This is a genomic window from Streptomyces sp. NPDC029044 (assembly GCF_040637495.1).
Taxonomy (GTDB): domain Bacteria; phylum Actinomycetota; class Actinomycetes; order Streptomycetales; family Streptomycetaceae; genus Streptomyces.
The window spans coordinates 1-45,953 of sequence record NZ_JBEZWN010000060.1; the positions used below are offsets into that span (position 1 = coordinate 1).

The window sequence follows — 45,953 nt, forward strand, 5'->3', positions numbered from 1 at the left end:
AAGTAAAGAAGTGCAGCCTGGACTTCCGCTTGCTCCGGGGCAGGAGTACAAAGGACTCAACGGCCCGCGAGACCAAGGACATCCGAGAGGATCACCTTTTAACGCATTTGGCCCCACGGACCGAGCATGAACACCGGGCACCCACGCGACGTCGACCCGTCGAATACGGGCCAGCCGCACCAGGTCACGGGCGAAGTTCCCGGCCTGATGGGCACATATCGAGGACGCTTGGTAACCCGATGCTCATGCCAGCGGCGGTACGAGAAATCGTACCGCCGCATCATTTTGCCGGCCGGGTGATGTCAGGCCGCTCCGCGCTGGAGCGCCTCGCACACGGCCATCGACTCGCGGGCCCCCAGTTCGACCGCCCTGCCGCAGTGGGCGATCCAGGCGGCGACGCCCTCCGGGGTACCCGAGGCGTACCCGCGTAGGGCTTCCAGGTAGGCGTCGCGTCCCAGCTCGGCGTGGCCGACCTCGGCCGCGCAGACCGACTTCGGGTCCAGGCCGCTGCCGACCAGGACGATGCGTTCGGCGGTGCGGGCGACCAGGCCGTTGTGGGAGGTGAAGGGGCGCAGCGCCAGAAGTTCGCCGTGCACGACGGCGGCCGTGACCAGCGCCGGTGCGGAGCCGCCCGCGATGATCAGGCCGGCCAGTCCGTCCAGCCTGCCGTGCGTCTCGGTGGCGCTCGGCAGCGGCAGTCCGACGAGCGGCTCGTCGACCTGCTCGCCCTCCTTGCGGGGCCGTCCCACCTGGTCGCCCTGGTCCGCGGCCGCCACCAGGTGCAGCCGGGCCAGCACCCGCAGGGGCGACTGCCGCCAGATCGACAGCAGCTGGCCCGCCTCCGCGGTGAGCCGCAGGGCGGCGCCCACGGTGCGGGCCTCGTCGTCGCCGCTGAAGTCGGTACGACGGCGCACCTCCTCCAAGGCCCAGTCCGCGCCGGACAGCGCGGCCGAGCCGCGGGCGCCGCGCAGCGCCGCCTCGGAGGTGATCGCGTTGCTGCGCCGCCGCATGACCCGGTGCCCGTAGACCCGGTCCACGGCCTTGCGTACGGACTCCACGGACTCGGCCACTCCGGGCAGCGCCCCCAGGGCCGCGAGGGGATCGGCGCTCGCGCCTGCTGTACTCATGAGTACGACCCTACGCATCCCTGGGCCCGGCCCCACGGCGGAGTGGCCTTCTTCACGCGCGCGTGCGCCTGACGACGTCACCCCGGAGAGCTACCCCTTGGCCGCGGGAGGCCCGGGGACGCCCTTGGGAGCCGGGGCGGGCCGGTCGGACAGGAAGGACGCCCAGCCCTCCTTGGGCGCCTGGCCGACCTGGAGGGTGCGCAGCTTCTCCAGCGTCTTCGGGTCTTGCGCGTCCAGCCAGTCCACGAGCTGCCGGAACGAGACGCAGCGCACCTCCTCCTTGGTGCACACCGTCTCGATGACCTCCTCGATGGCCCGCATGTAGGTGCCGCCGTTCCAGGACTCGAAGTGGTTGCCGATGATCAGGGGCGCGCGGTTGCCGTTGTAGGCCCGTGAGAAACCCTTGAGCAGGCCGTCGCGCATCTGGTCGCCCCAGAAGTCGTGCATGGCGGGGTTGCCCTGGGTCTTGGTGCCCGACTGGTTGACCATGAAGTTGTAGTCCATGGTGAGCTGCTCGAAGGAGTGGCCGGGGAACGGCACGAGCTGCATGGACACGTCCCACAGCCCCTGCTTCTTCTTCGGCCAGACCTGGTCGTTCACACCGCTGGTGTCATAGCGGAACCCCAGGTCGCGCGCCGCCCTCATGAAGTTGCGCTGGCCTTCGAGGCAGGGCGTGCGGGCGCCGATGAGCTCCTTGTCGTAGTCGAAAGGCAGCGGGGACGCGCCCTTCAGGCCGGTGTTGGTCTTCCAGGTCTTCACGAACTGCTTGGCCTGGGAGATCTCGTCCTTCCAGTCGTCGACCGACCACTCGCCCACCCCCCCGCCGCTGCCGCAGAAGTGGCCGTTGAAGTGGGTGCCGATCTCGTTGCCCTCCAGCCACGCCAGGCGCAGCTGCTTCGCGGTGGCGGCGATACCGCGGCGGTCGTTGAAACCGATGTCGGAGCGCCCCGGGGAGTGCTGCGGCGGCCGGTACCGGTCGCGCTTGTCCTCGGGCAGCATGTACACGCCACTCAGGAAGTACGTCATGGTCGCGTTGTTGTCCTTGGCGACCTTGCGGAAGTGGGAGAACAGCTTCTGGCTGTCCTCGCCCGCGCCGTCCCAGGAGAAGACGACGAACTGCGGGGGCTTCTGGCCGGGCCGCAGGCGTTCGGGGCGGGGCAGGTTCGGCTGGGCGCCGGTGTAGGCGGTGGAGCCGTCGCCGATCAGCCGGACCGCGCTCTTCGGCGCCTGAGCCGGCGTCGGTTTCTGCGAGGCGGGGGCTTCCTGCCGAGGGGTGCCGGTCGCGCAACCGGCGAGCGATGCGGCGCAGACCGCGGCGATCACGGAACTCGCGGCGATCCTGTGGGTGGCGGCCATGTTCCGCCCACCTTCTTCCTTCTCTCGGGTGCGGACAGCGCCGCCAAATTCGCACGAGATCGAGAAGGAATTAGTACGACAAGCCGATCAAATAGCCACTTCACTCTTCGGAGTGATCTATTCGCCCATTTGCCCGTAAAGTCTATGCTCGTCCTTTACTCTGCATTACGATCCGTTTACCGAGCGTTGATTCATCCCGCCGATATACGCCGTGACCGCCGCGACCGAACCCCGCCCCGAGCGGGGCCCCACAGTTACGCGACCGCGCAGCCCCGGAGGAGACGGGAAGCCATGTCAGCCTGCGTCCCCACACGCGCCACCGACCCGAACCGCACCGAACGCACCCACCCGCCCCACAGCCCGCCACCGGCCGGGCCCCGCCGATTCCGGATCGCGGGTGCCGACGTGTCGGCCTCGATCGCGGTCTTCCTGATCGCCCTGCCCCTGTCCCTGGGCATCGCCCTCGCCACCGGTGCCCCCCTCCAGGCCGGCCTCGTCGCCGCGGCCGTGGGCGGACTGGTCGCCGGGCGGCTCGGCGGCTCTGCGCTCCAGGTGAGCGGACCGGCCGCCGGACTCACCGTCGTCACCGCCGACCTCATCCAGCGCTACGGCTGGCGGACGACCTGTGCCATCACCGTCCTCGCCGGCCTCGCCCAACTGGGCCTGGGCTGCCTGCGCGTGGCCCGTGGCGCTCTCGCCGTCAGCCCCGCCATCGTGCACGGCATGCTCGCCGGGATCGGCGTCACCATCGCCGTCGCCCAGCTGCACATCGTCCTCGGCGGCACACCGCAGAGTTCCGTGCCGGACAACCTCCGCGCGCTGCCCGCACAGCTGGCGGACATGCGGCCGGCGTCGGTGTCCGTGAGCGTGCTGACCCTGGCGCTGCTGCTGCTCTGGCCGAGACTGCCCGGCCGGGCCGGACTCCTGCTGCGCAAGGTGCCTGCCGCGCTCGTCGCCGTCGCCGGAGCCACCGCGGCCGCCGCCCTCGCCGGGCTCCGCCTGCCCAAGGTCGACCTGCCGTCCTGGAGCAACCACGCCCTGGCCGGACTGCCCGAGGGGCCCGTGCTCGGCCTGGTCGCCGCCGTGCTCACCACCACGCTGGTGTGCAGCGTGCAGTCACTGCTCGGCGCCGTCGCCGTGGACAAGCTGGTGGCCGCCCGCCCGGGGCTGACCGCCCGGGTCGGGCGCTCCCGCCTCGACCGGGAACTGCTCGGGCAGGGCGCCGCCAACATCGTCTCCGGCTCGCTCGGCGGACTGCCCATCGCCGGCGTGGCCGTGCGGAGTTCGGCGAATGTGCACGCGGGTGCCGTCAGCCGGAACTCCACGATGCTGCACGGCGTTCTCGTAGTGATCGCCGCGCTGCTGATGGTCCCGATCCTGGAGCTCATCCCGCTCGCCTCGCTCGCCGCCCTGGTGATGGCCGTCGGCATCCAGATGGTCTCCCTGAACCACATCCGCACGGTGACCCGCCACCGGGAAGTCTGGGTCTACGCCGTCACCACCCTCGGCGTGGTCTCCCTCGGCGTCCTGGAGGGCGTGGCGCTCGGCATCGCGATGGCCGTCGGCGTCGCCCTGCACCGCCTCACCCGCACCCGTATCACGCACGAGGAGAGGGAAGGAGTCCACCACGTACACGTCAGAGGGCAGTTGACATTCCTCGCGGTGCCAAGGCTCAGCCGGACCCTGCACCTCGTGCCCCACGGTGCCGACACCGTCGTCGAGCTGGACGGGTCGTTCATGGACCACGCGGCGTACGAGACGTTGCAGGACTGGCAGAAGACGCACACCGCGCAGGGCGGCACCGTCGAGATCACAGGGCGGCATCCCGGCACCCGCATCTCCGAGCCCCAGTCCGGCACCGACTGCCGTTGCCGGCCCTGGACGCCCTGGCGCAACCACCAGTGCGACGGCCCTCAATCCGTACCCCAGCCTGAGAAGAACCCGGACGGGTCGGACCGCTCCGAGCCGGACCCCACTGGCACCGGGGGGGCCAGCGGACACGAACTGGCGCGTGGCATCAGCGCGTTCCAGCGCAACACCGCGCCCTTGGTGCGCAGCGAGCTGGCCCGGCTGGCACGTGAGGGGCAGCGGCCCTCGCAGCTCTTCCTGACCTGCGCCGACTCCCGGCTGGTCACGTCGATGATCACCTCAAGTGGCCCGGGCGACCTGTTCGTCGTGCGCAACGTCGGCAACCTCGTGCCACGCCCGGGCGAGGAGAGCGGCGACGACTCGGTGGCCGCAGCCATCGAGTACGCCGTGGACGTGCTCCGGGTGCGGTCCATCACGGTGTGCGGGCACTCGGGCTGCGGTGCCATGCAGGCGCTGTTCGACTCCGAGCCCGGTGGCGCCCGGACCCCGCTGAAGCGGTGGCTGCGGCACGGGCTGCCGAGCCTGGAGCGCATGGCCGACGCGAGCCTGCCCTGGGGCAAGCTGGCCGGGCGCCACCCCGAGGACGCGGTCGAGCAGCTCTGCCTGACGAACGTCGTCCAGCAGTTGGAGCACCTGCGCGCCCACGACTCGGTCGCCCGGGCCCTCGACGAGGGCACCCTGGAGCTGCACGGGATGTACTTCGACGTGGGCGAGGCCGAGGCGTATCTGCTCACCGAGACGGATGCCGGTGGGGTCTTCGACCGGGTAAGGGAGTCGGACTTGACGGCGTGAGCCGGGCGCCGGGTCCGCGTGTGCGATGGCTCGGCACGGGTGGGGTGTGTGCTCCCGGTCGAGCCGGGGGCACACACCCGGCGGCCCGTCGCAGCGGACCGACGCAGCGGACCGTCCCGGCAGGCTTCCGGGCCCCGGCTTCACCCCCGGGGCGCCCGGGCAGGTGTCAGGCCCCCGCCTCGTACGACGGCCCCCAGCGGGCCGCGACCGTCCGCCCAACCCCAGCGCCGTCACAGAGCTGTCGACCGCCGCGCGCGGAGCGCCCTCACCGAACCTTCGACCGCCGCCCGCGGAGCGGCCCCCCGGGCCGGCTGTCGCCCGATCACCCCGCCGTACCGACCACCGGCCACCTGCCCCGAAGACGCCACGGCTCCCGCGACCCACCCGAGCTTCGGGTGGCGGGCAGCACACGCCGTGAACTTTCCCTGGTCGGCGTCCGTGGGTACGGATGACCCCGGTCCCCGACAGCACCGCCCGACAGGTCTAAACCAATCGGCGGTCGGCCCTTGTCATCGCACCCTCGGGTCTGATGAGCTGTGGCCTGGGACACAACGGACACCCTGGGAAAGGCAGATGCCGTGAGCAACGAGAGCCTGGCCAACCTGCTCAAGGAAGAGCGCAGGTTCGCACCCCCCGCCGACCTGGCCGCGAACGCCAACGTCACGGCGGAGGCGTATGAGCAGGCCAAGGCTGACAGGCTCGGCTTCTGGGCCGAGCAGGCCCGTCGGCTGACCTGGGCCAAGGAGCCCACCGAGACGCTCGACTGGTCGAATCCGCCGTTCGCCAAGTGGTTCAAGGACGGCGAGCTCAACGTCGCCTACAACTGCGTCGACCGCCATGTGGAGGCCGGACACGGCGACCGGGTCGCCATCCACTTCGAGGGCGAGCCCGGCGACAGTCGCGCCATCACCTACGCCGAGCTCAAGGACGAGGTCTCCAAGGCCGCCAACGCCCTGCTGGAGCTGGGCGTGCAGGCGGGCGACCGGGTCGCCGTCTACATGCCGATGATCCCCGAGACCGCGATCGCGATGCTGGCCTGCGCCCGGATCGGCGCCGCCCACTCGGTCGTCTTCGGCGGCTTCTCCTCGGACGCGCTCGCCACCCGCATCCAGGACGCCGACGCGCGCGTGATCATCACCTCCGACGGCGGCTACCGGCGCGGCAAGCCGTCCGCTCTCAAGCCGGCCGTGGACGAGGCCGTCGAGAAGGCGGGCATCGTCGAGCACGTCCTGGTCGTGCGCCGCACGGGCCAGGAGGTCGCCTTCGCCGAGGGCCGCGACGTGTGGTGGCACGACCTGGTCGGACGGCAGAGCACCGAGCACACCCCGCAGGCCTTCGACGCCGAGCACCCGCTGTTCATCCTCTACACCTCGGGCACCACGGGTAAGCCGAAGGGCATCCTGCACACCTCCGGCGGCTACCTCACGCAGACCGCCTACACGCACCACGCCGTCTTCGACCTCAAGCCGGAGACGGACGTCTACTGGTGCACCGCCGACGTCGGCTGGGTGACCGGCCACTCGTACATCGTCTACGGCCCGCTGGCGAACGGCGCCACGCAGGTCATGTACGAGGGCACGCCCGACACCCCGCACCAGGGCCGCTTCTGGGAGATCGTGCAGAAGTACGGCGTGACGATCCTCTACACCGCGCCGACCGCGATCCGCACGTTCATGAAGTGGGGCGACGACATCCCCGCCAAGTTCGACCTGTCCAGCCTGCGGGTGCTGGGCTCGGTGGGCGAGCCGATCAACCCCGAGGCGTGGGTCTGGTACCGCAAGAACATCGGCGGCGACCGCACCCCGGTCGTCGACACCTGGTGGCAGACCGAGACCGGCTCGATGATGATCACCCCGCTGCCCGGCGTGACCGCCACCAAGCCCGGCTCCGCGCAGACGCCGCTGCCCGGCATCTCCGCCACCGTCGTCGACGATGAGGCCAACGAGGTGCCGAACGGCGGTGGCGGCTACCTGGTGCTGACCGAGCCGTGGCCGTCGATGCTGCGCACCATCTGGGGCGACGACCAGCGCTTCATCGACACCTACTGGTCGCGCTTCGAGGGCAAGTACTTCGCCGGTGACGGCGCCAAGAAGGACGACGACGGCGACATCTGGCTGCTCGGCCGGGTCGACGACGTCATGCTCGTCTCCGGGCACAACATCTCCACCACCGAGGTGGAGTCCGCGCTCGTCTCCCACCCCTCGGTCGCCGAGGCGGCCGTGGTCGGCGCCGCGGACGAGACGACCGGGCAGGCGATCGTCGCCTTCGTGATCCTGCGCGGTACGGCCGCCGAGACCGAGGACCTGGTCGCCGAGCTGCGCACGCACGTCGGCAACACCCTCGGCCCGATCGCCAAGCCCAAGCGGGTCCTGCCGGTGGCGGAGCTGCCCAAGACCCGCTCCGGCAAGATCATGCGCCGGCTGCTGCGGGACGTCGCCGAGAACCGCCAGCTGGGGGACGTCACCACGCTGACCGACTCCACGGTCATGGACCTCATCCAGGCCAAGCTGCCCGCGGCGCCCAGCGAGGACTGATCGCGGCACCGGCATGACGCAAGCGACCGAGGGCACCCGATCATCGGGTGCCCTCGGATGCGCCCTGCCGTACGTTTACCTAAACTAAGCAAAACAAGTAATCCATGGTGCGCCGGGAAGTCTGGTCGGCAGGTGTTCCGCCCTGCCCATCGACCGGAGGTTTCCCCCGTGACCGCGCCCCGCCCCACCACCCCCCGCAAGGTCCTCGGCCGGCTGTCGCTGCCGGAGCGGACCTATGTGGCCGACGCACTGCGCACCGAGACCGTCGGCGGAGTGCTGCTGCTCGCCGCCGCGGTCACGGCGCTGCTCTGGGCGAACATCCCCGCGCTGCACGACAGCTACGAGAGCGTCTCCCACTTCCACATCGGACCCGCCGCCCTCGGCCTCGACCTGTCCGTCGCGCACTGGGCCGCCGACGGACTGCTGGCGATCTTCTTCTTCGTCGCCGGGATCGAACTCAAGCGGGAACTCGTGGCGGGTGATCTGCGTGACCCGAAGGCCGCCGCGCTGCCCGTCGTCGCCGCCCTGTGCGGCATGGCCGTACCGGCGCTCGTCTACACCGTCACCGCCGTCGCCGGCGGCGGCTCCCTGGACGGCTGGGCCGTGCCGACCGCGACCGACATCGCCTTCGCGCTCGCCGTGCTCGCCGTCATCGGCACCTCCCTGCCGAGTGCGCTGCGGGCCTTCCTGCTCACACTCGCCGTCGTCGACGACCTCTTCGCGATCCTGATCATCGCCGTCTTCTTCACCGCCGACCTGAACTTCGCCGCGCTCGGCGGCTCCGTCGCCGGGCTGCTGCTCTTCTGGCTGCTGCTGCGCGCGGGCGTACGCGGCTGGTACGTGTACGTGCCGCTCGCCCTGGTCGTCTGGGCGCTGATGTACAACAGCGGCGTCCACGCCACCGTCGCCGGTGTCGCCATGGGCCTGATGCTGCGCTGCCACCGCCGCGAGGGGGAGGACCGCTCCCCCGGCGAGCGCATCGAGCACCTCGTGCGGCCGCTGTCGGCGGGGCTGGCGGTGCCGCTGTTCGCGTTGTTCAGCGCGGGTGTCGTGGTGTCCGGCGGGGCGCTCGCCGACGTTTTCACCAAGCCGGAGACCCTCGGCGTCGTCCTCGGGCTCGTCGTCGGCAAGGCGGTCGGCATCTTCGGCGGGACGTGGCTGACGGCCCGCTTCACCCGCGCCTCGCTCAGCGACGACCTCGCCTGGGCGGACGTGTTCGCGGTGGCGAGTCTCGCCGGCATCGGCTTCACCGTGTCGCTGCTCATCGGCGAACTCGCCTTCGCCGACGACCAGGCGATGACCGACCAGGTCAAGGCGGCCGTCCTGCTGGGCTCGCTGATCGCCGCGACACTCGCGACCGTTCTGCTGAAGATCCGCAACGCCAAGTACCGTCGCCTGTGGGCGGACGAGGAGCGCGACGAGGACGCCGACGGCGTCCCGGACGTCTACGAGGAGGACGATCCCGCCTACCACTTGCGACTCGCCGCCCTCTACGAGCGCAAGGCCGCCGAGCACCGCCGGATCGCCCGGGAGAAGGCAGCCGCGCGCCACGGGCTTGCCGAAGTACCGGGCGGGGCAGGCGAGGACCACCACCGTCCGGCATGATCTGACGAGACGGTACAAAAGACGGGACCGTACGCAGTCGGACCGTGCCCGGCCGGACGACTGCGGCGGGTCAGGAACAAGACGCGGACAACGGACCGTACGCAGAAGAGGGAGACCGCGATGAGCGCACCCGACGGCAGCCCGGTCGGCGCCGAACGCAGCATCGGCCAGCTGTTCGCCTCGGCGACAGCGGAAATGTCGGCGCTGGTGCACGACGAGATCGCGCTGGCCAAGGCGCAGCTCAGGCAGGACGTGAAGCGGGGCGCGACCAGCGGCGGCGCCTTCTCGGCGGCCGGCGCGGTGCTGATCTTCTCCCTGCCGATGCTGAACTTCGCGCTGGCGTACGGCATCCGCACGTGGAGCGACTGGAACCTCGCGGTCTGCTTCCTGCTGTCGTTCGCGGCGAACGTGCTGGTCGCCGGGGTGCTCGCGCTGATCGGCGTGACCTTCGCGAAGAAGGCCAAGAAGAGCAAGGGCCCGCAGAAGGTCGCCGCGTCGATGAAGGAGAGCGCGGTCGTGCTCCAGAAGGCCAAGCCGCATCCGCGCCCGGAGCTCGCGCAGGACCGGGTCCCCGAGGCCATCGAGGCTGTGGCACGCTCGTCCTCATGACGGACCCCGACACATCCCCGGCAGCACCGGCACCGGCCGTCCTGCTCGACGGCCCCTGGAGCCACCGCGATGTCGCCGCCAACGGCGCCCGCTTCCACATCGCCGAGCTGGGCGACGGGCCTCTGGTGCTGCTGCTGCACGGCTTCCCGCAGTTCTGGTGGACGTGGCGGCACCAGCTGGTGGCGCTCGCCGACGCGGGTTTCCGGGCCGTCGCCATGGACCTGCGGGGTGTCGGCGGCAGCGACCGCACCCCGCGCGGCTACGACCCCGCCAATCTCGCGCTCGACGTCACCGGCGTCATCCGCTCCCTCGGCGAGCCGGATGCCGCGCTGGTCGGCCACGACCTGGGCGGATACCTCGCGTGGACGGCGGCGGCGATGCGCCCCAAGCTGGTGCGGCGGCTGGCGGTCTCGTCCATGCCGCACCCGCGGCGCTGGCGCTCGGCCATGCTGAGAGACGTCAAGCAGAGCCGCGCCGGTTCACACATCTGGGGGTTCCAGCGGCCGTGGATCCCGGAGCGTCAGCTCACCGCCGACGACGGGGCGCTCGTGGCGGAGCTGATCCAGGGGTGGTCCGGGCCGCGCCCGCCCGAGGACGAGGCGCTTCAGACGTACCGCCGCGCCATGTGCATCCCCTCCGCGGCGCACTGCGCGGTCGAGCCGTACCGCTGGATGGTGCGCTCGCTGGCCCGCCCGGACGGCATCCAGTTCAACCGGCGGATGAAGCGGCCCGTCCGCGTACCGACCCTCCATCTGCACGGCTCGCTCGACCCCGTGATGCGCACGCGCAGCGCGGCCGGGTCCGGCGAGTACGTCGAAGCCCCCTACCGCTGGCGCCTGTTCGACGGTCTCGGGCACTTCCCGCACGAGGAGGACCCGGTCGCGTTCTCCTCGGAACTCATCAACTGGCTACGGGATCCCGAACCCGACCGGTGACCGTCCGGCCCCGCCCGGTACCGGCACGTGAACGCTTGTGCTACGAACGGCCAATTGCCCGGCGCATAGGCCAATTGGACGCTCCGGGCGCGGTTATCGACCATGGGGCGGGGGCACACGTCGGGGTATGGGCTGGACGCACGACTACAGTGACGCAACCCGCAATCGCCGCTCGGCGAGCGGTACGAACCCCCACCGGCGAAGCGGCGCACCGCAGATGGTGACCGCGGATCCCCGGGTGGGGATCCCGCGCATCCTCCGCCGCCGGGCCCGCTGGGTCTCCGTACGTCTGCGCCACACACGCGACTGAGGCGTCACTCGCGCGAGTGACGCCCCGACACCTGCCACGCCGACACCTGCCGCTCAGCACCGCGCCTAGAGCGCGCAGCTGTCGCTGCCCACCTGCTGGTTGGCGGTGCGGCCCTTGGTGATGTCGTCCTGGATCTCGTCCACGGTCAGCGCGTACCCGGTCCTGGCGTCGTCGAGGGACTTGGCGAACACCACGCCGTAGACCTTGCCGTCGGGGGTGAGCAGCGGGCCGCCGGAGTTGCCCTGGCGGACGGTCGCGAACAGGGAGTAGACGTCGCGGCGGACCGTGCCGCGGTGGTAGATGTCCGGGCCGTTGGCCGAGATGCGGCCCCGCACGCGTGCGGCCCGCACGTCGTACGCCCCGTTCTCCGGGAAGCCGGCGACGATCGCGCCGTCGCCGCTGCTCGCGTCCTTCTCCGTGAACCGCAGTGCCGGCGCCTTGAGATTCGGCACGTCGAGCACGGCGATGTCGCGCCGCCAGTCGTAGAGCACGACCTTGGCGTCGTACTTCCTGCCCTCGCCGCCTATCTGCACGGTCGGCTCGTCGACTCCGCCCACCACGTGCGCGTTGGTCATGACGCGGCGGTCGGAGAAGACGAAGCCGGTGCCCTCCAGAACCTTGCCGCAGCTCGGGGCCGTGCCCATGACCTTGACGATGGAGCGCTGGGCGCGGGTCGCCACCGGGCTGTTCGCCAGGGCCGGGTCGGGCGGCTGGACGTCGGTGATCGGCTCGTTCGCGAACGGGCTGAAGACCTGCGGGAAGCCGTTCTGCGCGAGGACGGAGGAGAAGTCCGCGAACCAGGTGGCCGCTTGGTCCGGCAGGGCCTGCGAGACGCCCAGCAGCACCTTGGAGTTGCGGACCTCCTTGCCGAGGGTGGGCAGCGTCGTGCCCGCGAGGGCCGAGCCGATCAGCCAGGCGACCAGGAGCATCGCCATGACGTTGACGAGGGCGCCGCCGGTGGCGTCCAGGGCCCGGGCCGGGGACCAGGTGATGTGCCGGCGCAGCTTGTTGCCGAGGTGGGTGGTGAGGGCCTGGCCGACGGAGGCGCAGACGATGACGACGACGACCGCGACGACGGCGGCGGTCGTGTTCACCTCCGCGTTGTCCGTCAGCGCGTCCCAGATGACGGGCAGCACGTAGACCGCGACGAGGCCGCCGCCCAGGAAGCCGATCACCGACAGGATGCCGACGACGAACCCCTGGCGGTACCCCACGACCGCGAACCACACGGCGGCGACCAGCAACAAGATGTCCAGCACGTTCACGGAGGCCACCCTGTCATGCGCGCCAGTCGAGCGGGACCTGCTTCTCGCGGTCCCAGGGCCGCTCCCAGCCCGCGAAGTGCAGCAGCCGGTCGATGATTCCGGCCGTGAAACCCCAGACAAGGGCTGATTCGACCAGAAATGCCGGACCTCGGTGGCCGCTGGGGTGGACGGTGGTCGCCCGGTTGGCGGGATCCGTGAGATCCACCACGGGGACGGTGAAGACCCTGGCGGTCTCGTTGGGATCGACGACCCCGACCGGGCTCGGCTCCCGCCACCAGCCCAGCACGGGTGTGACGACGAAACCGCTGACCGGGATGTAGAGCCGGGGCAGGGCGCCGAACAGCTGGACGCCGGAGGGATCGAGGCCGGTCTCCTCCTCAGCCTCGCGCAGGGCGGCCCGCAGCGGACCGTCACCGGACGGGTCGCCGTCCTCCGGGTCGAGGGCGCCGCCCGGGAAGGAGGGCTGCCCGGCGTGCGAGCGCAGGGAGCTCGCACGCTCCATGAGCAGCAGCTCCGGCCCGCGCGTGCCCTCACCGAACAGGACCAGGACGGCGGACTGCCTCCCGGCGCCGTCCTCCGGCGGCAGGAAGCGGCTCAGCTGCGTCGGCCGAACGGTCTCCACGGCGTGCACCACCGGGTCCAGCCAGCCGGGCAGCCCGTCCTTGCTCAGCACCACCGGGCCGTCCTGTGTGTCGCTCGCGCGCGTCATCGCCACCCCCGTCGTCCTGCCGCATCCAACGCGCGGCGGCCCCGAGATCGTTCCGCGAGCGCCCGCGATCCCCTGAACGGGCGGCGCGTCAGGCTCTCAGGGGGGCGCGTCGGGCCGCTCGGGCGGCGGACCGCATGTTTCGCGCGGCTCATCCGGCCCCCAGCGGCGGCGCCGGTGTGCCGCCCGCGTCCAGGTAGGCCTGCGGCGGCTTCAGACGCTGGCCGGGGAAGCCGCCCTTCTCGTACTTGAGGAGCTTCTTCGCCTTCTCCGGGTCGGTCTCGCCCTCGCCGTACGCCGGGCAGAGCGGGGCGATCGGGCAGGCGCCGCACGCGGGCTTGCGGGCGTGGCAGATGCGGCGGCCGTGCCAGATCACGTGGTGCGAGAGGTCCGTCCAGTCGCTCTTCGGGAAGAGCGCGCCGATCGCGGCCTCGATCTTGTCCGGGTCGGTCTCGGCGGTCCACCGCCAGCGGCGCACCAGGCGCTGGAAGTGCGTGTCCACGGTGATGCCGGGGCGCCCGAAGGCGTTGCCCAGTACGACGAACGCGGTCTTGCGGCCGACACCGGGCAGCTTGACCAGGTCCTCGAGGCGGCCGGGCACCTCGCCGCCGAAATCCTCGACCAGGGCCTTCGACAGGCCTATGACCGACTTCGTCTTGGCCCGGAAGAACCCGCACGGGCGGAGGATCTCCTCCACCTCCTCGGGGTTGGCGGCGGCCAGGTCCTCCGGGGTCGGGTACTTCGCGAAGAGGGAGGGTGTCGTCTGGTTGACGCGCAGGTCGGTCGTCTGGGCGGACAGGACCGTGGCGACGACCAGTTGGAAGGGGTTCTCGAAGTCCAGCTCGGGGTGCGCGTACGGGAAGACCTCGGCGAGCTCGCGGTTGATGCGGCGGGCCCGGCGGACCAGGGCGGTGGGCGACTCGTCGCCCGGCGGGTGGACGACGGTCTTGGCGGGGGCGGTGCCCTTGAGGCGGGCGGTGGCCTTCTTGGGCGCGACCGCGACCTTCTTGGCCGCGGGCGCCTTCTTCACGGCAGCGCCGCCCTTGGCGGCCTTCTTGGCAACGGACGCCTTCGAGCCACCCGCCTTCGAGCCACTCGCCTTCGAAGCACCCGCCTTGGAGGCAGACTTCTTCGCGGACGCCGCCTTCTTCGCGGACGCCGCCTTCTTCACCGGCTCCGTCTTGTTCTGTTTCGCCGTTTTCCTACCGCCATCGGGGCTCTGTTCGCCCACAGCGGAATCGCGACGTACAACCACCCGCGCAGCCCCCTCGGCCTGTGCTCTCACCGGCGATTTGGACACCCGGCCAGCCTAAGGCCCGGCACCGACATCCGCCCCGGCCCCTGAAGATCGGCGCCCAATTGGACCCCTGCCGCGTACCCCGGGACACGTGTGCGGCATCCTTGTGACAGATCACACTGTTTGGACCGCCCGACAAAATGGGCACCACGGTCCCTCGGTACACGGGGGAGCAAGATCCCCTGAGCAGGTCGACAAGGAGAGAACTCGTGGACGACGTTCTGCGGCGCAATCCGCTCTTCGCGGCGCTCGATGACGAGCAGGCCGCGGAGCTCCGCGCCTCCATGAGTGAGGTGACCCTCGCCCGCGGTGACTCGCTGTTCCATGAGGGCGACCCCGGAGACCGCCTGTACGTGGTCACGGAGGGCAAGGTGAAGCTCCACCGCACGTCCCCCGACGGCCGCGAGAACATGCTGGCCGTGGTCGGCCCCAGCGAGCTCATCGGCGAGCTGTCGCTGTTCGACCCGGGCCCGCGCACCGCGACCGCCACGGCACTGACCGAGGTCAAGCTGCTCGGCCTCGGCCACGGCGACCTCCAGCCCTGGCTGAATGCCCGCCCGGAGGTGGCCACGGCGCTCCTGCGCGCCGTCGCGCGCCGGCTGCGCAAGACCAACGACGCGATGTCCGACCTCGTCTTCTCGGACGTCCCGGGCCGCGTCGCCCGCGCCCTGCTCGACCTGTCGCGCCGGTTCGGCGTGCAGTCCGAGGAGGGCATCCACGTCGTGCACGACCTGACGCAGGAAGAGCTGGCCCAGCTGGTCGGCGCGTCCCGCGAGACGGTCAACAAGGCCCTCGCGGACTTCGCCCAGCGCGGCTGGCTGCGCCTGGAGGCCCGCGCGGTGATCCTCCTGGACGTGGAACGCCTCGCCAAGCGCTCACGCTGACCGCACAGCCGACCGCACACCCGGCCGCACGTCATCGGGCCCCGTCTCCCCACGAGACGGGGCCCGACGTCGTCATGGGTGCCGTCGAGAAAGCCGTCGAGGAAGTCGTCAAGGAAGTGGTCAAGGAACCGGAAAACGCGCCCCCGGCGGCCCTGCGCGCGGCACTGTGACCGCATGACCGGTGACGCCGTCCGCCGCCGCCCCGGGCTCGACGCAGGGGGCTTCCTCATCCGGGAGGGCTCCCTCGCGCGCGTCCCCCCGGCCTTCCGTCCGGTGGTCACCGCGACCCGCGACCGGCTGACCGGCGTGTTCGGGCACCGGCTGCACAGCGCGTACCTCTACGGGTCGATACCGCGCGGCACCGCGCGCGTGGGCCGCAGCGACCTCGACCTGCTGCTCGCCCTGCACCAGGAGCCGACCGGGGCGGACCGGGAGGACGCCCGGGCATTCGGCGCGGCCCTGGACGAGGAGTTCGGGCAGATCGACGGACACGGCACCCTGCTGTTCAGCCGGGCGCGGCTGCTGAGCGACCTGGAGAGGTACGACCTGGGGTGGTTCGTCGCCTGCCTGTGCACACCGCTGCTGGGCGAGGACCTGGCCACGTACCTGCCGCGCTACCGCCCCGACTCGCTGCTGGCCCGTGAGACCAACGGCGACCTGGCCGTCCTCCTGCCGCGCTGGCGCCGGCGGATCGCCGAGGCGGACGACACGGAAGAGGCGCGCCGGCCCCTGGTGCGCTTCATGTCCCGGCACCTGGTCCGGACGGGCTTCACGCTCGTCATGCCCCGCTGGCACGGCTGGACCAGCGACCTGCACGAGATGGCCGAGGCCTTCGCCGGGTTCTACCCCGAGCGTGGTGAGCAGATGCGGGCCGCGGCCGTCCTGGGGCGGGAGCCGGCCGGGGACGCCACCGTGCTCGCGGCGTACGTCGGCGATCTCGGACCCTGGCTCGCCGGGGAGTACGCGCGCGTGCACGGCGTCAAAGCGCCGCGTCCCTGAGGCACGGGCTACGAGGGCCCTAGATGAGCCCGTGCTCCTCCAGATAGTCCATCTGCGCCCGAACCGAGAGCTCCGCGGCCGGCCACAGGGAGCGGTCCACGTCCGCGTAGACGTGGGCCACGACCATGGGCGGGGTGCGGTAGCCGTCCTCCACGGCCGTCTCGACCTGGGCGAGGCGGGTGGCGCGGTGGGCGAGGTAGTACTCGACGGCGCCCTGGGCGTCGTCCAGGACGGGGCCGTGGCCCGGCAGGACCGTGTGGACGCCGTCGTCGACCGTGAGGGAGCGCAGGCGGCGCAGGGAGTCCAGGTAGTCGCCGAGACGTCCGTCGGGGTGGGCCACGACCGTCGTGCCGCGGCCGAGGACCGTGTCGCCGGTGAGGACCGCCCGGTCGGCCGGGAGGTGGAAGCAGAGGGAGTCGGAGGTGTGGCCGGGGGTCGGTACGACGCGCAGTTCCAGCCCGCCGGTGGTGATGACGTCTCCGGCGGCCAGGCCCTCCTCGCCCAGCCGCAGTGCCGGGTCGAGGGCACGCACGCGCGTGCCGGTCAGTTCGGCGAACCGGGCGGCGCCCTCCGCGTGGTCGGGGTGGCCGTGGGTGAGCAGGGTCAGGGCGACGCGCTTGCCGGCCTGCTCGGCCGTGGCGACGACCTGCCGCAGGTGTCCGTCGTCCAGCGGACCCGGGTCTACCACCACGGCCAGGTCCGAGCCGGGCTCGGAGAGGATCCAGGTGTTCGTGCCGTCGAGGGTCATCGCCGACGCGTTGGGGGCCAGGACGTTCACGGCCCGCGCGGTGGCGGGCCCCGAGAGGACCCCGCCGCGGGGCTGGCCGGGAAGGGCGGCTGCGTCCGTCATGCGGTGGCTCCACCGGTTGCGATGTGCTTGGTGAACTCGTCGTGGCCCGGCCAGGAGAGCACGATCTCCCCGTCCACCAGGCGGGCGGTGGCCAGCACGGGCGTGAGGTCACGCCCCGGGGCCGCTTCGAGTGCCCCGGCGGCCGTCCCGTACGCCGTCAGCTGGCGCAGGGTCGCGATGGTCGGCGGCATCATCAGCAGCTCACCCTTGTCGTACCCGGCCGCCGCCTCGCTCGGGGCGATCCACACCGTGCGGTCGGCCTCCGTGGAGGCGTTCCGGGTGCGCTGCCCCTCGGGGAGCGCGGCGACGAAGAACCAGGTGTCGTAGCGGCGGGACTCGAACTCCGGGGTGATCCAGCGGGTCCAGGCACCGAGCAGGTCGGAGCGCAGGACCAGGCCGCGGCGGTCCAGGAACTCCGCGAAGGACAGGTCCCGGGCGACCAGGGCGGCCCGGTCGGCCTCCCAGTCGGCGCCCGTGGTGTCACCGACGACCGAGTCGGCGGCCGGCCCGGCGAGCAGCACGCCCGCCTCCTCGTACGTCTCGCGTACGGCCGCGCAGACGATCGCCTGGGCCGCCGTCTCGTCGACGCCCAGCCGGTCCGCCCACCACGCGCGCGTGGGGCCCGCCCAGCGGACGTGGTGGTCGTCGTCGCGCGGATCGACACCGCCGCCGGGATACGCGTACGCGCCTCCGGCGAAGGCCATGGATGCGCGTCTGCGCAGCATGTGGACGGCCGTGCCGCTGCCGGTGTCCTTCAGGAGCATGACGGTGGCCGCGCGCTTCGGGGTCACCGGGGTGAGGGTGCCGGCCGCGAGGGCGCGGATGCGGTCCGGCCACTCCGGGGGGTACCACTGACCGTTCGCCATGGGCGCGAGGCTATCCCGTGACGGGCGGATGTTCGAGTGGCCCCCGGGGACGGATCCCGCAGATGGGGCCACCGAAGAGGGTGCTAGGCGAGCTCCACCTGGATCTCGACCTCGACCGGCGCGTCCAGCGGCAGGACCGCCACGCCGACCGCGCTGCGGGCGTGCACGCCCTTGTCGCCGAGGACCTCGCCGAGCAGCTCACTCGCGCCGTTCAGCACCGCGGGCTGGCCCGTGAAGTCCGAGGCAGAGGCCACGAAGCCGACGACCTTCACCACGCGCGCGATGCGGTCCAGGTCACCGGCGACGGATTTGACGGCGGCCAGGGCGTTCAGCGCACACGTGCGGGCCAGCTCCTTGGCCTCCTCCGGGGTGACCTCGGCGCCGACCTTGCCGGTGACCGGAAGCTTGCCGTCCACCATCGGGAGCTGCCCGGCGGTGTAGACGTACGGCCCGGACTGCACGGCCGGCTGGTACGCGGCGAGCGGCGGGACCACGTCGGGCAGGCTCAGGCCGAGCTCGGCCAGCTTCGCCTCGACGGCGCCCACTACTGCTTCTCCCGCTTCAGGTAGGCGACGAGCTGCTCGGGGTTGTTCGGCCCGGGCACGACCTGGACGAGCTCCCAGCCGTCCTCGCCCCAGGTGTCCAGAATCTGCTTCGTGGCGTGGACGAGCAGCGGCACGGTTGAGTATTCCCACTTGGTCATGCGGCCGACTCTAGCCGCTGCCCCGGAGGGGTCACGCGGCCGACCACGGCACGGGTTGTCCACAGCCTCCCGCGTAGCCCGGGCGCGAACTGGTTAGGCTCGAATACGTGAGCAGGCTCCAGGTCGTCAGCGGCAAGGGCGGTACCGGCAAGACCACGGTGGCCGCGGCCCTAGCGCTGGCCCTGGCCACGGAGGGGAAGCGGACGCTTCTCGTCGAGGTCGAGGGCCGTCAGGGCATCGCGCAGCTCTTCGAAACGGAAGCGCTGCCTTATGAGGAACGGAAAATCGCGGTAGCACCCGGGGGCGGGGAGGTGTACGCCCTCGCCATCGACCCCGAACTGGCCCTTCTGGACTACCTCCAGATGTTCTACAAGCTGGGCAGCGCGGGACGGGCCCTGAAGAAGCTCGGCGCGATCGACTTCGCCACCACCATCGCGCCCGGCCTCAGGGACGTCCTCCTGACCGGCAAGGCGTGCGAGGCCGTGCGCCGCAAGGAGCGCAGCGGGCGGTTCGCCTACGACTACGTCGTCATGGACGCCCCGCCGACCGGGCGGATCACGCGCTTTCTGAACGTGAACGACGAGGTCGCGGGCCTCGCCAAGATCGGCCCGATACACAATCAGGCGCAGGCCGTGATGCGGGTGCTGAAGTCGCCCGAGACGGCCGTGCACCTGGTGACGCTGCTGGAGGAGATGCCCGTCCAGGAGACCGTGGACGGCATCGCCGAGCTGCGTTCGGCCCGGCTGCCGGTGGGGCGGATCATCGTGAACATGGTCCGGCCGGAGGTGCTGGACGAGACCGACCTGGAACTCCTGCGGACGGCCCCGCGTTCCACTGTCGCGCGGTCCCTGTCGTCCGCGGGGCTCGGCGGAGCACGGCGCGGCGGGCACGCCGAACGGCTGGTGGACCCGCTGCTCGCGCAGGCCGAGGAGTACGCCGAGCGGTACACGCTGGAGCACGAGCAGCGCGCGGTCCTGGCCGAGCTGGGCCTGCCGCTGCACGAACTGCCGCTGTTCGCCGAGGGCATGGACCTGGCGGGGCTGTACGAGCTGGCCCGCGAGCTGCGCGAGCAGGGCGTGTCATGAGCCAGGACGGACAGGCAGGGCGCGCGAGGCCCGCACGGCCCGTCACGAGTCGGAAGCAGGGGATGTCATGAGTCGTCCGGACCCGGCCCACCACCGTCTGTCGCCGGCGCGTCTGCTCGACGTCGATCCACTGCTGGAGGACCCGAAGACCAGGATCGTCGTCTGCTGCGGCTCGGGCGGGGTCGGCAAGACGACGACCGCGGCGGCCCTGGGCCTGCGCGCCGCCGAGCGGGGACGCAAGGTGGTCGTCCTGACCATCGACCCGGCTCGCCGGCTCGCCCAGTCCATGGGCATCGACTCGCTGGACAACACCCCGCGCCGGGTGAAGGGCATCGACGACACCGCGGGCGGCGAATTGCACGCGATGATGCTCGACATGAAGCGCACCTTCGACGAGATCGTCGAGGCGCACGCGGATGGCGAGCGGGCGGCCGCCATCCTGGGCAACCCCTTCTACCAGTCGCTCTCGGCGGGCTTCGCGGGCACGCAGGAGTACATGGCGATGGAGAAGCTCGGGCAGCTGCGCGCCCGGGACGAGTGGGACCTGATCGTCGTGGACACGCCGCCGTCCCGCTCGGCGCTGGACTTCCTGGACGCGCCCAAGCGGCTCGGCTCGTTCCTGGACGGCCGGCTGATCCGGCTGCTGACGGCACCGGCGAAGCTGGGCGGCCGGGCCGGGATGAAGTTCCTGAACGTCGGGATGTCGATGATGACCGGCACCCTCGGCAAGCTGCTCGGCGGTCAGCTCCTGAAGGACGTGCAGACGTTCGTGTCCGCGATGGACACGACCTTCGGCGGTTTCCGCACCCGCGCGGACGCGACGTACAAGCTGCTCCAGGCGCCCGGCACGGCCTTCCTCGTGGTCGCGGCGCCCGAGCGGGACGCACTGCGCGAGGCCGCGTACTTCGTGGAACGCCTGGCAGCGGAGGACATGCCGCTCGCCGGCCTGGTGCTCAACCGGGTGCACGGCAGCGGCGCCGACCGGCTGTCGGCCGAGCGGGCGCTCGCCGCCGCGGAAAATCTTGAAGAGCCCCGCATTGTGGATCAGGAGGGCGGGAAAGCAAGTCTTCGTAACTCCCCTGACGCACCCGACAGTTCAGACTCTCCCACGTCCGTAACACCAGCTCAGGGTCCGGCATCGGCTCCCGAAGGTGGCTCCCCCACCGAAGACGCCGAGCATGCCGAGGCCACTGAGCACGCTGCGAACTCCGAGGACGCCGAGCGGTCCGTCGACCAGCTCACGGCAGGCCTGCTGAGATTGCACGCCGATCGCATGCAGCTGCTCTCCCGTGAGCAGCGCACGCGTGACCGCTTCACCGCGCTGCACCCCGAGGTGGCCGTGACGGAAGTGGCCGCACTGCCCGGCGACGTGCACGACCTCGCGGGACTGCGCACCATCGGCGACCGGCTCGCGGCCGACGAGCGCGAGCTGCCCGACCCCGCCGACCAGCCGGAACCGCCCGAGGCCACTGCCTGAGGGCAACCCGGCGAGGGCGCGGGGCGCCTGAGCTACGGCCCATGGCTAGCAGGTGATGGCGAAGGGCCCGGAAAGGGCCCTCAGACCTGGGCCTGGGGAGTTCCCGAGAGGGACTCCTCAGCTCACCGCCGCGTAGTTCTCGTAGATCTCGTCGTCGTCGAGGGGCAGAACACCGCACCCCCGCTCGTACTCCGTGCGCGCCGTCTCCAGCAGCCGGCGCCAGGAGGTCACCGTGGGACGCCTGCGCAGCAGTGCGCGGCGCTCCCGCTCCGTCATACCTCCCCACACACCGAACTCGACGCGGTTGTCGAGCGCGTCGGCCAGGCACTCCGTGCGCACCGGGCAGCCGGTGCACACCGCCTTGGCCCTGTTCTGCGCTGCTCCTTGAACGAACAGTTCATCCGGATCGGTAGTGCGGCAGGCCGCCTGCGCACTCCAGTCGACTACCCAGCCCATACCGGCGCCGTCCTCTCCCGAATCGAGGCTCCCCCACGGCGGCAGCGGCATATTCACCGCCGCCAGTTGAGGACGTTACGGAAGGTGGGCACAGCGCAACACCCCCTTCGGGCCCAATCTTGAATGGCCCGAACGGACTATGGGTAAGCGGCAGATCACCCGGGGGAGTGAGCTGGCGGCATACGTAACTTTCCCGGCAAACCGGGACAGTTCAGCTGCGTCACAACGGACGCCGTATGACACACAAGGCGGATTCGGACACGGCCCCACCAAAAAAGTTGGGGAACACCCAGAACGATTCGGGGTCGTCGGACGTATTGATACGTGACCTCACTGCTGTGACAGTTGAGAGCAGCTTAGGCCAAGGCCTATACGCCTGTCCGGCGAATGAGAACGTAGGCTGCCCTCATGCCAAACAAGCGCTCGGGCGGTGGTCTGTCTCCCACGCAGCAGGCCGCCAAGTTCCTCGGTGTCAGTGTCCTCGCGGGAGCCGTGCTGGCCGGCATCGCGCTCCCGGCGGTGGGCGCGCTGGGACTTGCGGCCAAGGGATCGGTCGAGAGCTTCGACGAGCTCCCGGCCAACATGAAGACCCCGCCGCTGAGTCAGCGCACCACGATCCTCGACGCCGACGGCGGCCAGATCGCCACGGTCTACTCGCGTGACCGCACAGTGGTCCCCCTCAAGGACATCTCGCCGTACATGCAGAAGGCGATCGTCGCGATCGAGGACTCGCGCTTCTACCAGCACGGCGCGGTCGACCTGAAGGGTGTCCTGCGCGCCCTCAACAAGAACGCGCAGACCGGCGGGGTCTCCGAGGGCGCCTCCACCCTGACGCAGCAGTACGTGAAGAACGTCTTCGTCGAGGAGGCGGGCAACGACCCGACCAAGGTCGCGCAGGCCACCCAGCAGACCATCGGCCGCAAGATCCGCGAGCTCAAGTACGCGATCCAGGTCGAGGAGGAGCTGGGCAAGAAGAAGATCCTCGAGAACTACCTGAACATCACGTTCTTCGGCCAGCAGGCCTACGGCGTCGAGGCAGCGGCCCAGCGCTACTTCTCCACGTCCGCCAAGGACCTCGACCTGGAGCAGGCGGCCCTGCTCGCCGGCATCGTCCAGTCGCCCAGCCGGTACGACCCGGTCAACGACGAGACGGAGGCCACCAAGCGCCGCAACACCGTCCTCCAGCGCATGGCGGCCGTCGGCGACATCTCCCGGGCGCAGGCCGCCGACGCGATGAAGGCACCGCTCGGCCTGAAGGTCAGCAAGCCCAAGAACGGCTGCATCACGGCGGTCAAGGGCGCGGGCTTCTTCTGCGACTACGTGCGCGAGGTCTTCCTGAACGACCCGGTGTTCGGCAAGTCCAAGAAACAGCGCGCGAAGATCTGGAACCAGGGCGGCCTCACCATCCGCACGACCATGGACCCGCAGGCCCAGAACGCGGCGCAGCGGTCCATCAAGGAGCACGTCTACAAGAGCGACGAGGTCGCCACGGCCGTCTCCCTCGTCCAGCCGGGCACCGGCAAGATCCTCGCCATGGGCCAGTCACGTCCGTACGGCGTCGACATCAAGGAGGGCGAGACGACCCTCAACCTGTCCGTCGACGGCGACATGGGCGGCGGCATGGGCTACCAGCCCGGTTCGACGTTCAAGCCGATCGTGGCCGCCGCCGCCCTCGAGGACGGCATGCCGGCGAACAAGGTGTACTCGTCGCCGTACCGGATGGCGTACCCGAGCCCGGTCTCGGCCTGCGACGGCAAGCGCTGGGTAAACGACCCCGACAACCCGGCCAAGCTGGAGAACGAGAACTCCTCCGAGGTCGGCCCGTACGACATGCGGGAGGCGACCGCCAAGTCGGTCAACACCTACTACGTGCAGATGATCAGCGACATCGGCATCTGCCCGGTGACGACGATGGCGAAGAAGATGGGCGTCGTGCGGGCCGACGGCGACAAAATGCCCCAGGTGCCCTCCATCGCCCTCGGCACGCAGGAGATGTCCCCGCTGACCATGGCGAACGCGTACGCGACCTTCGCCTCGCGCGGCATGTACTGCACACCGGTCGCCATCGAGTCGGTCAGCCGGCGGGTCGGTGACAAGACCTCGTCGCTGGAGGTGCCGAAGTCGACCTGCTCGCGCGCGATGTCGGAGAACACCGCCGACACGATCAACGCGCTGCTGAAGGGCGTGGTCGAGGACGGTACGGGCAAGAAGGCCGGTCTCGGCAGCCGTCCCAGCGCCGGTAAGACCGGCACGACGGACGAGCGCTACGCGGCCTGGTTCGTGGGCTACACGCCGAACATGGCCGGCGCGGTCTGGGTCGGCGACCCCGCACACAAGCGCAAGATGGTCGGCATCACCATCGGCGGCCGGTCGCACGCCAAGGTCTTCGGTGGTGAGGTCCCCGGCCCGATCTGGGGCGACATGATGTCCGGCGCGCTGGAGGGCAAGCCCGTCGAGGACTTCAACACCGTCCACATCCCCGACAGCAAGCCGCGGGACCGCGGTGACGGGGACGACGACGGCGGCCGAGACGACGGCGGGAACGGCGACGACGACGGCTTCATCGGCGGCCTCGTCGGCGGCAACAACAACGGCGGAGGCGGCGGCGAGCCCTTCCCGACGCCCTCGTTCTCCATCCCGGAGGGCTTCTTCCGGGGCCAGAGCAACGGCGGCGGCAACGGCAACGGCGGCCGGTTCGGCTGATCGACCGATGTGACGCCGAAAGGGACGGCCCCCTCTTACCCGCGTGGGTGAGAGGGGGCCGTCTCCGTCCGGCTGAAAGGCCGAGGTCAGGCGGACGCCAGCGTCTCCGGGCGCCGGCGCCGGGTCAGCAGGGCGCTGGGACGATCACCGGCTCAGCCGGCCAGCAGCTTCTTCACCGCGGCGGCGACGCGGCCGCCCTCGGCCTGCCCGGCCACCTTCGGGTTCACGATCTTCATGACCGCGCCCATGGCCCGCGGCCCCTCGGCACCGGCCGCCTTCGCCTCCTCGACGGCCTGGGCGACGATCTCCTGGAGCTGCTCGTCCGACAGCTGCTGCGGCAGGTAGGTGGCGAGGACCTCGCCCTCCGCCTTCTCCCGCTCGGCCTGCTCGGCACGGCCGCCCTGAGCGAAGGCGTCGGCCGCCTCACGCCGCTTCTTCGCCTCCCGGGCGATCACCTTCTGCACCTCGTCGTCGGAGAGCACGCGCTTCTCCTTGCCCGCGACCTCCTCCTTGGTGATCGCGGCGAGCGTCAGCCGGAGCGTCGAGGAGCGCAGCTCGTCGCGCTCCTTGATCGCAACGTTGAGGTCGTCCTGCAGCTTCGACTTGAGCGTGGTCATGGGGTCGATTGTCGCAGGTGCGGGAGGCGGAGCGCCCCTTCATTTAGGAGGCCGCGACCGAAGGGCCGGTGGTGTCACGGGAATTCGGGCACCGCACGGGCACCACACGGGCACGGGCAAGGGCCGGGGTCTGACACGATGGTCGTATGCGCGCGCGATACGGAGTCCCCCTGGGAATCGCGGCGGCTGGCGCCGCCGGTCTGTTGTACGCGGCGGGCTTCGAGGCCCGCTCCTTCCGCCTGCGCCGGGTCACCGTCCCGGTCCTGCCCCCGGGAATGCGCCCGCTGCGTGTGCTCCAGGTCTCCGACATCCACATGGTCGGGGGCCAGCGCAAGAAGCAGCGCTGGCTGCGGTCACTGGCCGGCCTGCGCCCCGACTTCGTGATCAACACGGGTGACAACCTGTCCGACCCGGAGGGCGTCCCCGAGGTCCTGGACGCGCTCGGCCCCCTGCTGGAGTTCCCGGGCGCGTACGTCTTCGGCTCCAACGACTACTACGGCCCCAAACTGCGCAACCCCGCCCGCTACCTGCTGGAGAAGGCCCAGGGCCGCCACGGGCTCAACGGCAACGCGCCGGCCGAGGGCGTGGTGCACAACCCGTGGGAGGACCTGCGGGACGGCTTCGACGCGGCGGGCTGGCTCAACCTGACCAACTCGCGCGGCGAGCTCAAGCTGGAGGGCGCCTCGGTGGAGCTCACGGGCCTGGACGACCCGCACATCAAGCGGGACCGTTACGCGCAAGTGGCCGGCGGCCCGTCCGAGGCGGCGGACTTCTCCATGGGCGTCGTACACGCCCCCTACCTGCGCACCCTGGACGCCTTCACGGCCGACGCCTACCCCCTGATCCTGGCCGGCCACACCCACGGCGGCCAGCTGTGCATCCCCTTCTACGGCGCCCTGGTCACCAACTGCGACCTGGACACGGACCGGGTGAAGGGCCTGTCCCGCCACAGGGCGGAGGGCAACACGTCGTACCTGCACGTGTCGGCGGGCTGCGGCACGAACCGCTACACGCCGGTACGGTTCGCGTGCCCGCCTGAGGCCACGTTGCTGACGTTGGTCGGGCGCGACGAGGACCCGCGGGGGTAACGCAGAGGGACCGGGCGGGACGGGGCGAGAGCCGGACGGGACTGGGGCCGCCGAGCCGGTCGGGTTTGTGGCCGGGACCGGACGGAGCCAGGGCTGGCGGCTGGCCGGGACCGCGGCCGGGACCGGACGGGACTGGGGCCGGAGCCGGTCGGGATTGCGGCCGGAGCCGGACGGAACCAGGGCCGGCGGCTGGTCGGGACTGAGGCCGGAGCCGGTCGGGGCCAAGGCCTGAGGTCGGCCGGGGCCGGGTAACCCACACAGCCCCGCCCACATCGCCCCCTATGTCCGTTTCTGCCAGCGTGGGGGCATGACCGCCCCGATACCCCGGGACATCCCGGACCTCCCAGCGATCCCGTCCCCGCCGGCACTGAAGCCCTCCCCCGTGCCTGCCACGGCCGTCGTCACCCCGGTCCGCCGCCCCGCGGCCGCGGCCTTCCGCCTGCTGATCGCCCTCGCGGCGGCCGGAGGCGTGACGCTCGAACTGCTCCTCGGTGACCCGTCCCGGGTCATGAGCCACTTCACGATCCAGAGCAACATGCTGCTGGCGCTGGTCATGGCCCTCTCGGCCCGCCGCGCGTGGACGACCGGCCGGCCCCTGCCGGGCGCCGTCCTGGGAGCGACCCTGCTCTACGTCGTCATCGCGGCCCTGGTGCACCACCTGCTCCTGGTGAACGAGGCGAGCCCCTTCTCCCTCACGGGCGAGGCCGCCGCCCCGACGGGCACGCAGGCCCTCTCCCACGCGGTACTGCACACCGTGACCCCGGTCGCGGCGGTACTGGACTGGCTCCTGCTCACGTCCCCCGGCCGCATGCACCTCCGCCAGGCCAGCACCTGGCTCCTCTACCCCATGGCCTACCTGGCCTTCTGCCTCACCCGGGGCGAACTGCTCCTCCCGGGCACGCCCGACCGCTACCTCTACCCGTTCCTGGACGTCGGCCAGGACGGCTTCAAGCGCGTCCTCGGCAACGCCCTCCTCCTGGGCCTCTCCTTCTACGCCCTGGCCGTGCTCCTCGTGGCCCTCGACCACGCCCGCCCGAACCCCATCCGCCACCGCGGTAAAACCGGATTTCGTCTCTAGCCACCGGTGGGCTAAAGTAAACGTCGTCGCCGCGACAGCAGCGACATCGGGGTGTAGCGCAGCTTGGCAGCGCGCTTCGTTCGGGACGAAGAGGTCGTGGGTTCAAATCCCGCCACCCCGACAGAGAAACACAAGGTCAGACCCATCTAGGAGCGTTCCTAGGTGGGTCTGATTCGTTGTGCGTGTCTATCTGAGTGACTACCGCTCCGGATCCCGCTTGAAGATGCCGTCCATGACCACGGCGCCGGTCTGGATCACGGGCCGGATCTGCTTCCGGTACACCTCCTCGGTCACGGCCGTACCGGAGTGCCCCACGAGCTGGGAAATCTCCTCCAGCGGGACCCCTCGGTCGGACAGCAGCGACACGAAGCTGTGCCGCAGCTCCCGAGGCGTCCACTCGTCGGCGTTGATCCCCTCGGCGTCCTTGAGCGCCTGGCGGAAGGCGCGCCGGACGTTGGTTGCGTCGAGCGGCTTGCCCACGGCCGAGGATGTGCGGAGGCTGCGGCGGATCAGCGTCCGGCCTGCCCTTGAGGAAGACGTGGTCCCAGGTCAGCGCTCGCAGCTCCTCAGTGCGGGCACCGGTGAGCAGGGCAACGACGATGTACGCGTGCATCGAGGTGCCCTCGGCTGCCTTGAGTACCGCCTCGGCCTGGGCCAAAGTGAGCGCCTTGGACGGTCGCCAACCTGGCCCTGAGGCACGGAGCACAGCTCGACTACGTTGCGCTTCGCCTTGTCCCGCGCCATGGCCCGCTTGACCGAGCGGTTCAGGCAGGAGTGGACGGACTGCAGCGTGCGAGTGCTGAGGGTCTTGGCCTTGGCGGCCAGCCAGCGGTCGACGTCCTCCGCACTGAGGTCGCGGAGCTTCCGGGCGCCCAGAGCGGGGATCACGTGGTTCTGGCTCAGGATGGTGCAGGTCTCGACGGTGCCCGGGTCACGACCCGCCAGGCCGAAGGCGAGCCAGTCGTTCACGGTATCGGCGACGGTGTAGCCCGTGGGCGCGATCGCGAGACCGTCTTCGTGGTCCCGCAACACCCCCTTGAGCTTGTTCTTCGCCCCTGTCTTGGTCCTGCCACTCCCCCGCTTCACGATCCGCTTGCCGCTCGGATCAAAGCCGAGGTTCGCCGTGGCGATCCAACGCTGTCTCTTCTCGTCCCAGGGAAGCCCACCGTCGCCGCGGCTGCGTCGCTTGGTCATCAGGCGGCCTCCTCCAGCTGGTGCTGGATGAAGTCGCCGGCCGCCGGTGATCAGTTGTGGCTGTGCAGCAGCTCGGGCCGTGCATCATGGAGCATGGGGATTGATCTGGAGCTGCACTCATCACGGCCGGCGCGTAAGAACTGGCGCGCGACGCTCTTGCAGAGTTCCTACGGGCATGGCGATGCTCTAGCCGATGCGCTCGGCTCGCTTCAGCTCCTCGGCGTGCCCGGCAGGCTCACTGCTGTCGATCTGTACGGGGACACCTTGATGAACGAGCAGGACGCTGCAGCCGCCGTCCGGGAGATTGGCGAGCTGAAGCAGCGATGCGGTGACGAGCGTCAGCTCGCCGCGTTGGACGACCTCGCGAGGATGCTGGGTGAATGCGCAGCCACTCCGGGCAGTTACCTATGGTTCGCGGGCGACTGAAGTTCAGGTCGCGCATGCCGGGTGAGTGTCTAACTGCGTGACAACGCCGCCGGACAGCGGCGGACAAGCGTGGACGGCTCCGGACACCGTTTCTGGCTGGAGCCCGCCGAGCCCTGGTCTGCCTCCAAAGCCGCGCTGGCCGACCAAATCGATCTGTTCGAGCAGGAGTTGAACCCGCTGGAGTGGGTGCCACTCGACCTCCGCTACAGCTTTCGCTGACTGGGAGGCCGGCCAGTCGTACCGCAAGTTCCTGCGCAAGTACGGCGAGCGCGGGGCCCGTGATGCGCTCCGCGAGCGCTGGTACAACCGGATGTGTGCCTCGAACCGAGCCGTTCACTTCTTTGTAGGCAACATCGCGGCCCATCCCAAAACGTTCATGCTGCTGGCCGTCTTCTACCCGGAGCGGAAGGTCGTCGAGTACGTACAGGACAGTCTGTTCGGTGAGTGACGAACTCCTGCCGGAGTTTCAGGCGGACTTCAGGAGCTGCGTCGGCAACTGCTGAGGCGACGCAGATGGCTCCCGCCAAGTGGTGGAGCCGATCAAGTACCCGGAAGATGCTGGTCACCGCCGCATCGACGCTGCTCGGGGCCGCCCGTGGCGCTGACGGCAGGTCAGCCGGGCACGATGTCGGGCTCCCGCGACGTCGTCGGCGCGCGGTTTACCGCAGCGATTCGAGCAAGGTCGCTTACACCACGAGACGGGACACGACAGTTTCACTGGAACCGCGTGGGCTTCGCTACCCGTCAACAAGACAGGCCATCTGAGCGCGCGCCGTACGCGAGACAATCCTCGGCCGCTGGCTGCGGACCGTGTGGATTCACTCCAAGGCAACGTCCCTTACCCCGGTGTAGGTACCGGTGAGCCGACGACAGACGTGGCCGTGATCACGTGCAGCGACTCAGCCAACTTGCCTTATAAACAGATGTGCCAGAAATAGAGCACCTGTAGGTTCCCCTGTGACCACTCTTGATCGTTCCTAGGGGGAACCTTGTCGCGTTCGCGCGCGAGATTCTTGGCCTCGGCATGCGCCGGGGTCACCGCACTCACCATCCTCGGCACCGCCCCGTCCGCGAGTGCCGCCGCGCCCAAGGAAGCCTGCACCGGCCTCTACAACGCCCGGATCACCTTCTGGGCGATGACGTGCAGTCAGCCGGGCGAGCCGATGATCGGCGGCTTCGCCACCTGGCGCAACATACCGATCACCTTCGATCAGGTCGACACCGGGTCTACGACCGTGCAGGTGGCCAACTACATGCGCGTCAGCCCGAACACGTCGAGCGGTCCGCTGGCTCCCAACATCGAGATCGGCCTGTACGCGGAGAAGACGGGGAAGACCACCCACACCTACGGGCCGCGCTGGTCGGAGCTGACTACCAGCGGTGGTCGCACGACAGCCATCAAGGCCGGGGTCAACCCGACCAAGCCGGACAAGCGCAACCACACCTACATGACCGTCCGCCAGGACAGCGGCAACCAGTGGGATGTGCTCTACGACTTCAACAAGGTCGGCTCCACCACCAAACAGCTCAAGGTGCTGGGTGGTAACACCAACCGCATCGACGTCGGTCTCGAGGTGATGGGACCCAAGTACATCAACGTCCCCTCGATCGCGAACCGTATGCAGTTCATGACCGGGAACAAGGTGTGGCAGCAGGTGGCGACGCCCAACGTAGCCAAGTCCGTCACGCTCCCCGTGTGCAGCACGACCCACAAGCCGCCGAACTGCTTCACCACCAAGCTGACCGACAACAGCAAGTTCACCCAGTGGACCGTGAGCAAGCCGCGCCGGCAGGCCGCCGCCACTGCATCCCCGGCTGCTCCGACGCGCAGCCGGGATGTTGCTGCGGCCGGCTTGCCCGCCACGTTCAACGGCGTGGACCAGCAGGCTCTGCAGGCCTGCCTGGAGAACGACCCCGACAGCTGCCTGGCCAGCGTGCCTGGCCTATCCGAGTGCGTGGTCACCGTTCGGGTCTGCAACGCCGCCGCCGTGCCGTCCGGTGGGCCATCGGAGGAGGCCACAGCTGCGGACATATCGGCTTCTGACATCCGGGCCCGAGCTGCAGCCGCCTTCGGCGTCCCCAGTGACGCCCTCGCCGTCAAGCCACCCACCTCACCCTCCGCGCTGAAGGCTCACCCGCACGCGGCCGACAGCAGCAGTGGCGACGCCGCCTGGACGGTGACCTCCACCAGCACCACTCCCGGACTGCAGCGCACCGACCGCCGCTTCGACGGCTTCACCGCCCGCTACTCCGCACACACCGGCGCACTGCTGGAGGCGTGCTGGGGCGAGCTCTGCGATGCCTCGTGATCGCCACGTGCCGCAGACACCCCGCCGCTTCCGCACGCCAGCAAGGAGTCCCTTGGTGAAGATTCGCACCGCACTCATACGTCTCGCCCGCGTCACCGCCACCACGGCGGCCTTGACACTGCTCACCACGGCCACCAGCACAGCCGCCCACGCCGCGGCGCCCCCGAACGACCCGGCCCCCGAGGGCGCGGTGTTCGTCGACGCCGCCTCTCTCCCCGCCGAGGAACTGCGCGGCCTCGACCAGCCCATCCCGTACGCCGAATACGCCCGATCCCACGGATCGAAGCCCGTGGCGTGGCAGGCAGCGGCCGACCCGGCTCCCGGCGACCAGCAGGACCTGCGACAGCAGTGTGCCAACCACGCGGCACAGGCGAAGACCGTCACCGGGTGGATCAAATCCCGCTTCGAGAGCTGCCAGAAACGTCCATTTGACCTGGTGCTGCGTGACATCAGGGGTACGACCACGCTCGGCCGCCTCACGTTCGACCAATGGGTTCTCGGCTTCGCCTACGACGGCAGTCGGCGCGTCGACTATGTGGCCAGCATCGAGAACATATGGGTCGATCCGATACCCACCGAAGATGCCACGAAGTGGCGGATCGGCCAGCACTTTCACCACAGCATCAACGCATCCAAGAGCGATCCGGATCCCAGGGTGACCGCGCCACAGACCGTGAACCGCGATGAACTGCTCGGCGTGTGGGACACCAAGCCCCACTGGAACCTCACCTACACCTCCCCGGACAAAGGCGCCTTGTTCGACCAGGGCAACCAGCAACGCGTCCTTTCGACCGTCACGATGGACCTGAGCGCTGGCTCCCCCAACTCCACCCCGTACTTGGAAGGCAGCAACGTCTACAACGCGGGCGTCCGCTATGACTACGCCGGTAAGGTCGCGGGCAAGTACAAGGGCACCGTCTTCACGAAGGCGCGTGTGGAACTCGTGATGAGTCAGAAGGACTCGGCGGTCAACGAAAGCGCCGTGCACATCTACGACGCCCTGAACCGCCCCGAGCGCACCTTCCCCTCCTGGCCCGGGAAGAGCGTTCCGGGATCGAAGGAACCCCTGCGCCGAGTCGTCGATCCGAAGAAGATCGAAGACAATCGCAAGAAGTCCATCAAGGAATGCAAGAAGGTCTGGGGCGACTACGCCGGCAGCGGCCTGGAGTGCGACGAGTACCCCTTCGCCTCGACCAAGGAGGGGTCCACCAAGGGCGACAACCGCTTCTCCGTCCGGCTGATCGACGGTAAGGACAACCGCAAGGGCGGAGAGCGCCTCAACGAGATGTACACCCTCAACCGCGTCCTGGACGGCGACCCCTTCTACGTGAAGATCACCAACTAGCAGGAAGACACCACTGACCATGGCGCTTCTCGCCGAACACAACGTCACCGCCACCCCCGGCCGCCGCATGCTGGAGGTCTACGACGCGGACGCCTACCTCGGCGACGAAGCAGCCATGGATGCCGCGGAGACACAGGTGGTGGCCGGCAACGGCTACCACCTGTACCTCCTCAGCCTGCAACCGGACATGAAAGCCCAGATGACGATCCGCATCTGGGACACCCCACCCACCCCGCCCGCCGAGGCCGAAGGCCACACCGACGTCAGCCTCGAATCCGAGACAGGCGTCCTGGTCGTCGGCCAGCTCGACCGCGGACCCGCCGACGAGATCACCCTGCCCCGTCCCGGCGTCTATGAAGGCCACGCCTGGTGGCAGAACCGCCAAGCAGCAGCCGACTACTACAACACCACCCTCGACCAACTCACCGACGACTCCCCCGAAGACCAGCTCACCGAAGCCTGGAACAACTGCCCCGTCACCGAACGCTACGTCCTCGACCTCGCCTACACCCGCGAGCCCGAACCCGTCGATGAAGACGACCTCTGAAATCCGTACGGGCCGGTGTGACAGCCGCCTCGAAAGACCTGCCTTGATGACTGCGAACGCTGGCATGATGCGCGCTCATGAGAAACGTCAGATGAGAGTGACGAGGCGTACGTAGTCGGCTTGCGCAGCCAGGTGCTCGGCGAGACCGCACTGACCCAGCACAAGTTCGACGAGCTACAGGGCGACCCCGGGACGGGCGGCCGGCTTGCCGAACTGCCGGTCGACGTCTACTGGCCCGGCCACCAACTCGTGGTCCAATACCGGGAACTCCCACACGAACGCTTCCCCACTACCCACGACGTCCACCCAGGACGAGCAGGAAGCGGCCACACGTCGGCCGACCACCCGCTCGCGCGCAGCTGTGTCGGCACCGGCTACCGCCCGGCGCGCGGCCACCCGCGCCGCCTGGACCGCCCTGGTCATCCTCGACCAGGACGGCGACGGCGCCGCGGCGGCCCGCATCGCAGCGACCGGCGAGATGCTGGACACCCTCGCCCAGACCAGCGCAGCGCACATTCGCCAGCAACTCCGTGAGGAGCCTGGGCGTTCGAGCGAGCCACGCGCTCTCACACCCGTGCCGAGTACCGGCATGCCCAGGCCCTGCGCCGAGCCGCTCGCAACCTCGCTACAGCGGTCCGGCGCTGGGCCGAGGGGAGGACGGCGCGACCACGGCGATGCTGATCGACACCCTGTTCTTCCTCGCCACCGCCGCCTCTCACTGGCACGCCCAGCGTCACCACGCCCAGCGGGCCGAAGCGGCCGGCCACGCCGCCGCCCACCTGCGCGCCGCCTACGCTGCCGCCGCCGAAGGGCCCATGGCCCGTCTGCACGCCCAGCGCCTGCGTCTGGTCCAGCCCGTGCGCGACTGGGCCGCAACCCTCCACGCCACAACACCCGAGATCGCCGAGGCGGTAGTGAACGAACCGGGCTGGCCCGCCTTGGCCGCCACCGTCACCCACGCCTACCAGGCCGGCCACAACCCCCAGGAGCTGCTGACCGAAGCCGTCGCCCACCGCGAACTGGACACCGCTGGGTCGGTCAGCGACGTCCTCGTCTGGCGCCTGCGCAGCATCGCCGACCTGCCCGCCGACGCGGTCGAAACACCTTCCCCCCGGCCCCGCGCGCCACGGCACACCGGCGTCGCTCCACGCTTCTTCGACCGCGGTGCAGGCCCACGCCCTGCCGTACTCCTACGAGCGCCGCGCAAACGGCGACCGGCACCGCTTCCTCGGCGCGGGTCTACAGGCATGGCAGGAGGCCGTCATCGGCATCGACGTCGAGCCCGCCCCCGAGAGCAGTCGCGAGCTTCATCCGGACATGCCGGAGCCGGATCCTGCCGAGGCCGCTGCGATGGCCGGGATCGGCCTCCTCGACGATGAGATCACCACGTGGGCGGACACCACCGCGTTCAGCGGTCAGAAGTTCGACGCGCCGGCCGTGCACGCCAGCCAGGGCGAGAACATCCTCTTCCTCAAGATGGGCAAGGAGAGGTTCGGCGAGTTGATGGGCATGGAGACCTTCGTACGCGTCCAGGACTCCACCGGCGCGGCCGTACCCGAGAACGATCTCATCGCCGGACTGCGCTGATCCACTCAGTCGGGGTCGGCCCATACACCTAGGACAGCCCCCCGGCCAGCGTCCCGGCCAAGGTGAGAGTCAGGAACACCGCACCCCACACCATCGCCTGCCGTATCCGGCGGTGGCGGAACGGGATGTCGGTGGGCCGGGGCCCGGTGGCCAGGCTCAGGAGGACCAGGGACGGGGCGCAGGCCGCGCAGCCGGTCCACAGGAGGAGCTGGGGGACCGTGGCGTACTGGGTGGGGGTGATGACCCCGGTGGTGATCGCGGCCAGGAGGGCGGTCAGGGCCGCGCCGAGGGTGGCCAGGGTCAGGCCGGCCCGGTGGTCGGCCCTGGCCAGTTCCGCGCGGACCGCCTCGGACCGGCGTGGCGGGTCGAGTTCCGCCGTGTGCTCGCCGTGGAGTGTGCTCATGCGTACTCCTCGCTGATCAGCGGTTCTCCCCGAGTACCCCAAAGGGCGGGCGGCACACCGCAGTTCAGGTGTTCCACGTCTCGTCGTACGGGTCGTGCGGGGTGGGGACCGGTCGGGCGGTCGTCACCTTCAGGTACGGGATCGGGCCGCCGTTGACCGGGTCCTTCATGCGGCGGGGGGTGTAGGTGCCCGTGATCTCCAGCCAGGTGTCCGGTCGCAGGACCGGGGGGATGGCGCCCGTCAGTGCGATCTTGACCGGCTGGGCGTCGGCCGCGCAGCAGTTGAGGCCCATGCGGACCAGGTAGGGGGTGCCCTTCCGGTCCAGGGTGACGAAGCCGGTGATCTTCAGGCGGCGGTCGTGGAGGGAGCGGCCGTCGTCGTAGACCGCGCGGCCCGCGTAGTCGGCCACGGCGAGGCGCAGGGGGGCGTCACCGTCGGGGAGGGCCGGGAAGCCGAAGGGTTTCGTCAGGGCCGTGCCGGTGTGCGCGGCACTGTAGGAGCCCAGGGCCGGCGGGGCGACCAGGATCAGGGCGAGGACCGGGAGTGCGAGGAGCCAGGAGACGCGGGGTTCGCGGTGCGGGTGGGGGTCGTCGGCGGGGGTGCGGCGGTCGTACCAGAGGGTGGCGGCCGCCGTGGCGATGAGGACCGCGCCCGCCAGCAGGACCAGGGGGCGCAGGCCCTCCTTGACGTAGCGCAGGTAGAGGTCGGTCGTGGCGGCGTGCAGGAGGGTCGCGCCGAGCAGGAAGAGGAGGGCCGTCTGGGCCAGGCGGTTCACAGCAGGACCGTTCCGGTCAGGGCCGATACGACGACGGCCAGGGCGAAGGTCGCGGGGGCGAAGCGCAGGGCGAAGGCGCGGCCGAAGGTGCCCGCCTGCATCGCGAAGAGCTTCAGGTCGATCATCGGGCCGACGACCAGGAACGTCAGACGGGCCGTCAGGGAGAACTGGGTCAGGGACGCCGCCACGAACGCGTCCGCCTCCGAGCAGATGGAGAGCAGGACGGCCAGGACCGCGAGGACCAGGACCGACAGCACGGGGTTGCCCGCCGCGAGGCTCAGCCACTGTGCCGGGACCACGGCCTTCAGGGTCGCCGCGGCCATGGCGCCGATCACCAGGAACCCGCCCGCGTGCGTCACGTCGTGGCGGACCGAGCCCCAGAAGGCCGCTCCCCTGCCGCGGCCCTCGTACGACGCGCGGGCCGGGGGCCGGAGCCAGTCCGTGCGGCCGAGGCGGTGCCAGAGCCATCCCATCGAGCAGGCCACCAGCAGGCTGGCGACGAAGCGGGCCAGGACCATCTCCGGGTTGCCGGGGAACGCCACAGCCGTCGCCGTCAGCACGATCGGGTTGATGGCGGGTGCCGACAGGAGGAAGGCCAGGGCCGCCGCGGGTGTGACCCCCCGGCGGACCAGGGCTCCGGCCACCGGGACGGACGCGCATTCGCAGCCCGGCAGGACCGCACCGGCCGCGCCCGCGACCGGGACCGCGAGGACCGGGCGCTTCGGCAGGGCCCGGGCGAAGAACGACGGCGGCACGAACACCGCGATCGCCGCCGAGAGCAGCACCCCGAGCACCAGGAACGGCAGCGCCTGGACCATGACCGCCACAAAGACCGTCATCCAGCTCTGCATCACCGGAGCGGCCAGCGCCCCGCGGATCGGGTCCTGGAACATCACCGCCGTGAGCAGCACAAGGGTCAGCAGGAGGGGGGAGTTGAGGTGCCGGCCCTCTTCCCCGGAGCCCGCCTCCCCGCCGCCGTCCGTCTCGGGGGCCCCGCGCTCGGCGCTGCCTCGCGGGTCGGTCTTCGTGATGGCCACGGGCCCGGTACCTCCGGTGGTGCGCAAGGGCATTCCCCATTCCCTCCCCTTGCGTACGGACGGCGGCGGCCCGGCGTTCACGCGGCACCGTCCCCTTCTGGAACCCGTCGTCCCGGTGAGGCAGTCTTCTCCCCGTGGGGAGCGTTCCGAACCAAGGTCAGCCGAGTGATCCGGCCACGCACATGATCGTGTGCGGTGACGACGGGCTCGCGCACCGACTGGCCGCCGAACTCCGCGGTGTCTACGCCGAGCAGGTCACGCTCGTCGTACCGCCCTCCGGCAGGCGGGTGCGCCGGCCCGTGGCCGGACGGGCCCGGGCCGCTTCGGCTGCGCTGCTCGACCGGGTGGTGAGCGCGGCCGGCGGCCGGGCGGGGGCGGGCGGCGGCGAACCGGCCGCGAACGAACAGGTCGTCGAGGCCGCCGAGGTCACCGAGGCGGTACTCACCGAGGTGGGCGCCGACCGGGCGGCGGCACTGGCGCTCGTCTACGACGACGACGAGACCAACATCCGTGCCGCGCTCACCGCCCGCCGCTTCAACCCCCGCCTCCGCCTCGTACTCCGGCTGTACAACCGGCGGTTGGGGCAGCACATCGAGGAACTGCTGGACCAGACCGCCGCCGTGGCCTCGGGGGACGGGCAGGGTGCCGGCCTCGACGCGTCGACGACGGTGCTGTCCGACGCCGACACGGCCGCGCCCGCGCTGGCCGCCACCGCCCTCGTCGGCACCAGCAAGGTCGTCCAGACGGAAGGACTCGTGCTGCGTGCGGTGGAACGGCAGCCGCCGCGGCCGGGCGAGGTCGCCGACCCGGGGCTGTGCACCTTGGCGCTGCTGTCCGCGACGAGCAACGACCCGGCCGGTGCGGACGGTTCCGAGGGCAGCGGGGAGCAGGGGCCACGGCTGCTGCCGGACGAGGCCGCGGTGGCGGCGGCGACCGGGCGCGGCACCGTCGTGCTGGAGCAGGTGTCGTACTCCGGGCCGTCCCTGCCCGCCGGGCGGGGCGGTGTGCCGCCGTTCGCCTCGTTGTTCTCGCGGCGGCTGCGGTGGTCGCTGGCCGGGCTGGTGGGCTGTGTGCTGGCGCTCGCCGTCGGATTGATGATCGTGACCGACGAGCATCCGCTGTACGCGACGTACGTGACCCTGCTCGATCTGTTCGGCATCAACGATCCGGCGTTCCACGAGTCGACCGCGCGGCAGGTACTGCAACTGCTGTCCGGGCTGGTCGGGTTGCTGCTGCTGCCGGTGCTGCTGGCGGCGGTGCTGGAGGCACTCGGCACGTTCCGCAGCGCGTCCGCGCTGCGCAAGCCGCCGCGCGGGCTCGGCGGGCACGTGGTGCTGCTGGGGCTCGGCAAGATCGGGACGCGGGTGCTGACGCGGCTGCGGGAGCTGCACATCCCCGTGGTGTGTGTGGAGTCCGACCCGGACGCACGGGGGATGGCCACCGCGCGGCGGCTGCGGGTGCCGGTGGTGCTCGGGGACGTCACCCAGGAGGGGGTGCTGGAGGCCGCCAAGATCCACCGGGCGCACGCACTGCTGGCGCTGACCAGTGCGGACACGACGAACCTGGAGGCGTCGCTGTACGCGCGCTCCGTGCGGCCCGATCTGCGGGTCGTGCTGCGGCTGTACGACGACGACTTCGCGACGGCCGTGTACCGGACGCTGCGGGCCGCGCATCCGTTCGCCCTCACGCGGAGCCGGAGTGTGTCGCACCTGGCCGCGCCCGCGTTCGCCGGGGCGATGATGGGGCGGCAGATCCTGGGGGCGATCCCGGTGGAGCGGCGGGTGCTGCTGTTCGCGGAGCTGGACGTGGCCGGGCATCCGCAGCTGGAGGGGCGGACGGTCGGGGAGGCGTTCCGGGCCGGGGCCTGGCGGGTGCTGGCGCTCAACACGTCACCTCCAGGGGGGCGGCGGGGCGAGGGGGAGCCCACGGGCGAGGAACGGGTGCCGGCTTCGGGACTGGTGTGGGATCTGCCTCCTACATATGTGCTGGGCGCCGGGGACCGGGTGGTGCTGGCGGCGACCCGACGGGGGCTCGCGGAACTGCTGGGGCGGAGGCGGCGGGAGCGGTCGGGGCCGTAACGGGACGCCGGAACGCCCCTGGGGCGCGAAGCGCCCGAAGGGGCGCGGGGAACTGCGCGACCGGCCACATCCCGGCCGCAGCCGCCACACCGCCCCCGCCTCCCGGGCTACTGGGCGCCCGACACCCCCTTGAGGTGCCTCTCCGCGAACTCCAGCTCCAGCCGCACCTGCTTGATCCGCTCGTCCACCACCAGCGACCCGTGCCCGGCGTCGTAGCGGTACACCTCGTGGACCGCGCCTCGCGCCTCCAGGCGCTTGACGTAGTTCTCGATCTGCCGGATCGGGCAGCGGGGGTCGTTGACGCCGGCCGAGATGTAGACCGGGGCCGTGACCCGGTCGACGTAGGTGAGGGGGGACGAGGCCTCGAAGCGGTCGGGGACCTCCTCGGGCGTGCCGCCCAGGAGCGTGCGGTCCATCGCCTTCAGCGCTTCCATCTCGTCGTGGTACGCCGTGACGTAGTCGGCGACGGGCACCGCCGCGATGCCGAGGGTCCACGCGTCGGGCTGGACGCCGAGCCCGAGGAGGGTGAGGTAGCCGCCCCAGGAGCCGCCGGTGAGGACGAGCCGGTCGGGGTCGGCGAGGCCGGAGTCGACGGCCCATGCGCGGACCGCGGCGATGTCCTCCAGCTCGATGAGGCCGACGCGGTGCTTCAGGGCGTCCGTCCAGGCACGGCCGTAGCCCGTGGAGCCGCGGTAGTTGACACGGATCACCGCATAGCCGTGGTCGACCCAGGCCGCGGGGGCCGCCGCGAAGGAGTCGCTGTCGTGCCAGGTGGGCCCGCCGTGGATGTCGAAGACCGTGGGGAGCGGGCCGGTCGCGCCCTGCGGCTTCTGGACGAGGGCGTGGATGCGGCCGCCCGGCCCCTCCACCCACACGTCCTCCACCGGCACCGAGCCGGGCGACTTCATGCCGGGCGGGTCGAGCACGACGCCGCCCGCCGTGGAGCGGACCGCGGACGGCTCGGCCGCCGACGACCACAGGAACTCCACGCTGCCGTCGGGCCGGGCCGTCGCACCGGACACCGTGCCCGGCGGGGTCGGGATCTCCGTGAGGGCGCGGCCTGCCAGGTCGTAGCGGAACAGCTCGCTGCGGGCCTCGAAGCCGTGCACGATGAGCAGGCCGCTGCCGTCCGGGTACCACTCGGCGCTGACGTCGCCCGGCAGCTCCAGCGCCAGGTCCGCCTCCTCGCCGGTGGCCACGTCCCACACCAGCGGCTCCCAGCGGCCGCGGCGCTGGTGTCCGATGAGCAGACGCGTGTCACCGTCGACGGGGGCGAAGCCGAGGACCTCCAGGCCCAGCTCCCGGGTGCCGCCCTCGGTGTCGTCGAGGTCGGCGACCGCCGAGCCGTCGGGGCGCAGGACACGCAGCGCGGAGTGCATCGCGTCGCCGTGCTCGGTGTGCTCGATGGCGATGAGCGAGCCGTCGTGGGAGAGGTCGCCGACGCCGGCCGACTCGCGGTGGCGGTAGATCTCCACCGGTTCCTCACCGGTGCGCACCAGGTGGATGGTCGTGCCGTCCTCGTCCGTGGAGCGGCCCACGACCGCCGTACGCCCGTCGCGGCCGAGGGCGAGGCCCGCCGGGTAGGAGGCCTCCAGGCCCTCGGCGGCCGGTTCGTCCGCGCCGCCCGCGAAGGGCTGGCGGCGCCACACGCCGAACTCGTCGCCGTCCTTGTCGTCGAACCACCAGATCCACGCGCCGTCCGGGGACAGCACGCCGTCCGTCGTGCCGTTCGGCCGGTCCGTCACCTGGCGCTGCTCGCCCGTCGACCGGTCCCAGGCGTACAGCTCGTACGTACCGGTCGCGTTGGAGACGAACAAGGAGCGGTCCGGTGCGTCCTCCGCCCAGTCGGGCAGGGAGACCCGGGGCGCCCGAAAGCGCTTTTCCCAGTCCGGCATCCGCTCCTGCTGTCCCGCCTGTACCACTTGCTCGTGCTGGTCCCGCTGATCCCGCGCGTCGGACCCGTTGCTCTCAGTCATGGCCCCATACTGCCCGCCCGGGCCGACAATGCGCTGGCGAGGTCCCCAGCCTGTGGACAACCTCCACGGTTCCCCCCAGCCGGGCCCGTCGGGCCCCGCGGCCTGACGTCGCGCCCGCCGAGGCCGGGGAGGTCGGCAACCGCTCTCTCTTCCCCGCCGGACTCCCGGGCGGGCCCTCCCCGTTGCCGACCCCGCGGGCGGGGACTGCCCGACAGCCCCGTACCGTGGGGGTGTGTACCGGTTTCTGCTGACGCCCCGATGGTGGGGGATCAACGTCTTCGTGCTGTTGTCCATCCCCTTCTGCATCTTCATGGGGTCCTGGCAGCTGGGCCGGTTCGAGGACCGGGTGCAGGACCATCGCACCGCGACCGAGCAGGTCGCCGAGGCCGGACGCGAGGCTCCCCGTCCCCTCAAGGACATGCTGCCGGTGACCAAGGCCACGTCCGGGAAACTGGTCACCGCGAGCGGGCGGTACGGCAAGCAGCTCCTGGTGCCCGGCCGGGAACTCGACGGCAGGCAGGGCTTCTACGTGCTGGCCCTGCTGCGGACCGGCTCGGGTGAGGCGCTGCCGGTGGTGCGGGGCTGGCTGCCCGGGGCCGCGGGGACGGCGCGGGTTCCCGCCCCGCCGGCCGGTGAGGTCACCGTCACCGGGGCGCTCCAGGCGTCGGAGACGCCGGGGGACAACGGGGTCAGTGCGCAAGGCGGTCTGCCCGCCGGGCAGACGGCGGCGATCAGCGCGGCGTCCCTGGTGAACCTGGTGCCGTACGACGTGTACGACGCGTGGGTCACACTGTCGAAGGGTGACTCGGGGATGAAGGCGGTGCCGGCCGCCGCGCCGCCGGACTCGGGGCTGGACCTGAAGGCCTTCCAGAACCTGGGCTACACCGCCGAGTGGTTCGCCTTCGTGGGGTTCGTGATCTTCATGTGGTTCCGGCTGCTGCGGCGTGAGGTGGAGTCCGTGCGGGATGCGGAGCTGGGACTGGTGACGGGCGAGGAGCCCGTCGCCGTGGACGCCGCCGTGAAGTGAGGGGCGTCTTCGCCGGGGTCGGGGTGGGTTCCGCAGCCCCGGGCGCGGCTGCTCGCCTTCGTACGCCCTCGTCGGGACGCCGGCCCAGCACACCGTGACCGGCTATGCCCCCGCCGACAGGCCCGTCCAGGACTCCACGACTGTGCCTCCGCCGCCGTCGAGCCGCCGGTCCAGCACACCGTGACCGGCTATGCCCCCGCCGACAGGCCCGTCCAGCACTCCGCGGCTGTGCCCCCGCCGCCGTCGAGCCGCCGGTCCAGCACACCGTGACCGGCTACGCCCCCGCCGACAGGCCCGTGGGGCACTCCACGACTGTGTCCACGCCGCCGTCGGCATGCCGGTCCAGCACTCCACGATTGTGCCCGTGACCGGCTATGCCCCCGCCGACAGGCCCGTCCAGCACTCCGCGGCTGTGCCCCCGCCGCCGTCGAGCCGCCGGTCCAGCACACCGTGACCGGCTATGCCCCCGCCGACAGGCCCGTCCAGCACTCCGCGGCTGTGCCTCCGCCGCCGTCGAGCCGCCGGTCCAGCACACCGTGACCGGCTATGCCCCCGCCGACAGGCCCGTCCAGCACTCCACGACTGTGCCTACGCCGCCGTCGAGCCGCCGGCCCAGCACACCGTGACCGGCTACGCCCCCGCCGACAGGCCCGTCCAGCACACCACGACCGTGCCCACGCCCCCGTCGGCACGCCCCTCCGCTACACCGTGCGCGCCTACGCCCCCGCCAGCACGCCCGTCCAGTACACCGTGCCCGCGCACGCGTTGGGCACCGTCACCGAGGTCGCGCCCGAACCGGTGGCCGGGGTGTACGACACAGCCACGCTGCCGTCGACGGTGCCGTCCTCCCTGGCCAGCTGCGGGGCCGTGCCCGTGTCGCCGCCGGTGGAGGTGCCGGCCGTGGTGGCCGGGTCCTCCGACGGGGTCGGGTCGGGACTGGGGTCGGGACCGCCGACGCTGCCGCCGGGGGTGGGGCAGGTCTCGGAGGGGACCCAGGCGAACTTCACGTCGTAGCCGATGCCCGGCTGGAGCACCAGCTGGGCGGCCTCCAGGGACGGGTCGGGCAGCAGACCGGCCGCCGCGTCGCCCGCGATGTGCCGGGCCTGACTCACCTTGCTGATGTCGGCGGCGCCCTGCGGCAGCGCGCTTACCGAGCCGGGGCCGGTGACCGTACAGGCCGCGCCGGAGACGTTGACGACGCGGAAGGAGCCGGAGACCGCGCCCGTGGAGTCGGGGGCGCCGGCGCTTCCGGAGGCCGGGCCGAGCTGGGCCGCGGTGCACGCCTGGATGCCGGCGGCGGCGGTGGAGGAAGGGTCGGTACCACCCTGGGACGCGCCCGTGGAGGCGCCGGATCCCTTGCCCTTCTCCTTCTCCTTCTTCTCGCCCTTCTCCTTGCCCTCGGCCTTGCCGGAGGAGCCGCCCGCGGTGCTCTCGCCGCCGTCCGGGCCCTTCCCCTCGCCCGAGCCGCCCTGTGTCTCGGAGGCATGGCCGATGGCGGACGGGTTGGCGTCGGAGCCGGTGGCGTTGGAGACGTGCACCAGGGCGGGGATGGCGGTGCCGATGAAGAGCGCGGCGGCGGCCATGCCGACGACGGCCTGCCGCTTGCGGGTCCGCCGCTGGGGCACCGCCTTGCGCAGGTACTCCAGGGTGCCGTCGCGCGGCTCCACCTCCTGCACCACCTGGTGCAGCATCGTGCGCAGGTCCAGCTCGTCCGAGTCGAGCCCGTCGGGGCTCTGGTCGTCGGGGCCGTGGTTCACAGTTCCGTTCCCAGCGTGCGATTGCTTCGGATCTTGCCCGTGCAGCCTTGTCGGCGCCTGCCACTCCTCGGGGCGCTCGGCGGGCTCGGGGCCTTCGCGCCCGTGGCCGCCCGTGCCGTTGCGGTCACTCATGCCGGCGCCTCCATGGCCAGCCGGAGCGCCGCGATGCCGCGCGAGCCGTACGCCTTGACCGAGCCCAGCGATATGCCGAGGGCCTCGGCGACCTGCGCCTCCGTCATGTCCGCGAAGTAGCGCAGCACCAGCACCTCGCGCTGGCGGCGCTGCAACCCCTTCATCGCCTTGATGAGGGAGTCGCGCTCCAGCTGGTCGTAGGCACCTTCCTCGGCACTGGCCATGTCGGGCATGGGCTTCGACAGCAGCTTCAGGCCGAGTATGCGGCGGCGGAGCGCGGAACGCGAGAGGTTGACGACGGTCTGACGCAGGTACGCCAGGGTCTTCTCGGGGTCGCGGACCCGCTTGCGGGCGGAGTGGACACGGATGAACGCCTCCTGGACGACGTCCTCGCAGGAGGCGGTGTCGTCGAGGAGGAGGGCGGCGAGACCCAGCAGCGAGCGGTAGTGCGCGCGGTAGGTCTCGGTGAGGTGGTCGACGGAGGTGCCGGCCGCGACGCCGTCCTCTGCGCCGTCACGCTGGTTGGGTATGCGGGCCGGCCGCGCTGCGGGCACGGGCGCGATCACCGGCATGCCACCGGGCGTACCGGCCGTGCGGGGTCGTAGAGCCGCCGGACGGGGCGGTCGAAGGACCGTGCCGCGTGCCGCGCTGAAGTCGAGTACCTCTGCCACGCCTGTTGGACACGCTGACCCCTGTCAGGGTTGTACGTGCCGGGCATCACTTTCACGCCGACCGTCGACGACGGTCTACCCGCGTCAGGCAGCACAACCGATAGTGCATCAAATGCCCTCATGCGTCCCGCTCTTCCCCTATGTCCAGATGTGAACGGACGTCCCCACGCCCGGTTCCAGGCGTCCCCACGCCTGATGAAGCGCTCCCACGGCCGAAGGGCGACCGCAAAGACGCTCCCCGCCCTCCGCGCGGTTGCGGAGGACGGGGAGGTAAATCCTCTGATGCCGAAGCGCCATGGACAAGTGGTCCGGACCATCGACCGGCTCACATGTCGTGCAGAGATCCTACAAACCGCCTATGACATCGGCCGGGGTGTCGTGCCGCGGCGAAACTTCACGAAAACCGATCGGGGACCGGTCGGGGCAGCTCGGCGGCGACCAGCTCGGCGATCTGCGCGGTGTTGAGCGCGGAGCCCTTGCGAAGATTGTCCCCGCACACGAACAGTTCGAGCGCCGTGGGGTCGTCCAGCGCCCGACGGACCCGCCCGACCCAGGTCGGGTCGGTGCCGACCACATCGGCCGGCGTCGGGAACTCCCCCGCGGCCGGGTTGTCGAACAGCACGACACCGGGCGCCGTGGCGAGGATCTCGCGCGCCTTGTCGACGGTGACCTCGCCCTCGAAGCGGGCGTGCACGGTCAGGGAGTGTGTGGTGATCACCGGCACCCGGACACAGGTGACGGCCACCGGGAGGCCCGGCAGGCCGAGGATCTTGCGGGACTCGTCCCGCACCTTCAGCTCCTCCGACGACCAGCCGTCCTCACGGGCCGTCCCGGCCCACGGCACGACGTTCAGCGCGACCGGCTCCGGGAACGGCCCGGTGCGGTCCCCCACGGCCCGCCGTACGTCGCCGGGGTTGGTTCCCAGCTCCGTGCCGGCGACCAGGGACAGCTGCTGCCGCAGCGTCGCCACGCCCTCGCGCCCGGCGCCGCTGACGGCCTGGTACGAGGAGGCGACCAGCTCGCGCAGCCCGAACTCGGCGTGCAGCGCGCCCAGGGCCACGATCATGGAGAGCGTCGTGCAACTGGGGTTGGCGATGATCCCGCGCGGGCGCATCCGCACGGCGTGCGGGTTGACCTCGGGGACGACGAGCGGCACGTCCGGGTCCATCCGGAACACGCCGGAGTTGTCGACCACCACCGCGCCCTTGGCCGCGGCGACGGGCGCCCACCGCCCGGCGACCTCGTCGGGGACGTCGAACATGGCGACGTCGACCCCGTCGAAGGCCTCCTCCGAGAGCGCGAGGACCTCGGTCTCCTCGCCGCGCACGGTCAGCTTGCGGCCGGCCGAGCGCGGTGACGCGATCAGCCGGATCTCGCCCCAGACGTCCGCCCGCTGGGACAGGATCCGGAGCATGACCGTGCCGACGGCTCCGGTCGCCCCCACCACGGCAAGCGTCGGACGCCCGGACCGTACGGTC

At 71.1% G+C, this 45,953-nt stretch carries 40 protein-coding genes, 1 tRNA gene and 3 pseudogenes; 24 read left to right on the top strand and 20 right to left on the bottom strand.

Going from position 1 to position 45,953, the window contains the following annotated elements; genetic code table 11:
- Positions 1–302 precede the first annotated feature (302 nt).
- Both AB0E85_RS32090 and AB0E85_RS32095 read right to left on the bottom strand, forming a co-directional pair.
- Positions 303–1,127, bottom strand: a complete 825-nt coding sequence (locus tag AB0E85_RS32090; RefSeq protein ID WP_361934645.1) for an oxidoreductase — start codon at positions 1,125–1,127, stop codon at positions 303–305.
- Between the two features lie 90 nt (positions 1,128–1,217).
- A complete protein-coding gene (locus AB0E85_RS32095) occupies positions 1,218–2,483 on the bottom strand; it encodes a hypothetical protein (RefSeq protein ID WP_361934648.1) in 1,266 nt (421 codons plus the stop codon).
- A 291-nt stretch (positions 2,484–2,774) separates the two neighbouring features.
- Here AB0E85_RS32095 and AB0E85_RS32100 point away from each other — a divergent pair, with 291 nt between their 5' ends.
- From AB0E85_RS32100 to AB0E85_RS32125, 6 genes are all read left to right on the top strand, one after another.
- Positions 2,775–5,144, top strand: coding sequence for a SulP family inorganic anion transporter (locus AB0E85_RS32100; RefSeq protein WP_361934651.1), 2,370 nt, complete (start codon positions 2,775–2,777; stop codon positions 5,142–5,144).
- A 578-nt stretch (positions 5,145–5,722) separates the two neighbouring features.
- On the top strand, positions 5,723–7,678 hold the full coding sequence (acs, locus tag AB0E85_RS32105) for an acetate--CoA ligase (protein WP_361934654.1): 1,956 nt from the start codon (positions 5,723–5,725) through the stop codon (positions 7,676–7,678).
- 168 nt (positions 7,679–7,846) lie between these two features.
- Positions 7,847–9,283 carry a Na+/H+ antiporter NhaA gene (gene nhaA / locus AB0E85_RS32110; protein WP_361934655.1) on the top strand — a complete coding sequence of 479 codons (1,437 nt, stop codon included), beginning with the start codon at positions 7,847–7,849 and terminating at the stop codon, positions 9,281–9,283.
- Positions 9,284–9,403: 120 nt separating this feature from the next.
- A complete protein-coding gene (locus AB0E85_RS32115; protein ID WP_361934658.1) occupies positions 9,404–9,892 on the top strand; it encodes a phage holin family protein in 489 nt (162 codons plus the stop codon).
- Complete coding sequence (locus AB0E85_RS32120; protein WP_361934661.1) at positions 9,889–10,827, top strand: alpha/beta hydrolase; 939 nt, start codon at positions 9,889–9,891, stop codon at positions 10,825–10,827. Before AB0E85_RS32115 ends, AB0E85_RS32120 begins: the two co-directional genes overlap by 4 nt.
- A 127-nt stretch (positions 10,828–10,954) precedes the next feature.
- A complete protein-coding gene (locus AB0E85_RS32125; protein WP_102908041.1) occupies positions 10,955–11,137 on the top strand; it encodes a hypothetical protein in 183 nt (60 codons plus the stop codon).
- A gap of 65 nt (positions 11,138–11,202) precedes the next feature.
- On the opposite strand, the gene AB0E85_RS32130 is transcribed toward AB0E85_RS32125, so the two are convergent.
- The 3 genes from AB0E85_RS32130 to nth all read right to left on the bottom strand — a co-directional run bounded on the left by AB0E85_RS32130 (position 11,203) and on the right by nth (position 14,279).
- Positions 11,203–12,402 carry a MarP family serine protease gene (locus AB0E85_RS32130; RefSeq protein WP_361934664.1) on the bottom strand — a complete coding sequence of 400 codons (1,200 nt, stop codon included), beginning with the start codon at positions 12,400–12,402 and terminating at the stop codon, positions 11,203–11,205.
- A 13-nt stretch (positions 12,403–12,415) separates the two neighbouring features.
- Complete coding sequence (locus tag AB0E85_RS32135) at positions 12,416–13,111, bottom strand: CoA pyrophosphatase (RefSeq protein ID WP_361934667.1); 696 nt, start codon at positions 13,109–13,111, stop codon at positions 12,416–12,418.
- A gap of 148 nt (positions 13,112–13,259) precedes the next feature.
- Positions 13,260–14,279, bottom strand: a complete 1,020-nt coding sequence (nth, locus tag AB0E85_RS32140; RefSeq protein WP_361934670.1) for an endonuclease III — start codon at positions 14,277–14,279, stop codon at positions 13,260–13,262.
- Positions 14,280–14,614: 335 nt separating this feature from the next.
- Between nth and AB0E85_RS32145 the strand changes: the two genes are divergently transcribed.
- Together AB0E85_RS32145 and AB0E85_RS32150 are read left to right on the top strand one after the other, a co-directional pair.
- Positions 14,615–15,289, top strand: a complete 675-nt coding sequence (locus AB0E85_RS32145; protein WP_020129286.1) for a Crp/Fnr family transcriptional regulator — start codon at positions 14,615–14,617, stop codon at positions 15,287–15,289.
- A 174-nt stretch (positions 15,290–15,463) separates the two neighbouring features.
- Positions 15,464–16,288 (top strand): nucleotidyltransferase domain-containing protein, encoded by an 825-nt coding sequence (locus AB0E85_RS32150; protein WP_361934673.1) that lies wholly within the window; start codon positions 15,464–15,466, stop codon positions 16,286–16,288.
- A 19-nt stretch (positions 16,289–16,307) separates the two neighbouring features.
- On the opposite strand, the gene AB0E85_RS32155 is transcribed toward AB0E85_RS32150, so the two are convergent.
- The 4 genes from AB0E85_RS32155 to AB0E85_RS32170 all read right to left on the bottom strand — a co-directional run bounded on the left by AB0E85_RS32155 (position 16,308) and on the right by AB0E85_RS32170 (position 18,707).
- Positions 16,308–17,138: an MBL fold metallo-hydrolase gene (locus tag AB0E85_RS32155; RefSeq protein WP_361934675.1), complete on the bottom strand. Its 831-nt coding sequence runs from the start codon at positions 17,136–17,138 to the stop codon at positions 16,308–16,310.
- Entirely contained in the window at positions 17,135–18,004 is an 870-nt protein-coding gene (locus AB0E85_RS32160; RefSeq protein ID WP_361934677.1) for an NUDIX hydrolase, read from the bottom strand. Before AB0E85_RS32160 ends, AB0E85_RS32155 begins: the two co-directional genes overlap by 4 nt.
- 83 nt (positions 18,005–18,087) lie before the next feature.
- On the bottom strand, positions 18,088–18,549 hold the full coding sequence (locus AB0E85_RS32165) for a RidA family protein (protein WP_031115991.1): 462 nt from the start codon (positions 18,547–18,549) through the stop codon (positions 18,088–18,090).
- On the bottom strand, positions 18,549–18,707 hold the full coding sequence (locus AB0E85_RS32170) for a DUF4177 domain-containing protein (protein WP_097218487.1): 159 nt from the start codon (positions 18,705–18,707) through the stop codon (positions 18,549–18,551). Before AB0E85_RS32170 ends, AB0E85_RS32165 begins: the two co-directional genes overlap by 1 nt.
- A gap of 107 nt (positions 18,708–18,814) precedes the next feature.
- Here AB0E85_RS32170 and AB0E85_RS32175 point away from each other — a divergent pair, with 107 nt between their 5' ends.
- Positions 18,815–19,792, top strand: coding sequence for an ArsA-related P-loop ATPase (locus tag AB0E85_RS32175; RefSeq protein WP_361934679.1), 978 nt, complete (start codon positions 18,815–18,817; stop codon positions 19,790–19,792).
- A gap of 67 nt (positions 19,793–19,859) precedes the next feature.
- The gene (locus AB0E85_RS32180) at positions 19,860–21,269 is read left to right on the top strand and encodes an ArsA family ATPase (RefSeq protein ID WP_361934681.1); all 1,410 of its coding nucleotides are present in this window, start codon (positions 19,860–19,862) and stop codon (positions 21,267–21,269) included.
- Positions 21,270–21,386: 117 nt separating this feature from the next.
- Here the strand turns inward: AB0E85_RS32180 and wblA are convergent, their stop codons facing one another.
- Positions 21,387–21,725 (bottom strand): transcriptional regulator WblA, encoded by a 339-nt coding sequence (wblA, locus tag AB0E85_RS32185; RefSeq protein WP_030846174.1) that lies wholly within the window; start codon positions 21,723–21,725, stop codon positions 21,387–21,389.
- A 408-nt stretch (positions 21,726–22,133) separates the two neighbouring features.
- Between wblA and AB0E85_RS32190 the strand changes: the two genes are divergently transcribed.
- Complete coding sequence (locus AB0E85_RS32190; protein WP_361934684.1) at positions 22,134–24,428, top strand: transglycosylase domain-containing protein; 2,295 nt, start codon at positions 22,134–22,136, stop codon at positions 24,426–24,428.
- 152 nt (positions 24,429–24,580) lie between these two features.
- Here AB0E85_RS32190 and AB0E85_RS32195 read toward each other — a convergent pair whose 3' ends face one another.
- A complete protein-coding gene (locus AB0E85_RS32195) occupies positions 24,581–25,045 on the bottom strand; it encodes a GatB/YqeY domain-containing protein (protein ID WP_361934686.1) in 465 nt (154 codons plus the stop codon).
- 146 nt (positions 25,046–25,191) lie between these two features.
- Between AB0E85_RS32195 and AB0E85_RS32200 the strand changes: the two genes are divergently transcribed.
- From AB0E85_RS32200 to AB0E85_RS32210, 3 genes are all read left to right on the top strand, one after another.
- The gene (locus AB0E85_RS32200) at positions 25,192–26,133 is read left to right on the top strand and encodes a metallophosphoesterase (protein WP_361934688.1); all 942 of its coding nucleotides are present in this window, start codon (positions 25,192–25,194) and stop codon (positions 26,131–26,133) included.
- 307 nt (positions 26,134–26,440) lie between these two features.
- Positions 26,441–27,211 (top strand): Pr6Pr family membrane protein, encoded by a 771-nt coding sequence (locus tag AB0E85_RS32205; RefSeq protein WP_361934690.1) that lies wholly within the window; start codon positions 26,441–26,443, stop codon positions 27,209–27,211.
- Between the two features lie 47 nt (positions 27,212–27,258).
- Positions 27,259–27,332 (top strand) — tRNA-Pro (locus tag AB0E85_RS32210).
- Between the two features lie 77 nt (positions 27,333–27,409).
- On the opposite strand, the pseudogene AB0E85_RS32215 reads toward AB0E85_RS32210, so the two are convergent.
- Positions 27,410–28,405, bottom strand: a pseudogene (locus AB0E85_RS32215) (site-specific integrase).
- Positions 28,406–28,498: 93 nt separating this feature from the next.
- Here AB0E85_RS32215 and AB0E85_RS32220 point away from each other — a divergent pair.
- From AB0E85_RS32220 to AB0E85_RS32245, 6 genes are all read left to right on the top strand, one after another.
- Positions 28,499–28,831: a hypothetical protein gene (locus tag AB0E85_RS32220; RefSeq protein WP_361934692.1), complete on the top strand. Its 333-nt coding sequence runs from the start codon at positions 28,499–28,501 to the stop codon at positions 28,829–28,831.
- Positions 28,832–28,900: 69 nt separating this feature from the next.
- The gene (locus AB0E85_RS32225; protein WP_361934694.1) at positions 28,901–29,050 is read left to right on the top strand and encodes a hypothetical protein; all 150 of its coding nucleotides are present in this window, start codon (positions 28,901–28,903) and stop codon (positions 29,048–29,050) included.
- A gap of 91 nt (positions 29,051–29,141) precedes the next feature.
- Positions 29,142–29,279, top strand: coding sequence for a hypothetical protein (locus AB0E85_RS32230; RefSeq protein WP_361934696.1), 138 nt, complete (start codon positions 29,142–29,144; stop codon positions 29,277–29,279).
- A 565-nt stretch (positions 29,280–29,844) separates the two neighbouring features.
- Positions 29,845–31,140, top strand: coding sequence for a hypothetical protein (locus AB0E85_RS32235; RefSeq protein WP_361934699.1), 1,296 nt, complete (start codon positions 29,845–29,847; stop codon positions 31,138–31,140).
- 55 nt (positions 31,141–31,195) lie between these two features.
- Positions 31,196–32,485 carry a NucA/NucB deoxyribonuclease domain-containing protein gene (locus tag AB0E85_RS32240; protein WP_361934702.1) on the top strand — a complete coding sequence of 430 codons (1,290 nt, stop codon included), beginning with the start codon at positions 31,196–31,198 and terminating at the stop codon, positions 32,483–32,485.
- Positions 32,486–32,504: 19 nt separating this feature from the next.
- Positions 32,505–33,032, top strand: a complete 528-nt coding sequence (locus tag AB0E85_RS32245; protein WP_361934705.1) for a hypothetical protein — start codon at positions 32,505–32,507, stop codon at positions 33,030–33,032.
- A gap of 174 nt (positions 33,033–33,206) precedes the next feature.
- On the opposite strand, the gene AB0E85_RS32250 is transcribed toward AB0E85_RS32245, so the two are convergent.
- Positions 33,207–33,329: a hypothetical protein gene (locus AB0E85_RS32250; RefSeq protein WP_361934707.1), complete on the bottom strand. Its 123-nt coding sequence runs from the start codon at positions 33,327–33,329 to the stop codon at positions 33,207–33,209.
- A gap of 64 nt (positions 33,330–33,393) precedes the next feature.
- Between AB0E85_RS32250 and AB0E85_RS32255 the strand changes: the two are divergent.
- Both AB0E85_RS32255 and AB0E85_RS32260 read left to right on the top strand, forming a co-directional pair.
- Positions 33,394–34,123 (top strand): annotated as a pseudogene (locus tag AB0E85_RS32255) (mobilization protein); the annotation flags it as partial.
- A 208-nt stretch (positions 34,124–34,331) separates the two neighbouring features.
- Positions 34,332–34,619: pseudogene (locus tag AB0E85_RS32260) on the top strand (GlcNAc-PI de-N-acetylase); the annotation flags it as partial.
- A 28-nt stretch (positions 34,620–34,647) separates the two neighbouring features.
- Here AB0E85_RS32260 and AB0E85_RS32265 read toward each other — a convergent pair.
- The 3 genes from AB0E85_RS32265 to AB0E85_RS32275 form a co-directional block, all read right to left on the bottom strand.
- Positions 34,648–35,022, bottom strand: coding sequence for a hypothetical protein (locus tag AB0E85_RS32265; RefSeq protein ID WP_361934710.1), 375 nt, complete (start codon positions 35,020–35,022; stop codon positions 34,648–34,650).
- 64 nt (positions 35,023–35,086) lie between these two features.
- Positions 35,087–35,797, bottom strand: a complete 711-nt coding sequence (locus AB0E85_RS32270; protein WP_361934712.1) for a TIGR03943 family protein — start codon at positions 35,795–35,797, stop codon at positions 35,087–35,089.
- On the bottom strand, positions 35,794–36,867 hold the full coding sequence (locus AB0E85_RS32275) for a permease (RefSeq protein WP_361934715.1): 1,074 nt from the start codon (positions 36,865–36,867) through the stop codon (positions 35,794–35,796). The genes AB0E85_RS32270 and AB0E85_RS32275 overlap by 4 nt, the downstream gene beginning before the upstream one ends.
- Positions 36,868–37,016: 149 nt before the next feature.
- On the opposite strand from AB0E85_RS32275, the gene AB0E85_RS32280 reads away from it, so the two are divergent.
- The gene (locus AB0E85_RS32280; protein ID WP_361934728.1) at positions 37,017–38,912 is read left to right on the top strand and encodes an NAD-binding protein; all 1,896 of its coding nucleotides are present in this window, start codon (positions 37,017–37,019) and stop codon (positions 38,910–38,912) included.
- A gap of 107 nt (positions 38,913–39,019) precedes the next feature.
- Here the strand turns inward: AB0E85_RS32280 and AB0E85_RS32285 are convergent, their stop codons facing one another.
- Positions 39,020–40,888: a prolyl oligopeptidase family serine peptidase gene (locus AB0E85_RS32285; protein ID WP_361934717.1), complete on the bottom strand. Its 1,869-nt coding sequence runs from the start codon at positions 40,886–40,888 to the stop codon at positions 39,020–39,022.
- 232 nt (positions 40,889–41,120) lie between these two features.
- On the opposite strand from AB0E85_RS32285, the gene AB0E85_RS32290 reads away from it, so the two are divergent.
- Positions 41,121–41,915 (top strand): SURF1 family protein, encoded by a 795-nt coding sequence (locus tag AB0E85_RS32290; RefSeq protein ID WP_361934719.1) that lies wholly within the window; start codon positions 41,121–41,123, stop codon positions 41,913–41,915.
- 716 nt (positions 41,916–42,631) lie between these two features.
- Here AB0E85_RS32290 and AB0E85_RS32295 read toward each other — a convergent pair.
- The 3 genes from AB0E85_RS32295 to AB0E85_RS32305 all read right to left on the bottom strand — a co-directional run.
- Positions 42,632–43,804 carry a hypothetical protein gene (locus AB0E85_RS32295; RefSeq protein WP_361934722.1) on the bottom strand — a complete coding sequence of 391 codons (1,173 nt, stop codon included), beginning with the start codon at positions 43,802–43,804 and terminating at the stop codon, positions 42,632–42,634.
- Positions 43,801–44,376: a SigE family RNA polymerase sigma factor gene (locus tag AB0E85_RS32300; RefSeq protein WP_184560790.1), complete on the bottom strand. Its 576-nt coding sequence runs from the start codon at positions 44,374–44,376 to the stop codon at positions 43,801–43,803. Before AB0E85_RS32300 ends, AB0E85_RS32295 begins: the two co-directional genes overlap by 4 nt.
- A gap of 493 nt (positions 44,377–44,869) precedes the next feature.
- A partial coding sequence (locus AB0E85_RS32305; RefSeq protein WP_361934725.1) for an aspartate-semialdehyde dehydrogenase occupies positions 44,870–45,953 on the bottom strand: 1,084 nt, incomplete at its 5' end.

Coding starts and splice junctions, on each gene's coding strand:
- AB0E85_RS32090 (WP_361934645.1), bottom strand. CDS start 1,127: ATGAGTACAGCAGGCGCGAGCGCCGATCCCCTCGCGGCCCTGGGGGCG.
- AB0E85_RS32095 (WP_361934648.1), bottom strand. CDS start 2,483: ATGGCCGCCACCCACAGGATCGCCGCGAGTTCCGTGATCGCCGCGGTC.
- AB0E85_RS32100 (WP_361934651.1), top strand. CDS start 2,775: ATGTCAGCCTGCGTCCCCACACGCGCCACCGACCCGAACCGCACCGAA.
- AB0E85_RS32115 (WP_361934658.1), top strand. CDS start 9,404: ATGAGCGCACCCGACGGCAGCCCGGTCGGCGCCGAACGCAGCATCGGC.
- AB0E85_RS32120 (WP_361934661.1), top strand. CDS start 9,889: ATGACGGACCCCGACACATCCCCGGCAGCACCGGCACCGGCCGTCCTG.
- AB0E85_RS32125 (WP_102908041.1), top strand. CDS start 10,955: ATGGGCTGGACGCACGACTACAGTGACGCAACCCGCAATCGCCGCTCG.
- AB0E85_RS32135 (WP_361934667.1), bottom strand. CDS start 13,111: ATGACGCGCGCGAGCGACACACAGGACGGCCCGGTGGTGCTGAGCAAG.
- AB0E85_RS32150 (WP_361934673.1), top strand. CDS start 15,464: ATGACCGGTGACGCCGTCCGCCGCCGCCCCGGGCTCGACGCAGGGGGC.
- AB0E85_RS32155 (WP_361934675.1), bottom strand. CDS start 17,138: ATGACGGACGCAGCCGCCCTTCCCGGCCAGCCCCGCGGCGGGGTCCTC.
- AB0E85_RS32160 (WP_361934677.1), bottom strand. CDS start 18,004: ATGGCGAACGGTCAGTGGTACCCCCCGGAGTGGCCGGACCGCATCCGC.
- AB0E85_RS32170 (WP_097218487.1), bottom strand. CDS start 18,707: ATGACCAAGTGGGAATACTCAACCGTGCCGCTGCTCGTCCACGCCACG.
- AB0E85_RS32180 (WP_361934681.1), top strand. CDS start 19,860: ATGAGTCGTCCGGACCCGGCCCACCACCGTCTGTCGCCGGCGCGTCTG.
- wblA (WP_030846174.1), bottom strand. CDS start 21,725: ATGGGCTGGGTAGTCGACTGGAGTGCGCAGGCGGCCTGCCGCACTACC.
- AB0E85_RS32190 (WP_361934684.1), top strand. CDS start 22,134: ATGCCAAACAAGCGCTCGGGCGGTGGTCTGTCTCCCACGCAGCAGGCC.
- AB0E85_RS32195 (WP_361934686.1), bottom strand. CDS start 25,045: ATGACCACGCTCAAGTCGAAGCTGCAGGACGACCTCAACGTTGCGATC.
- AB0E85_RS32200 (WP_361934688.1), top strand. CDS start 25,192: ATGCGCGCGCGATACGGAGTCCCCCTGGGAATCGCGGCGGCTGGCGCC.
- AB0E85_RS32205 (WP_361934690.1), top strand. CDS start 26,441: ATGACCGCCCCGATACCCCGGGACATCCCGGACCTCCCAGCGATCCCG.
- AB0E85_RS32220 (WP_361934692.1), top strand. CDS start 28,499: ATGGGGATTGATCTGGAGCTGCACTCATCACGGCCGGCGCGTAAGAAC.
- AB0E85_RS32230 (WP_361934696.1), top strand. CDS start 29,142: ATGTGTGCCTCGAACCGAGCCGTTCACTTCTTTGTAGGCAACATCGCG.
- AB0E85_RS32245 (WP_361934705.1), top strand. CDS start 32,505: ATGGCGCTTCTCGCCGAACACAACGTCACCGCCACCCCCGGCCGCCGC.
- AB0E85_RS32265 (WP_361934710.1), bottom strand. CDS start 35,022: ATGAGCACACTCCACGGCGAGCACACGGCGGAACTCGACCCGCCACGC.
- AB0E85_RS32275 (WP_361934715.1), bottom strand. CDS start 36,867: ATGCCCTTGCGCACCACCGGAGGTACCGGGCCCGTGGCCATCACGAAG.
- AB0E85_RS32280 (WP_361934728.1), top strand. CDS start 37,017: ATGATCGTGTGCGGTGACGACGGGCTCGCGCACCGACTGGCCGCCGAA.
- AB0E85_RS32285 (WP_361934717.1), bottom strand. CDS start 40,888: ATGACTGAGAGCAACGGGTCCGACGCGCGGGATCAGCGGGACCAGCAC.
- AB0E85_RS32295 (WP_361934722.1), bottom strand. CDS start 43,804: ATGAGTGACCGCAACGGCACGGGCGGCCACGGGCGCGAAGGCCCCGAG.
- AB0E85_RS32300 (WP_184560790.1), bottom strand. CDS start 44,376: ATGCCGGTGATCGCGCCCGTGCCCGCAGCGCGGCCGGCCCGCATACCC.